General features: G+C 38.1%; 60 protein-coding genes, 1 pseudogene and 1 riboswitch (1 of these 62 running past the window's edge). Of the genes and pseudogenes, 43 read left to right on the top strand and 18 right to left on the bottom strand.

Annotated features, from left to right (window positions below; genetic code table 11):
• From N784_RS11815 to dcm, 4 genes are all read left to right on the top strand, one after another.
• On the top strand, positions 1-3,243 hold the 3' portion of the coding sequence (locus N784_RS11815; RefSeq protein ID WP_036835146.1) for a helicase-related protein. Its footprint begins 282 nt before the window's first position; 3,243 of the gene's 3,525 nt are visible here — the last part of the coding sequence; its start codon lies off the left edge, out of view; it ends in the stop codon at positions 3,241-3,243.
• Positions 3,240-5,141, top strand: coding sequence for a DUF1998 domain-containing protein (gene drmB, locus N784_RS11810; RefSeq protein WP_036835145.1), 1,902 nt, complete (start codon positions 3,240-3,242; stop codon positions 5,139-5,141). Before N784_RS11815 ends, drmB begins: the two co-directional genes overlap by 4 nt.
• A 148-nt stretch (positions 5,142-5,289) precedes the next feature.
• A complete protein-coding gene (locus N784_RS11805; RefSeq protein ID WP_036835143.1) occupies positions 5,290-6,444 on the top strand; it encodes a phospholipase D-like domain-containing protein in 1,155 nt (384 codons plus the stop codon).
• 90 nt (positions 6,445-6,534) lie between these two features.
• Positions 6,535-7,659: a DNA (cytosine-5-)-methyltransferase gene (dcm, locus tag N784_RS11800; RefSeq protein WP_036835142.1), complete on the top strand. Its 1,125-nt coding sequence runs from the start codon at positions 6,535-6,537 to the stop codon at positions 7,657-7,659.
• Between the two features lie 95 nt (positions 7,660-7,754).
• Here dcm and N784_RS16945 read toward each other — a convergent pair whose 3' ends face one another.
• Positions 7,755-7,925 carry a hypothetical protein gene (locus N784_RS16945; RefSeq protein WP_156965246.1) on the bottom strand — a complete coding sequence of 57 codons (171 nt, stop codon included), beginning with the start codon at positions 7,923-7,925 and terminating at the stop codon, positions 7,755-7,757.
• A 271-nt stretch (positions 7,926-8,196) separates the two neighbouring features.
• Here N784_RS16945 and N784_RS11795 point away from each other — a divergent pair, with 271 nt between their 5' ends.
• Positions 8,197-8,568: a hypothetical protein gene (locus N784_RS11795; protein WP_036835141.1), complete on the top strand. Its 372-nt coding sequence runs from the start codon at positions 8,197-8,199 to the stop codon at positions 8,566-8,568.
• 166 nt (positions 8,569-8,734) lie between these two features.
• Here the strand turns inward: N784_RS11795 and N784_RS11790 are convergent, their stop codons facing one another.
• The gene (locus N784_RS11790; RefSeq protein ID WP_036835140.1) at positions 8,735-9,349 is read right to left on the bottom strand and encodes an SdpI family protein; all 615 of its coding nucleotides are present in this window, start codon (positions 9,347-9,349) and stop codon (positions 8,735-8,737) included.
• Positions 9,350-9,423: 74 nt separating this feature from the next.
• On the opposite strand from N784_RS11790, the gene N784_RS11785 reads away from it, so the two are divergent.
• The 5 genes from N784_RS11785 (at position 9,424) to N784_RS11765 (ending at position 13,336) form a co-directional block, all read left to right on the top strand.
• Positions 9,424-9,606 (top strand): hypothetical protein, encoded by a 183-nt coding sequence (locus N784_RS11785; protein WP_036835139.1) that lies wholly within the window; start codon positions 9,424-9,426, stop codon positions 9,604-9,606.
• A 102-nt stretch (positions 9,607-9,708) separates the two neighbouring features.
• A complete protein-coding gene (locus tag N784_RS11780; RefSeq protein WP_036835159.1) occupies positions 9,709-10,557 on the top strand; it encodes a VOC family protein in 849 nt (282 codons plus the stop codon).
• A gap of 167 nt (positions 10,558-10,724) precedes the next feature.
• Positions 10,725-11,945 carry a multidrug effflux MFS transporter gene (locus N784_RS11775; protein ID WP_084600242.1) on the top strand — a complete coding sequence of 407 codons (1,221 nt, stop codon included), beginning with the start codon at positions 10,725-10,727 and terminating at the stop codon, positions 11,943-11,945.
• A gap of 280 nt (positions 11,946-12,225) precedes the next feature.
• Positions 12,226-12,645 (top strand): Rrf2 family transcriptional regulator, encoded by a 420-nt coding sequence (locus N784_RS11770; protein WP_036835138.1) that lies wholly within the window; start codon positions 12,226-12,228, stop codon positions 12,643-12,645.
• A gap of 34 nt (positions 12,646-12,679) precedes the next feature.
• On the top strand, positions 12,680-13,336 hold the full coding sequence (locus N784_RS11765) for a pentapeptide repeat-containing protein (protein WP_036835137.1): 657 nt from the start codon (positions 12,680-12,682) through the stop codon (positions 13,334-13,336).
• Between the two features lie 46 nt (positions 13,337-13,382).
• On the opposite strand, the gene N784_RS11760 is transcribed toward N784_RS11765, so the two are convergent.
• The gene (locus N784_RS11760; protein ID WP_036835136.1) at positions 13,383-14,315 is read right to left on the bottom strand and encodes a DUF1002 domain-containing protein; all 933 of its coding nucleotides are present in this window, start codon (positions 14,313-14,315) and stop codon (positions 13,383-13,385) included.
• A 118-nt stretch (positions 14,316-14,433) separates the two neighbouring features.
• A complete protein-coding gene (locus N784_RS11755; RefSeq protein ID WP_036835134.1) occupies positions 14,434-14,916 on the bottom strand; it encodes a DinB family protein in 483 nt (160 codons plus the stop codon).
• Positions 14,917-15,112: 196 nt separating this feature from the next.
• Between N784_RS11755 and N784_RS11750 the strand changes: the two genes are divergently transcribed.
• The 3 genes from N784_RS11750 (at position 15,113) to ilvD (ending at position 18,665) form a co-directional block, all read left to right on the top strand.
• Entirely contained in the window at positions 15,113-15,550 is a 438-nt protein-coding gene (locus tag N784_RS11750; protein ID WP_036835133.1) for an OsmC family protein, read from the top strand.
• Positions 15,551-15,669: 119 nt separating this feature from the next.
• Positions 15,670-16,848 carry a pyridoxal phosphate-dependent aminotransferase gene (locus N784_RS11745; RefSeq protein WP_036835131.1) on the top strand — a complete coding sequence of 393 codons (1,179 nt, stop codon included), beginning with the start codon at positions 15,670-15,672 and terminating at the stop codon, positions 16,846-16,848.
• Positions 16,849-16,970: 122 nt separating this feature from the next.
• A complete protein-coding gene (gene ilvD, locus N784_RS11740; RefSeq protein WP_036835129.1) occupies positions 16,971-18,665 on the top strand; it encodes a dihydroxy-acid dehydratase in 1,695 nt (564 codons plus the stop codon).
• Between the two features lie 56 nt (positions 18,666-18,721).
• Here ilvD and N784_RS11735 read toward each other — a convergent pair whose 3' ends face one another.
• Positions 18,722-19,150 (bottom strand): BrxA/BrxB family bacilliredoxin, encoded by a 429-nt coding sequence (locus tag N784_RS11735; RefSeq protein ID WP_036835127.1) that lies wholly within the window; start codon positions 19,148-19,150, stop codon positions 18,722-18,724.
• A gap of 15 nt (positions 19,151-19,165) precedes the next feature.
• Complete coding sequence (locus tag N784_RS11730; RefSeq protein WP_036835125.1) at positions 19,166-20,314, bottom strand: conserved virulence factor C family protein; 1,149 nt, start codon at positions 20,312-20,314, stop codon at positions 19,166-19,168.
• 217 nt (positions 20,315-20,531) lie between these two features.
• Between N784_RS11730 and N784_RS11725 the strand changes: the two genes are divergently transcribed.
• Positions 20,532-21,419: a glycine betaine ABC transporter substrate-binding protein gene (locus N784_RS11725; RefSeq protein WP_052127290.1), complete on the top strand. Its 888-nt coding sequence runs from the start codon at positions 20,532-20,534 to the stop codon at positions 21,417-21,419.
• Between the two features lie 264 nt (positions 21,420-21,683).
• Here N784_RS11725 and N784_RS11720 read toward each other — a convergent pair whose 3' ends face one another.
• The 7 genes from N784_RS11720 to N784_RS11690 form a co-directional block, all read right to left on the bottom strand.
• Positions 21,684-22,382, bottom strand: coding sequence for an amino acid ABC transporter permease (locus tag N784_RS11720; protein WP_036835124.1), 699 nt, complete (start codon positions 22,380-22,382; stop codon positions 21,684-21,686).
• Between the two features lie 12 nt (positions 22,383-22,394).
• The gene (locus tag N784_RS11715) at positions 22,395-23,276 is read right to left on the bottom strand and encodes a transporter substrate-binding domain-containing protein (RefSeq protein ID WP_036835123.1); all 882 of its coding nucleotides are present in this window, start codon (positions 23,274-23,276) and stop codon (positions 22,395-22,397) included.
• Between the two features lie 128 nt (positions 23,277-23,404).
• A complete protein-coding gene (gene crcB, locus N784_RS11710) occupies positions 23,405-23,770 on the bottom strand; it encodes a fluoride efflux transporter CrcB (protein ID WP_036835121.1) in 366 nt (121 codons plus the stop codon).
• Between the two features lie 5 nt (positions 23,771-23,775).
• Positions 23,776-24,147, bottom strand: a complete 372-nt coding sequence (gene crcB / locus N784_RS11705; protein ID WP_036835119.1) for a fluoride efflux transporter CrcB — start codon at positions 24,145-24,147, stop codon at positions 23,776-23,778.
• A gap of 36 nt (positions 24,148-24,183) precedes the next feature.
• The gene (locus tag N784_RS11700) at positions 24,184-24,594 is read right to left on the bottom strand and encodes a Fur family transcriptional regulator (protein ID WP_036835118.1); all 411 of its coding nucleotides are present in this window, start codon (positions 24,592-24,594) and stop codon (positions 24,184-24,186) included.
• Positions 24,591-25,445 carry a metal ABC transporter permease gene (locus N784_RS11695; protein ID WP_036835116.1) on the bottom strand — a complete coding sequence of 285 codons (855 nt, stop codon included), beginning with the start codon at positions 25,443-25,445 and terminating at the stop codon, positions 24,591-24,593. Before N784_RS11695 ends, N784_RS11700 begins: the two co-directional genes overlap by 4 nt.
• Positions 25,446-25,457: 12 nt before the next feature.
• Positions 25,458-26,216 carry a metal ABC transporter ATP-binding protein gene (locus N784_RS11690; RefSeq protein ID WP_036835115.1) on the bottom strand — a complete coding sequence of 253 codons (759 nt, stop codon included), beginning with the start codon at positions 26,214-26,216 and terminating at the stop codon, positions 25,458-25,460.
• 241 nt (positions 26,217-26,457) lie between these two features.
• Between N784_RS11690 and N784_RS11685 the strand changes: the two genes are divergently transcribed.
• Genes N784_RS11685 through copZ form a run of 3 tightly spaced genes read left to right on the top strand, consistent with a single transcriptional unit; the run spans position 26,458 to position 29,411 of the window.
• On the top strand, positions 26,458-26,775 hold the full coding sequence (locus N784_RS11685; RefSeq protein WP_036835113.1) for a metal-sensing transcriptional repressor: 318 nt from the start codon (positions 26,458-26,460) through the stop codon (positions 26,773-26,775).
• Between the two features lie 16 nt (positions 26,776-26,791).
• Complete coding sequence (locus N784_RS11680) at positions 26,792-29,176, top strand: heavy metal translocating P-type ATPase (RefSeq protein WP_036835111.1); 2,385 nt, start codon at positions 26,792-26,794, stop codon at positions 29,174-29,176.
• Between the two features lie 28 nt (positions 29,177-29,204).
• Complete coding sequence (gene copZ, locus N784_RS11675; RefSeq protein WP_036835110.1) at positions 29,205-29,411, top strand: copper chaperone CopZ; 207 nt, start codon at positions 29,205-29,207, stop codon at positions 29,409-29,411.
• An 82-nt stretch (positions 29,412-29,493) separates the two neighbouring features.
• On the opposite strand, the gene cyoE is transcribed toward copZ, so the two are convergent.
• The 3 genes from cyoE to N784_RS11660 all read right to left on the bottom strand — a co-directional run bounded on the left by cyoE (position 29,494) and on the right by N784_RS11660 (position 31,204).
• Positions 29,494-30,417: a heme o synthase gene (gene cyoE / locus N784_RS11670; protein WP_036835109.1), complete on the bottom strand. Its 924-nt coding sequence runs from the start codon at positions 30,415-30,417 to the stop codon at positions 29,494-29,496.
• Positions 30,418-30,591: 174 nt separating this feature from the next.
• The gene (locus N784_RS11665) at positions 30,592-30,921 is read right to left on the bottom strand and encodes a spore coat protein (protein ID WP_036835108.1); all 330 of its coding nucleotides are present in this window, start codon (positions 30,919-30,921) and stop codon (positions 30,592-30,594) included.
• A gap of 19 nt (positions 30,922-30,940) precedes the next feature.
• The gene (locus tag N784_RS11660; protein ID WP_036835107.1) at positions 30,941-31,204 is read right to left on the bottom strand and encodes a hypothetical protein; all 264 of its coding nucleotides are present in this window, start codon (positions 31,202-31,204) and stop codon (positions 30,941-30,943) included.
• 246 nt (positions 31,205-31,450) lie between these two features.
• On the opposite strand from N784_RS11660, the gene N784_RS11655 reads away from it, so the two are divergent.
• The 9 genes from N784_RS11655 to N784_RS11615 all read left to right on the top strand — a co-directional run bounded on the left by N784_RS11655 (position 31,451) and on the right by N784_RS11615 (position 39,647).
• On the top strand, positions 31,451-33,850 hold the full coding sequence (locus tag N784_RS11655; protein WP_036835104.1) for a 3-hydroxyacyl-CoA dehydrogenase/enoyl-CoA hydratase family protein: 2,400 nt from the start codon (positions 31,451-31,453) through the stop codon (positions 33,848-33,850).
• 23 nt (positions 33,851-33,873) lie between these two features.
• The gene (locus N784_RS11650; protein ID WP_036835103.1) at positions 33,874-35,049 is read left to right on the top strand and encodes an acetyl-CoA C-acetyltransferase; all 1,176 of its coding nucleotides are present in this window, start codon (positions 33,874-33,876) and stop codon (positions 35,047-35,049) included.
• 13 nt (positions 35,050-35,062) lie between these two features.
• Positions 35,063-36,847, top strand: a complete 1,785-nt coding sequence (locus tag N784_RS11645) for an acyl-CoA dehydrogenase family protein (RefSeq protein WP_036835102.1) — start codon at positions 35,063-35,065, stop codon at positions 36,845-36,847.
• 156 nt (positions 36,848-37,003) lie between these two features.
• A complete protein-coding gene (locus tag N784_RS11640) occupies positions 37,004-37,360 on the top strand; it encodes an arsenate reductase family protein (RefSeq protein WP_036835100.1) in 357 nt (118 codons plus the stop codon).
• 72 nt (positions 37,361-37,432) lie between these two features.
• A complete protein-coding gene (gcvH, locus tag N784_RS11635) occupies positions 37,433-37,816 on the top strand; it encodes a glycine cleavage system protein GcvH (protein WP_036835098.1) in 384 nt (127 codons plus the stop codon).
• A gap of 52 nt (positions 37,817-37,868) precedes the next feature.
• On the top strand, positions 37,869-38,048 hold the full coding sequence (locus N784_RS11630) for a DUF2553 family protein (RefSeq protein ID WP_036835096.1): 180 nt from the start codon (positions 37,869-37,871) through the stop codon (positions 38,046-38,048).
• A 73-nt stretch (positions 38,049-38,121) separates the two neighbouring features.
• Entirely contained in the window at positions 38,122-38,463 is a 342-nt protein-coding gene (locus tag N784_RS11625) for a toprim domain-containing protein (RefSeq protein ID WP_232306018.1), read from the top strand.
• A gap of 17 nt (positions 38,464-38,480) precedes the next feature.
• Complete coding sequence (locus tag N784_RS11620) at positions 38,481-38,795, top strand: thioredoxin family protein (protein ID WP_232306017.1); 315 nt, start codon at positions 38,481-38,483, stop codon at positions 38,793-38,795.
• A gap of 528 nt (positions 38,796-39,323) precedes the next feature.
• Positions 39,324-39,647: a hypothetical protein gene (locus tag N784_RS11615; RefSeq protein ID WP_036835093.1), complete on the top strand. Its 324-nt coding sequence runs from the start codon at positions 39,324-39,326 to the stop codon at positions 39,645-39,647.
• Here the strand turns inward: N784_RS11615 and N784_RS11610 are convergent.
• A complete protein-coding gene (locus tag N784_RS11610) occupies positions 39,644-40,060 on the bottom strand; it encodes a TlpA family protein disulfide reductase (protein ID WP_052127289.1) in 417 nt (138 codons plus the stop codon). The genes N784_RS11615 and N784_RS11610 overlap by 4 nt on opposite strands.
• A 165-nt stretch (positions 40,061-40,225) precedes the next feature.
• A riboswitch (SAM riboswitch) is annotated at positions 40,226-40,333 on the top strand.
• 168 nt (positions 40,334-40,501) lie between these two features.
• On the opposite strand from N784_RS11610, the gene N784_RS11605 reads away from it, so the two are divergent.
• From N784_RS11605 to sufB, 10 genes are all read left to right on the top strand, one after another.
• Positions 40,502-41,527, top strand: coding sequence for a methionine ABC transporter ATP-binding protein (locus N784_RS11605; RefSeq protein WP_036835090.1), 1,026 nt, complete (start codon positions 40,502-40,504; stop codon positions 41,525-41,527).
• Positions 41,517-42,185 carry a methionine ABC transporter permease gene (locus tag N784_RS11600; RefSeq protein ID WP_036835089.1) on the top strand — a complete coding sequence of 223 codons (669 nt, stop codon included), beginning with the start codon at positions 41,517-41,519 and terminating at the stop codon, positions 42,183-42,185. Before N784_RS11605 ends, N784_RS11600 begins: the two co-directional genes overlap by 11 nt.
• 17 nt (positions 42,186-42,202) lie before the next feature.
• Positions 42,203-43,027, top strand: coding sequence for a MetQ/NlpA family ABC transporter substrate-binding protein (locus N784_RS11595; RefSeq protein WP_036835088.1), 825 nt, complete (start codon positions 42,203-42,205; stop codon positions 43,025-43,027).
• A gap of 69 nt (positions 43,028-43,096) precedes the next feature.
• Positions 43,097-43,468 carry a carboxymuconolactone decarboxylase family protein gene (locus N784_RS11590; RefSeq protein ID WP_198134424.1) on the top strand — a complete coding sequence of 124 codons (372 nt, stop codon included), beginning with the start codon at positions 43,097-43,099 and terminating at the stop codon, positions 43,466-43,468.
• Between the two features lie 223 nt (positions 43,469-43,691).
• Positions 43,692-43,868, top strand: a complete 177-nt coding sequence (locus tag N784_RS16660; RefSeq protein WP_156965245.1) for a hypothetical protein — start codon at positions 43,692-43,694, stop codon at positions 43,866-43,868.
• A gap of 395 nt (positions 43,869-44,263) precedes the next feature.
• On the top strand, positions 44,264-45,043 hold the full coding sequence (gene sufC / locus N784_RS11585) for a Fe-S cluster assembly ATPase SufC (RefSeq protein ID WP_036835086.1): 780 nt from the start codon (positions 44,264-44,266) through the stop codon (positions 45,041-45,043).
• A gap of 18 nt (positions 45,044-45,061) precedes the next feature.
• Entirely contained in the window at positions 45,062-46,372 is a 1,311-nt protein-coding gene (gene sufD / locus N784_RS11580) for a Fe-S cluster assembly protein SufD (protein WP_036835084.1), read from the top strand.
• Positions 46,372-47,592: a cysteine desulfurase gene (locus tag N784_RS11575; protein WP_036835082.1), complete on the top strand. Its 1,221-nt coding sequence runs from the start codon at positions 46,372-46,374 to the stop codon at positions 47,590-47,592. The genes sufD and N784_RS11575 overlap by 1 nt, the downstream gene beginning before the upstream one ends.
• Positions 47,582-48,019 carry a Fe-S cluster assembly sulfur transfer protein SufU gene (gene sufU, locus N784_RS11570; RefSeq protein ID WP_036835081.1) on the top strand — a complete coding sequence of 146 codons (438 nt, stop codon included), beginning with the start codon at positions 47,582-47,584 and terminating at the stop codon, positions 48,017-48,019. Before N784_RS11575 ends, sufU begins: the two co-directional genes overlap by 11 nt.
• 40 nt (positions 48,020-48,059) lie before the next feature.
• Positions 48,060-49,457: a Fe-S cluster assembly protein SufB gene (sufB, locus tag N784_RS11565; RefSeq protein ID WP_036835080.1), complete on the top strand. Its 1,398-nt coding sequence runs from the start codon at positions 48,060-48,062 to the stop codon at positions 49,455-49,457.
• A gap of 68 nt (positions 49,458-49,525) precedes the next feature.
• Here sufB and N784_RS11560 read toward each other — a convergent pair whose 3' ends face one another.
• Positions 49,526-49,828: a tyrosine-type recombinase/integrase gene (locus N784_RS11560; RefSeq protein ID WP_036835078.1), complete on the bottom strand. Its 303-nt coding sequence runs from the start codon at positions 49,826-49,828 to the stop codon at positions 49,526-49,528.
• Between the two features lie 390 nt (positions 49,829-50,218).
• Between N784_RS11560 and ltrA the strand changes: the two genes are divergently transcribed.
• From ltrA to N784_RS11510, 7 genes and pseudogenes are all read left to right on the top strand, one after another.
• The gene (gene ltrA / locus N784_RS11555; RefSeq protein ID WP_036835076.1) at positions 50,219-51,466 is read left to right on the top strand and encodes a group II intron reverse transcriptase/maturase; all 1,248 of its coding nucleotides are present in this window, start codon (positions 50,219-50,221) and stop codon (positions 51,464-51,466) included.
• Positions 51,467-52,117: 651 nt separating this feature from the next.
• Positions 52,118-52,567 carry a hypothetical protein gene (locus N784_RS11545; RefSeq protein ID WP_036835073.1) on the top strand — a complete coding sequence of 150 codons (450 nt, stop codon included), beginning with the start codon at positions 52,118-52,120 and terminating at the stop codon, positions 52,565-52,567.
• Positions 52,568-52,601: 34 nt separating this feature from the next.
• On the top strand, positions 52,602-52,949 hold the full coding sequence (locus tag N784_RS11540; RefSeq protein ID WP_036835070.1) for a hypothetical protein: 348 nt from the start codon (positions 52,602-52,604) through the stop codon (positions 52,947-52,949).
• A 1,039-nt stretch (positions 52,950-53,988) separates the two neighbouring features.
• Positions 53,989-54,291: pseudogene (locus N784_RS11530) on the top strand (transposase); the annotation flags it as partial.
• Positions 54,292-54,566: 275 nt separating this feature from the next.
• Positions 54,567-54,947: a VOC family protein gene (locus tag N784_RS11525; protein ID WP_052127288.1), complete on the top strand. Its 381-nt coding sequence runs from the start codon at positions 54,567-54,569 to the stop codon at positions 54,945-54,947.
• Positions 54,948-56,020: 1,073 nt separating this feature from the next.
• Entirely contained in the window at positions 56,021-56,515 is a 495-nt protein-coding gene (locus N784_RS11515; RefSeq protein WP_036835066.1) for a hypothetical protein, read from the top strand.
• 71 nt (positions 56,516-56,586) lie between these two features.
• The gene (locus tag N784_RS11510) at positions 56,587-57,543 is read left to right on the top strand and encodes a hypothetical protein (RefSeq protein ID WP_036835063.1); all 957 of its coding nucleotides are present in this window, start codon (positions 56,587-56,589) and stop codon (positions 57,541-57,543) included.
• Positions 57,544-57,671 lie beyond the last annotated feature (128 nt).

Below are 57,671 nucleotides of genomic sequence, written 5' to 3'. Positions count from 1 at the left end.
ATTCATGACGAAAGTGAAAATCTTGCACAAGATGAGAAAGACTTAGAAGTAGATAAGGTAACAGAGACTAATAATGAAGAAAGTTCGGAAGACCATGGGGAGGTTGAGTTACTTCCCCAATCGAATGATTTCATGCCATCTACTATGGGATTAACATTCTGTATTGATAAAAATGTACCTACCCTACAAGTGAAAATTGAAGCAGGTATATACACACCACATAATGTCTATTTAAATGGTGATAACAATAAGCCACAGAGATGGTGGTTACGTGAAACAATCCAAGGTGTCTGGGAATTGGATGTAAAGGCTCTTTGGGAAACTAAAGAGAAAAAACATGCTGTACTCTTGAGAAATGCTAAGGAACAAAACATAAGCCATCTAGATATAAACTTTCAAGGACGTATCCGAGAAATTAATGGTAAGTACATAGTCACTATAAGCGCAACTAATCGAACTAAAGACAATGGAAATTTCAATTTTCAACAACTTGTTTTATTTCAGTCAAAGTTGAGTATCACTACTCCTGAAAATTATTGGTTCTCTTTTTATCCGAAGGATTATCAGATGAAAAAAAATATGAACGAAGAAGAAGCATCTACAGAATTACTCTACAGAAATGAATTTGTATATGCTTTTGGTCATGGTTGTTCTACACATTGGGAGCAAAATAAAGAGAGAATAAAAGAAATTTCTACAACATTTATGCCAGAATATGAGTCTCTTAGTATGACGCCTAATGTTTATGTAGAAGAAGGGAATAAAAAAGTAGAACTGAAAATAAAAATGAGTGATTTAGCGGGCATATCTTCAGATAGAAAGCCTGATGAAATTCTACAGCCATTAATAAATGGCTATAGTGATTGGATTATAGGGAGGGAAGAAGAGTTAGATTCTGTTCCAGAACCCCTAAAGCCTGTGGCAAGAAGGCACATTGAACTTTGTAGGGAAACTTTAGAAAGAATCGTTAAAGGATTGGAGTTACTGGAGGATCAAAAGGCGTCAAAAGCATTTAAACTTGCTAACCTTGCAATTTTACTCCAACAAAGGAATGGTAAAGTACTAAGGGATGGTAAAGTAGCAAATGGAAATATAATATATGATAAAGACTTTAAAGAAAACGTTGAAGGTGAAGATGCACTAAAGAATGCAAACAATACGTGGAGAGCGTTTCAAATTGCGTTCATCTTGATGTCAATGGAATCGTTAATAAATGAAAGGTCAAAGGCGAGAGATATAGTAGACCTCATTTGGTTTCCGACTGGTGGCGGTAAGACTGAGGCTTATTTAGGTGTGGCGGCTTTCCAAATGATCTATAGGAGATTATTAGACCCTTATGACACTGGTGTTGATATATTAATGAGATATACATTAAGGTTATTGACTGCAGACCAGTTTCAGCGTTCTTCTAGGTTAATTTGTGCTTTAGAATATATCAGGAAGAAGTCCGCAATTCAATTAGGGGAAACCCCGTTTTCAATTGGGATTTGGGTAGGATCAAAAACTACACCTAATAAGAATAATAAAGCGAAAACAGAACTAGAGAAGTTAAGGAAGCAATCTAAAGAGTCACAAGAGTTTATTGTAAATAATTGTCCTTGGTGTGGCGCTAAGATGGGATATTACTCTGAAGAGAGAAATAAAAAAAAGCATTACTTGGGTTACAAAATGGAGAATAATGAATTAGTTTTACATTGTCCGGATAGTAACTGTATCTATAGTGAAGAATTACCAATTTACTTAGTTGATGAAACAATATACAAAAAAAAGCCTACATTTTTGATTGGAACGATAGATAAGTTTGTTCAATTAGTTTGGAAGCCTGAATCAAGGTCTTTATTTGGATTAGGTGCCAATGGTGAAAGAGTAGTGAGTCCACCGTCGTTGATAGTACAAGATGAACTACATCTTATATCTGGACCGTTAGGAACCTTAGCGGGACTATTCGAAACACTAATTGAAGAATTGTGTTTAAAAAATATAAATGGTAAAACTGTTAAACCAAAAATAATTTCTGCCACGGCAACGATTAATCAGTTTAATGAACAGGCTTTAGCCTTATTTGGTAGAGAAGAAGCAAGACTTTTTCCAAGTCCGGGGCTAGATAACAAAGATTCTTTCTTTGCTAAGCCTGCCTATTATGATGAAGGTGAAACGAAACCTATGCCCGGAAGAAAATATGTAGGTGTGTACACTCAAAAAGTAAGGATTATGATGTCACAGGTAATGACTTTTTCATCAATTTTACAGGCTTCTTCAGAAATAGAAAGTAAAGGGAAAGATCCCTATTGGACGTTGCTTACATTTTATAACACACTACGTGAACTAGGTGGAGGCTTAACATTAACTCAAACGGATATACCACAATATTCCAATTCCATGGCTAATAGAAAAGGTATGTCAAAAGATATTAGGTATATTAATAATTACCTAGAATTAACCTCGCGAAAACAAAGTCACGAGATTTCTAAAACAATTGACGATCTAAAAGTTAATTATAAACCTGACAAAAGTAAAAAAGAAAATGAAGTAATAGATTTATGCTTAGCATCTAACATTATTGAGGTCGGGGTAGATATAGATAGACTTTCAGTTATGGCAATTGTGGGTCAACCTAAAATGACTGCTCAATATATTCAGGTTAGTGGTAGGGTAGGGAGGAAATGGGATGAGCGTCCCGGTATTGTATTTACTTTGTACTCTAACACTAAATCAAGAGATAAATCACACTTTGAACATTTTAGAGAATATCACCAACGCCTATATTCACAAGTTGAACCTACAAGTGTCACACCTTTTTCAGACGCTTGTTTAGATAAAGGTTTACAAGCGGTGGTCGTTGGTTTTCTTCGACAAGCGCTTAATCAATATATCGCTCAAACTCCAGATTGGAGAGAGATTGAGAAGTACATGAGTGAAAAGATTGTTCCATTTTATAACCGTTTAGTCAAGAGAGTAGAATTAGTGGACAAAGAACAAGTTGATGAGTTTAAGGACCGCTTTAGGAAGATCCTAAAGAATCTAGAATTAGGTGCTTACAACTCATGGGAAGTAGACAAGGACGTAGAAGGATATATGTACTCTGCCGGTAAAAATATTCCTCCGGCATTAAAAAAGAATTCTTCACCAATGATAAACTCTCTGCGTAATGTAGATGCTGAATGCAGAGGCTTAATTGTGTCCTTATACCAATCTATGTCAGAAAGCAGTCAAAGCAGTAGTTGGGAGGATTTGCTGTCATGAAACATATCCCATTAAGGAGCAGCCAATTAATTACAACATTCGGTCCGGGGGCACTTGTAATAAGTCCAACAGGTGAATCTGCATTAATCGGGTCTTTAGATAAATGGTTCTATGACATAAATGATAATAAGGCACAAGAAATGAACGAGTTTGAAATTGTAGAACCTAGATTAAGGTCAGCCCTTAAAGTAGATAAATTATTTATGCCACCTGATTTCAGGGAGGGATATCGCTTTAAAGGTGATGAACTGGGGAAATCCCAATCAAATACTGATGTGTATATCCCATTGTTAAGGTTTCCAACATGGCAGTATTGTCAATATTGTAAGACGTTGCATCGAGCGCAGTTGTCCCATAGGTCTAGTTGGCTTGTGTGTAAAGGCTGTAATAGAAAAAGTAAAATGATCCAAGTTCCTTTTGTTATAGTTTGCGAACATGGTCATTTATCTGATTTTCCATGGAGGGAATGGGTTCATAAGGATCAAGACACTACATGTGAAGGATTAATGAAGATTGTTTCAACAGGAGGCGCTACTTTGGATTCCCTTAAAGTAAGATGTAGTTGTAGTAAAGAGAGATCTTTAAGGGGAATCATGTCTAGAAGGAGTAATTCTGAACAAGAAGAGACGGGGATTAGTGAACTTAGTAAAATGCTGAACGATTCTGAGGAACTTTATGAGTGTCCCGGTAATAAGCCATGGTACGGTTCAGAAGAAGAAAATGAACCTTGCAATGCATATCCAATCGCAGTTCTTAAAAATTCCATAAACGTATATTTTCCTAATAAGTTAAGTGCAATATATTTACCGGGAGAAAATAAAAACGCAGAGGAAATAATCAACATTTTTGAAAGGAACTTTATAACCCCTTCACTTCTCAATATGACTGGAAATGAGACAATACAGGATAAAATAAAATATGTGAAAAAGTTCTGCCCTGCAGTTATTGAAGATTTCAATGATAGGGATATTGAACTTGCTATTTTATATACGGAGGGTGAAATAGAAGTTGAGTCACTAGAGGGGACTTCTACCAAAAATATAGAGCATCATTTACGTCGAAAAGAATTTGAGGCATTAATATCTGAGATTGATAATAAGAATCTAAAAGTTAAAAACACTTGGATTAAAGAGAACAGATCGGAAAAAGGAATAAAAATGTTCTTTAGTAAGTTAAACAAGGTAACAAAATTAAAAGAGACGATTGCTTTAACTGGTTTTAATAGGTTAAATTCAAATAGTGATAGTGGTGAGAGCAAAAGAATAATTGAAGGGAAAAAACTACTCTTTAAAAATCCTGATAAACCTGAAAACAATTGGTTGCCGGCATACAAAGTATTCGGTGAAGGTATATTTTTTACATTAGATTCTGATAAGTTATTGGAATGGGAAAACGAAAAAAATGTGAAAAACTACTTCAATAGAATGCTAACAAATGCTGAAAAAACTGGGCTTGACGTTAGTGAATCTTTCACATCACCCAAACAAGTGTTATTGCATACTTTGTCACATCTCATTATTAATGAACTTGCATTGACCTGTGGCTACAATGCTGCGTCTTTGAGGGAAAGATTATATTTAGATGAAGATCAATCGGGCCTTCTTATTTATACTTCCTCTGGTGATATTGACGGGACATTTGGAGGACTTGTGAGAATGGGAAGAGAGGATTACTTCTTCCAAATTGTAAGCAGAGCGCTGGAAAAAGCCATGTGGTGTAGTTCAGATCCTGTATGTTCTGAAATAGGAAAAGAGGCGGGGCAAGGGGTTAACAACATTAATGGAGCATCGTGTCATAGTTGCTCTTATTTACCTGAAACATCGTGCGAGGCTGTTAACTTATTTCTAGATAGAACATTGCTTGTGGATCCAGTAATAGGGTTGTTTAAAGAGATTTAGAAGCACTATCTAGGCAATTTATATATAAACTATTTGTTGAAACATTTGTAAAAAGGACAGAGAATCAACTCCTCTGTTCTTTTTTAAATGGATCTATATATGCCGATATAATTCTGCTAAAATTTACATAGTGGTAAGGAGGAAATAAATGTTTTTTGATAGACAGACAGAAGAACAACAAAAGCATTATATTAAATTGCTACAAGTGGTTGGGTCTCTCTCTAACCTCTTTAGCGAGAACAAGACACCATATTTATACTATCGTGCTGCAGAAAATATTTTTTGTAAGGCTTTAGGAGCAAATAACCTCGCACGCGGTGATGTGTCATTTGATGCGTTTAAAGGTAATGTAGGTATTGGTTTGAAAACCTTCATGCATGGTAGTGGAAAAAAGTACGAGAAGATAGCCGAGTTCAATAAAGACATAGATAAATTTCGTCACCTTGACGATAAAGGGACGATGGAGAAGATAGCCGAGTTAAGAAATAATAGAATAGCCGCAACTGAACGTGCTCACGGAACAGATGGAATGATTTACCATTTAGTTACGCGCAAAGATGGTATATTTGAGTTGCATGAAGAAGAAATGCACTACATTGATTTTGATACCTTGAAGTTGGATAGAAAGAAGACAACAGATAAAAACATCTTCTTTAAAGATGAGCACGCAAATTATAAATTTTATATTGCAAAGAGTACATTATATAAACAGTTTATCTGTGACAATCCCGTTACAAGTTTTGATGTTGATATTCTTGATGACCCGTTTCAATTTCTCCTTAGTGATGAAAGTAAAAAATACTATATGGTACATGAAACAGAAGAAGAGAAATATGAGCAAATCTTTTTACCTTTATATTCTGCACGTTCTGGGAAAGTGGAAGAAAAGAGTGGCTTAAACCAGTGGAATGCTAAGGGAGATAAACGTCCTAGGAAACCAAATGAAATATATATACCAATCCCTGCGTGGATTCATAAGCAGTTTGAAGGGTTTTTCCCTTATGATAGACATACTGGAAATAAGGATCCATTTATACTTATTCTACCTGACGGTAAAGAAATCGATGCGAGTATTTGTCAAGGTGGAGGGAAAGGGTTAATGAGTAATCCTAATAAAGAGTTGGGCTTTTGGATTCTAAGAACCATTTTGCAATTACCTGAAGGTCAAGTTGTGACTTATGATGACCTTGATAGAGTAGGTATTGATTCAATTCTTATTACCAAATATAACGATCATCGTTTTAAGATAAACTTTGCCAGTAAAGGTTCCTATGCTGATTTTGAGGAAGAATTTAAGAATTAAGCACAGGGGGCAGCTAAAAGTGTCGAAACATGATACAATAAAGTATGCTTAATCGAACGGAACGTCAGTTCGTATGGAGGTGTACTATATATGACAACAAAGAATGACTATAAATATACTGTATCATCCCTTTTTGCAGGTGTTGGTGGAATCGATAAAGGTTTTGAACAGGCAGGAGCAGAAGTAATATGGGCCAATGAAATGGATAAAAATGCATGTATTACTTATCGTGAGAATTTCAATCATTCTCTTCTTGAGGATGATGTTCGAAACGTTCACGAATTTTTAATGCCTGACACTGATATTCTAACCGCTGGATGGCCTTGTGTTGCGTTTAGTGTTGCTGGACAGAGACACGGAATGAAATATACATGTAGTGACTGTGGACATGAGCATATGGTGACATATGAACAATATGTACAAGGAGCCACTTGTCCTGAATGTGGAGGGAATACGGAAGCAATTGACCCACGTGGTACATTGTTTTATGATGTTGTTCGTTTTATTCGTGCTAAGAAACCTAAAGCATTCTTTTTAGAGAATGTAAAGAACTTACATGGTCACGATAAAGGAAGAACCTTTAAAGTAATTGAAGAAATGCTTCGAGAGAGTGGCTATCACTTTGAGAGCCGAATTTATAACACAATGGAGTACGGCAATATCCCTCAAAACCGAGAGCGAGTATTTATTGTTGGCTTCAGCAATAAAAAGGCTCTGCAAAAATTTGAGTGGCCTGAAAAACTCCCATTAACTAACACCATTGATGATGTGTTGGATCGTAACGAAAAGCAGGATGAAAAATACTATTATCGTGATAGTTCTCAATACTACCCTATGCTTTCTGAGACAATGCAACGGAAAGACACTGTTTATCAACTTCGGCGTGTGTATGTGCGTGAAAACCAAAGCAATGTATGTCCCACTCTCACAGCAAATATGGGTGGCGGCGGCCACAATGTACCTCTAATTCTTGATGATTGGGGTATAAGAAAATTAACACCGAAGGAGACTTTCCGTTTCCAAGGCTTCCCGGTGGATGATGATTATTCTCTCCCGGAAGATATGGCAAACAGTCATCTGTATATGCAAGCAGGAAATGCTGTTAGTGTTCCAGTTATTAAAAGAATTGCAGAGAAACAGTTAGATGCACTGGAAAAGGTTTATAAAAAGAACACAAAAAATAAAAAAGAGAATGAAGAAATGACGACTGTATAAAAAAAGCCCCGCTTCTGCGGGGCTTTTAGTTTTGTGAATTGTTGATTAGTTCTTCTAATGCATTTATTTCATTTTCAATAAACTCCTTCTCAAAGTCATATCGACTCCCAGTCTTTTTGTTTTTTAAACTCTTTGTAGTAGTAGAATTTAAGAAACCTGAAACTATTGATAAGGTGTGGCTCCTTAACTAATTCATCTTTCAATTCTTCAAATGAATGTAAAATATCAGATACTGTAATTATTTTTAAATCACGATGTTGATTCATTATTTTCCTTCTTTCATTATTAGATAATTCTACGTTATTAGATTCCAGATACACCTTAACAATACCTGCTTATAAAGGGAATTGTGCGGATTTTTGTGAAACGCTTCGTATGTATAAACTAGTAGTATAGAAGTGGGTGAAATTACAATTGATAAGAAACTAAAGTAAGATAAAAAAAGACATATCCCCCTATTTTTTGCTGAGTAAGAATTGTCATAGATAACAAACATACGAAGAAGAAGTTGAGGAACTACGAGAAAGGTTGGAACAAATGGGAGAGCCGCTCCCTGAAGAAGTAAAGTTCCCATTTGACTTGGATATCGTAAAAACAGAATACCTAATTGACCCTGAATATGTGAATCACCTTGATATTAGTGTGATAAAAGCAATTGTAAACACTCTTATCGAGAAGATAGTTGCTACTAGATTAAACAGTAAAGAAACTAAGATTGAAATCTATTTCAGGTTTAATCATCCACACATTCAAAAAATCGTTAACTTTAGAAAACGAAACTTACCAAAGACAAATAAAGTAATTTCTAAAGCAAATGACCAGTTTTCCGCATTTGCTAAATTTATTTCGGCTCTCTTTTTGGCTTTAGATGACGGAGAGCCGTCTCCACCAATCACTTTAAAACGTTGATATGGTGGTTTTTTTATTTTACTGGTAACATTTTTATTTATGGAAAGCGGCAGTTGGACTTAGAGTTAATAGTAAAAGTACCCGAACTGATCAAGAATTTATTGATAAATAAAATTGTTAATGTATGGAATTTGTAAAATATAAAACCTAACAGGCAATGTAGACTTTAAACTCGATATTTAAATGTTTTATAGTAATGATAAGAAGCATATGAAGAAATAGCAGCTGCAATTACGACTAGCCCAATTGCTATATAATGTATATAGTTCGGAAATGCAATTGTTGACAAAATAATGAGTAGCCCCGTGATTACAAATGCTTTGGCAGCAAATCTATTCGATAATCTCCAGATATCCTCATTTTTCATGGACCATTTAGTTCTAAGTCCGTAAAGATTATTCATCTTCACATCCTGCATGAAATTGCCCAAAACAACAATTAAAGCGCCTACAAATAAACCTAAAAATGAATTGCTATTTAGTATATGTAATCCATTGAGTATTAATAAAACTTGTATAATGAGAAAAAGTATTGTACAAGAGAGTAAAATAAGATTGATATGTTTCATTTTTTGATTCTTAAAAGCAAGTTTAAGAGTTACAATTGTCATAATCATTATTAAAGGAATGATAAATACCCCAATACGTTTGTCTATATAAGCGTCTGCGTTATTAGTAGTGGACCAATGTATGGCCAAATCATTAGGAAGGTTTGGTAACGCTATAAGGCCTATTAAAACAGATATAATAATGGGGATTATTATAAAGGTATTACTTTTCATAAGACACTCTCCTCTGAAAGTTTATTTTGTAAATTTATACCCCCTAATTACGTCTTAGAAAACAGTAGTATTTAATGGGTATATTGTCGTTCAAATCCGGTTCAGGTGGTGGTGCATTAGTAACTGCTTCTGATATGGCTAAGCTGTGGGGAGCACTTATGCATTATCAACTATTATATCAACTATTAAATGAAACGTACTCAAATAAGCTTTTAATTCTGAAGCGTCTTGTTAACGAAATAAGACAAAGTGATTGACAAACCTCACCAGATGTAACTATTATAATTACACCAGGGTGAGGTTTTATAGTATGAAAATCTTAACTAAAAAGTTGCATAAGGGAGAGGATAATCATGGAACTGAAATTTTTCCGTGAACCTAATACGTACGTAGGGTCAGTCAACTTAAAAGTGGAAAATTTGCAGAAATCGATTCCGTTTTATAGAGATGTAATTGGACTCCAAATAATTGAACAAACGGAGAAGAAAGTAAAGCTAACGGCTGATGGTAAAACAACATTGTTGACTTTAGAACAACCTGATTTTGTAGTTGGTAAACAAGACAATACGACGGGGCTTTATCATTTCGCATTATTGCTACCGAACCGTCTTGAACTAGCAAAGGTTTTAAAACATTTTATCGATCATAACGTTCCGATAGGTGCCTCGGATCATTTGGTGAGTGAAGCACTTTACTTAAATGATCCTGATGGAAATGGAATTGAAATATATCATGATCGCCCTGAAGAGAATTGGGATTGGCAAGCTAGTGAAGTGAAGATGGCAGTTGATCCATTAGATGCTCCAAGTATCTTAAATGAGCTAAATGGGGAGCGGTGGGAAGGTCTTCCTTCTAACACGATTATGGGACACATTCATCTACATGTGTCTGACTTAAATAAGGCGTTACAATTTTATAAGGATGGACTCGGATTTCATGTTGTAAACCAATTCGGCAACCAAGCGCTGTTTATGTCTACGGGTCAGTACCATCATCACATTGGTCTTAATACGTGGCAGGGTGCTGGTGCTCCACCGGCCTCAAAAGAAAGTGTTGGACTAAAGTCCTTTGAACTAGTGTTTCCAAGTGAAGCACATAGAGAAAAGGTTATTCGTCAAGTAACGGAATTAGGCTTTCAAGTAAAGCAAGAAATGAACATTTTTGTTACAGAAGATCCATCAGGGAATTTGATTAAGCTTTGTATCTGAAATAGAAAAGGAAATCGAACCGGCGCTTTTCTCGTATAGGAGAGCGTCTTTTTTTAGTTGGGCTTAAATGTGGATTTATCCAACTAGCATGAAAGGCGTCTACCTTGACTTTATACTTTGAGAGTTTAAGATTAATAAGGTGTAATGAAAGAAAGGGGAACGCATAAATGCAAAGTCAACCAGAATATTACATAGAAAAAGAAAATACATTAACTCGAAAACATGTCCTTACATTTATTTTGATACTTGGATCTTTAAGTGCATTTGGTCCCTTAACTATTGATATGTACTTGCCAGGATTACCGTCACTTGCGCAAGACCTTCATACGAGTGCTTCCATCGCTCAACTTAGTTTAACTGCTTGTTTAATAGGACTTGCTCTAGGTCAAATTGTAGTGGGCCCAATGAGTGATATTCAAGGTCGAAAAAAGCCGCTTATTCTTGCTTTATCTATTTATACTGTTTCATCTTTATGGTGTGTATTTAGTACATCGATTTGGGGATTTATCGGTTTGCGGTTTATTCAAGGATTGTCAGGAGCGGCAGGAATGGTGATTTCCCGTGCTAGTGCTCGTGACTTGTTTTCTGGTACGGAATTAACGAAATTCTACTCGATGCTCATGTTGGTAAACGGGTTAGCCCCAATTCTAGCACCTGTAGTAGGGGGGCAGTTGCTACAATTTATGTCGTGGCGAGGTGTATTTGGTGTATTAGCCGCAATTGGTGCGCTTATGCTCATTGTGATCGTTTTAGGGTTAAAAGAGACGCTGCCAGTCCAAGCTAGAAAAACAGGTGGCGTGACGGAAGTGTTCGCTACTTTTGGTTTACTATTGAAAGATCGTGTCTTTGTTGGATATGCGTTATCACAAGGCTTTATTATGAGTGCGATGTTTGCCTACATATCTGGTTCAACCTTTGTGTTACAAGACATTTATGGACTTTCTCCACAAATGTTTAGCGTGGTGTTTGCTATCAATGGGGTTGGACTTATATTGGCTACACAAATCACTGGTAGGTTAAGTGGTGTGATTCATGATCAGATGTTGCTTATCTATGGCATTTTACAAGCGGTCATTAGTAGTTTGCTTTTAATTGTTATTATAGTAATGAATGCATCTGTTGTGTTTGTGTGTATCATGCTATTTTTAACCATTTCGAGTGTTGGAATAGTTAATACAACCGTTTTCTCATTAGCGATGGAAAATCAATCAAACCATGCTGGGAGTGCATCGGCGCTTCTTGGCCTACTTCCATTCTTACTTGGCGCAGCCGTTGCACCATTGGTGGGAATAGGCGATGGAACAACGGCACTGCCAATGGCATTAGTCATTGCTGGATGTAATCTTATAGCTTTTGGCGTATATATGTTCTTAATTAGACGACGTTAAATGATAGGGTACTTCGTTCGAAAACTGCTCCTTAAGATTACAGTATTTGTTAAAAATGTTGTTGAATGAGTTAATCAAATTGTTGGAATAGAACTCTTTCGAATCGACTTAGAAGAGGCTTGGACATAACCTAGCAAATTTTAAAAAGCGGATGAAATCAATTATACAAACCTTGATTTCATCCGCTTTCTACTTTAGGAAAGTTATATTTCGTTGGCTCATTTACTTCATTGACATTCCACCATCTTGTAACTAGAATGTTTACAGGTGGTGATAACCAATGAAGAACAATCGCTTAGCGGTTTCAATCCATATTCTTTCTATGGCGGCAATCTATAAGAGGGAAGATTTAACTTCAGACTACATCGCTTCAAGTGTGAATACCAACGCTGTCGTTATCCGCCGGTTAATTAGCCAATTAAAAAAAGCTGGCCTTTTGCACACAGAACGAGGTGTACCGGGAATCCTATTGACGAAAAAACCGAACAATATTTCATTGCTGGATATTTACTATGCGATTCAAGCAGAAAAAACATCATCTATATTTTCTACACATGAAAATCCCAATCCCAATTGTGATATAGGTGCTAAAATTAAGGCCACGTTAGAAATGTCTTTTGAACGTGCACAACAAGCAGTAGAACGCGAATTATCCACGCAAACCTTACAAGATGTTATAGAGGACCTCTTTTCAAACTAATTGTACACTATATTAACGTGTAGGAGGCTTAATTATGTCAACTGTTCCAAAAAAGCAACAAGCTCCTAAAATACCAGCACGTCTTCCAGAAGCTAACTTCCAAGACGTATACATAGAAGAAGATCCGTATTTAGCGAACGCGCTTATTTCCAACACTATTATAGAGGGGGAAGAGCTTGAGAAGCTAGTCCTTTCTAGAGTGAAATTTAAAAATGTTCGTTTCCTTCATGCTGACTTTCAGCGAGTTGATATGACTGATGTCGTGTTTGAAAACTGTGATGTATCTAATGCGAGCTTTAGTGAAGGTATCATGCACCGGGTCGTGTTTAAGGATTGCAAGCTGGTAGGGCTGAACTTGTCCCTATGTCACTTAAGTAATGTGTTGTTCGACCATTGTGTTGCGAATATGAGTAATTTTTATGAAGCTCGGTTAAAGCAAGTCGCGTTCCAACATACATCATTACAAAGCGCTAATTTTCATGGAACTTTATTCAAGCATATTGGTTTTGATCACTGTGATATAGATGATATAAATTTAACAGAGACGGAGCTTAACGGCGTAGATATTAGTACATGTAGTTTTGAACGAATTACCGTTGACTTAGACTGTCTTACAGGTTGTATAGTCTCTAAAGATCAGGCAATTGGATTTGCCGCATTGCTCGGATTAAAGGTTAAAGAGGATGCTTGATTAAAAAATGCTAGAGAAGCTAATTAGCCTCTCTAGCATTTTTGACCTATGCAAACATTTCTCTTATGCTATTAATGATGCTTTGGAAAATGTCTAGAATGGCATCAATTATGTTCTTGAAGAAATTCTCTACGTTATTCCAAAAACCTTCGTCATTTAACACATCTTTCACGCTTGAAGCAATGTCATTTAATTGTTCTTCTACATTACTGAAATCGATATTTAAGTCACGCATTTGATCAAATAGATCGGTTAGCATGTTAATTTCTTCAGCGTTTAAGTTAACATTCAAGTTCTCAATGGTTACATGGATAATTTGTTCGATTTCTTCTCTTGAAGTTGGGGCTTGTTCAGAGATTTCTTTCTTAATCTCTGTAATTAATTGGGATACTTGTTCTGGCGTTAGTTCGCTATTTTGTGACAAATCAGTAGCGACGTCTAGTTCCTCGTTGGCCACTTTCATGCGGTTTTGATCTAGTTGAATGCCTTTTTCATCGAAAGCTTTATAAATTCCGGTTAATGCAGAATGTCCGGTAACTTTTAATGGGGATGCAACTTCTACTAACGCGTTTTCTACTCCTGCTGTTAACAAGGCGTTTGCATACATTTCTTCTGTTACTTCTGTAATATTGTCCGGTGTAACGATGACAACGCCTAACCCTTCCCCTTTATCTCTTGGAGTGATTTTAACGGAAGAGTACATTCTGGAGTTTGGGTTACCGTCAATATATTTGGCTATATCTTGGCCGTCTACTCTTAATTCGTCAACATTATTTTGATCTTGAACGTTTAATAGTTCTCTTACTTCCGCTTCTTGTGTTTCAGTTAGCGTATCTCCATACACAATCGTTGGCACTCCTAATTTCTCGTTAATTACTTCTGGTTCTGTGTTACCTGAAGAAGCGAAGGTCGATTGATTCCCTGTGATGCCGATCATCATCGTTAAGGCCATCACGAGGAAAGTAATACGTTTTAACATAGTTTCTCACCCTTTAAACATGATCATTACAAACATGATATACCACTTCATTATACGCACTAGTTGGTTCATGAAAATCGGACTTAAGACGTATATAGAATCCTTATTATTTAACCATTCACATCGCTCTTTGTTTATTTATTTCATTCTTCATTATTTTCATAGTGCCAATATGTTCGCTTTCATGGTAAATAATGAATAGAAGCAGTTCTCCAATAGTGTCTAGCTTATGGTCACCTAAATAATAGGGTTCAGTTAATCGTTCCTGTAAACGACCGGAGAAAGCTTCCTTTACTCGGTGTAATTGTTCTTCTAAAGCAAAGTATAATTCTTCAACTGTTGGTGGTTCTTCTTCCCAATAAGCAGGATGTGACCCTGGAGAAAAAAAGGTACTATACGTTTCCGTTAAAAGCATGCGCTCTCCAGTGTGACGAAACAACAGTTGTTCACCTGTTACGTAAATATGACCAAATTGCCAGCGTAAGGAATTGGGCATGCCAAAAGCGATGATATCTGCTGTTTGTTCTGTTATTTCCGTTGCGAGCTGCAAAATGGTTTGACGACCTGTCTCAAATTGCTTGAAAATCGTTTGTTCTTTCATAGGTTTTTTGCCTCCTATGTGGAATTCCCATATAAATTGTTCCTCTTCTCTTCCTACTATAGAGAATCACATGAAAAATGCAACTGTTTTCCTGAACAAGCAAATTAGTTGATTATACCTATAAGGGTATTATATAGTTTGAATATGGTACAAGTTAAACAGAATTATATTATTTGAATTAAAGGAGAATGAAGTAATGTCTACAGTAAAATTACAATTGAAAGCAAAAGCAAATGGTGCACATGTTGAGGCGAAAGCAAGAAAACACACATTAATTATTGATGAAGGCAAACAGCAAGGTGGCACAGACCAAGGTGCTAATCCTCTAGAAACATTACTTGCTGCTCTTAGCGGTTGTGAATCAGCTGTTTCCAATATGGTAGCTAAAGAAATGAACTTTGATTTACAAGGGATTGAATTTGATATTCAAGGAGAGCTCGATCCTCGAGGATTTATGGGACAAGAAGGCATTCGTCGTCATTTCGAAAAAGTAACGCTTCGTGCAGTTGTTGAAACTAGTGAGAGTGAAGCGCGTATTCAGGAGCTAAAAGCAATTGTAGATGATCGTTGCCCTGTTTATCAAACATTGGTAGCAGCTGGCGTAGAAATGGATACAGAATGGGTAAAAGCATAAGGGTAGTTAGGTCAGTTCATCCGCGGTGAGCTGGCTTTTTTTATGACTTTACAAAGAAGGATGGAAAGTATAACATGTGTAAATAAACAGAAAAATAAGACAATAAAGGAGGCGTTGCTTTGAAACAATTTACACCATCAGATGCTCTTAAGAGGCTGCCGGAACAATTTTTTGCTCATTTAGTGGATAGAGTAGAACAGGCAAAATCGTTAGGTGGTATGGACATAATTAATTTAGGACAAGGGAATCCAGATCAACCAACACCTGATCATATTGTCGCTTCTCTTCAACAAGCTGCAGAAAAACCGCTGTATCATAAATATCCCCCTTTCAAAGGGTTCTCCTTTCTAAAAGAGGCGGTGGCTACTTTTTATAAGAAAGAGTATGGAGTCGAACTAGATGCAAACAAAGAGGTTGCGATTCTTTTTGGTAGCAAAACAGGGTTAGTGGAAGTAAGTCAATGCTTTTTAAATAAAGGGGACGTAGCATTTGTACCTGACCCTGGCTATCCTGATTATTGGTCTGGTATCGCTCTTGCCAATGGCGTAATGAAGAAGATGCCGTTAGTTGAGGAACGTGGTTTTTTACCTGATTATAATCAGTTGGATCCAAAAGACTTACAACGTGCAAAATTACTGTTCTTAAACTATCCGAACAACCCAACTGGAGCAGTAGCAAATCGTGCTTTTTTTGAAGAGACGATTCAATTGGCGGAAGAACATAATGTGTGTGTCGTTCATGATTTTGCTTATGGAGCTATCGGTTTTGATGGGAAGAAACCGCTTAGTTTTATGCAAGTTGAGGGGGCGAAACAGGTAGGCGTGGAAATGTACACGATGTCTAAGACGTTTAATATGGCTGGTTGGCGTGTTGGATTTGCAGTAGGTAATCCGAGTGTTATACAAGCACTTGAGCTCATGCAAGATCATTATTATGTAAGTGTATTTGGAGCGGTACAAGAAGCAACGGCGACCGCTTTACTAGATTCAGAGCAAAGTGTAAACCAATTAGTAGCTACGTATGAAAGGAGAAGAGATAAACTTATTGCTGGGTTGGAGCAGCTCGGTTGGCATGTAGCACCATGTAAAGGATCGTTCTTTGTTTGGATGCGTGTACCGGATGGGTTTACATCTGAGCAGTTTGCGAATGATTTAATTGATAAAGTACGGGTTGTAGTTGCTCCTGGTATTGGTTTTGGTAGCTATGGTGAAGGATATGTTCGCATCGGGTTGGTTAGTTCAGAACAACAAATAGAAGAAGCGTTACGTCGTTTTACACGATACATGAAAGATAGCTAAAAGGTTTTCTCTTTTTTTCTAAATAAATTATTCGGAAAATTCAGTTGATAAAGAATTATTAGCCTAGTATTATTGTAATCATCTGAACTATTAAAAGTATAAACGAAGGGAAAGAGGGTAGCATGACACATAATAAAGATTTACGCATCCGTAGTAAAGTAATTAGTGAAGGTGTGAATCGAGTACCAAACCGCTCCATGCTTCGGGCAATTGGATTTACAGATGAAGATTTTCAAAAGCCTATGATTGGGATTGCTAGTACGTGGAGTGAAGTAACCCCGTGTAATATCCACATTGACCAATTAGCAGAGCAAGCAAAAAGTGGGGCCAAAGATCAAGGCGGAGCACCGATGATTTTTAATACCATCACCGTTTCGGATGGTATTTCGATGGGACATGAGGGAATGCACTACTCTTTGCCAAGTAGAGAGATTATTGCTGACTCGATTGAAACAGTAACCAATGCCGAGCGTTTAGATGGCGTTGTTGCAATTGGTGGTTGTGATAAGACCACGCCAGGGTGTATGATGGCAATTGCTCGCATGAACATTCCTTCTGTGTATGTTTATGGCGGGACGATTAAACCAGGTAAATTAGATGGACAAGACATTGATATCGTTTCTTCTTTTGAGGCAGTTGGTCAATATCATGAAGGCTCGATTGATGACAAGCAGTTACATAAAGTAGAGTGTCATGCTTGTCCTGGAGCTGGAGCTTGTGGTGGTATGTACACGGCAAATACGATGGCGGCGGCAGTAGAAGCGTTAGGGATGAGTATTCCTGGTTCTTCTTCGACTCCGGCTGTAGAGAATTATAAAGAAGAGGAATGTCGTCAAGCTGGTGAAACGGTGTTGCAGTTACTAGAGAAAGGTATTTATCCTCGTGACATTTTGACGAAAGAAGCGTTTGAAAATGCTGTAACAGTTGTGATGGCGCTAGGTGGATCGACGAATGCTTTTCTACATTTAACCGCGATTGCCCATTCAGCTGGTGTTGACTTTACTGTGGATGATTTTGAAATAGTGCGCAAGCGTGTTCCACATATTGCGGATTTAAAACCGAGCGGCAAATATGTGATGGAAGATTTATATGAAATTGGTGGTGTACCAGCAGTCATGAAGCTTCTCCTTGAGCATGGCTTGTTACACGGTGATTGCATAACTGTAACAGGGAAAACCATTGCAGAAAACTTAGCGCAATGCCCTTCCCTTCAAGAAGGACAGCAAGTAATTAAGACGTTAGAAGAGCCGATAAAGCCTACTGGGCCACTAGTGTTATTGAAGGGGAACTTAGCTCCTGAGGGTGCAGTTGCCAAAATGAGTGGACAAACTATTACTCGCTTTGAAGGGACAGCTAAAGTGTTTAATAGTGAAGCTGAGGCTACAGAAGCAATTGTACGTAATGATATTCAAGCAGGTGATGTGTTAGTAATTCGTCATGTTGGACCAAAAGGTGGGCCAGGCATGCCGGAAATGTTATCTATTACAGCGATGATCGTCGGAAAAGGGTTAGGAGGTAAAGTGGCTCTCATTACAGATGGACGTTTCTCAGGTGGATCGCATGGTTTTGTCATCGGTCACGTGGCACCAGAAGCCCATGTTGGTGGTCCGATTGCTTTTCTTGCAACAGGTGATTGCGTCACGATTGATAGTGAAACGCAAGAAATCAATTTTGACGTATCAGAAGAAGAGTACGAGCGCCGGAAGAAGGGCTGGGTGAAGCCTTCGATGAAATATTCAACAGGGGCACTTGCTAAATACGCCAAGCTCGTTTCCTCGTCTGCGAGAGGAGCAGTAACCGATTGGGATATGGAATAAGGAGCATTTGATAAAACAACCGTTCAGAAGGATTGCCTCTGAACGGTTGTTTGTAATTAACAATATTGCTCATACGCTTTCGTTAAGTTAGCAAGAATTTCTTCAGGTTCATGACCTTCAATTTCCTCACGCGGAATAAAGTGAAGCACTTTGCCGTTTTCCACAAGGGCCATCGATGGAGAGGACGGCTCAAATCCTTCAAAGTATTCGCGCATGCGACTAGTAGCTTCACGGTCTTGACCAGCAAAAACGGTAACCGCATTCGTTGGGTGTTTATCATGGTTTAATGATTGGATTGCAGATGGACGTGCTAATCCGGCTGCACAGCCACATACCGAGTTCACAACGACTAAAGTTGTGCCTTCTTTTTGTTGCATAAATTGATCGACTTCTTCTGGGGTTGTTAATTCTTCAAACCCATTTCGTGTAAGTTCATCGCGCATTGGTTGCGCCATTTGTCTCATATATTGTTCATAAGCATTCATTGTTATACCTCCAGTTTACGAATTATTTTTACGCGCTTGTGTCATTTGATGCCATACGGATCCTTTGGCTTCTTCGCCACCTTCAATGCGTTCTAATGCCATCTTTGCTTGCATGCGCACTTCAAATTCTGCATCATGAATCGCTTCTTGTAAAGCGGGGAGTGCTGCACTATCTCCCACTTCATATAAAAACATAGCTGCTCGCCAGCGTACGAGTTTGTTAGGATCAGCCAAAGAGGCGATCATTTCCGGCATTGCTTCTGGAAAGCCTAAATCAGAAATGCAGTCACCAGCTGTTCGTCGGACGGTAACTGATTTGTCTTTTAATGCTTGATATAAATAAGGCAATACTTCAGGTTCTTCAATCATACCTAAATAAGCAGTCGCTAATCTCCGAATCGATGCTTTTTCATCATCTAGTGCTTTTTCTAAAATAGGTAAGTCGTTGTAAGTTGGGTTTAAGCGATCTAGAGCAGCATAGCGCACCTTCCAGTTTGGATCATCTAGTGTAGCTAGAGTAATGTGATGTTCAGGATTTATTGGTGTATCAAAGTTGCCAGTGTCTTCTTTGAATGCACGCTCAACAAGTTGTTGTAACCGCTTTTCATCATAGCTTGCAGATAACTCTTCCACTACCTCTTGTCCGATTTCTTCCATATCACCATATCGAGGATTTTGCTCCATCCATTGTCTTTCCATCACCATATTCGTAGATGCTGTTGATGCTTCTAGAGCAGCATTCATGAAATATTCAGGAAGACCGACGCGCTTTTCTTCATCTCCTTGTTCAAGCTTCACTTGCATAGGAAGCCCGCGGAACATTTGGATGAACACTTTGACCTCGCCGAAATTTTCTTCTAGTTGTTTGTCTTGCTTTGTTTCGATTAAGTCGTCATTGTTTTCTAATGAACCAAATACATATCGTGCTTTAGGGAGAATGTCTTCCCAAGCATGCTTAGCATTTCGATCTAATGCGATAAAATCCATGACGTGATACAGACTTCTTACCCCATCAATGTTAAGAAGTTCTTTGACATGACTAGGTGCTTGTTCGACGTCATCTCCTTGTTTAAAGTGATGTGTAACCCCTTCTGGTAAATGCTCATTTAAATTAATCTTCATTGAATTCGGGCTTGGTGTCGGTTCAATAGACACGATTTTCATTTCAATACCCTCCACACATACTAATCTAAAGTGATTTTAACAAACTATTGAGGAACATTCCATTACTTTGCAAGAAGAAGGAAAGAAACACGACCTTGTATTATTCTGATGATTCAAAATTGATTCATCGCTAATAATAATGTAATATAAATTGTATGAACTTTTTGTACAATAAAAATTGTGTGAAAAGTATACAAAATAAGGGGGATTTTATTTTATGAAAATGGGGAAGAAGTTCTTTCCGATTATTTTTCTTGGACTGATGTTGGTGCTAGCAGCTTGTGGTGGAAATGAAAGTGAATCGGAACAGTCCACTGAAGATAAAGGTGAAATTAATATTGGTTTGAATAACTGGGCAGAGAATGTAGCAGTATCAAATATGTGGAAAGTTGTATTAGAGGAAGAAGGGTATACGGTTCATTTAACGCAAGTAGAAAAGGGTGCTCTATACACTGCCTTGGAAAATGACGATTTAGATCTTGGTTTAGAAGTCTGGTTACCTTATACAGATGAAGTATTCTACGAGCAATATAAAGAAGATTTAGCATGGCACAAAACGTGGTTTAGCGGTACAGAATTAGGATTGGCAGTACCGACGTATATGGAAAATATTGAAACGATGGAAGATTTAAAAGCAAATGCTGATCAGTTTGATGGTAAAATTGTCGGCATTGATGCAGGTGCCAGCTTGATGGGATTAACGGAAGAAGCCATTGGAGAGTATGGTTTAGACGGCTATGAGTTGCAGTCTTCTTCTGGGCCTGTTATGACAGCAGAGTTAGGAAAAGCGATGGAAGATGAAGCACCAATTCTCGTAACGCTTTGGAAGCCGCATTGGGTGTTCGCTGAATATGACGTGAAATTTCTAGAAGATACGAAGAAAGTATACGGTGAAAAAGAAGATATTAGCTGGGTATCTAGACAGTCATTTGAAGAGGACCATCCTGAACTAACGGAGACGCTGAACAGCTGGCAAATGGATGATGAGAGCTTAGGGAGCTTAATGAATATGATTAAAGAAGAAGAAGATGCCGAAGCTGGTGCAAAGAAATGGGTAGAGGAAAATCGTGCGTTAATCGATGAATGGATTAAGCCGTTGCAATAAGGAATGAAAGAAGAATGTGGCGTGGTCTCATACATAGACCATGCCACATTCTTTTTTGTGTAAGGCCATTTCATAACTGTCTATTACACCAAATATATTGCTAGAATGTATGTGGAAAAAGATACTCATGTCGCCTGATTTGCTGGAAGAGCAAGACTTCTTGCAATCCGAAGATTCCAGAGAAACCGTCCTCCTAAAGTGGAATTTGCCTATTAGATTTGTTCACATTTCAATTAGGATAGTTGCATTTTGCATTTGGTTCGTTTATTTGCGATAGTAATCAAATTTCTTCTCTAGTTTTTCTTGGAAAGCAGCGATCATTATACATATTGGCCAATAAATGAGTGCAACTAGTATATACAGCGTCATCGAATCAGCAGTTCTTCCAATGACTGTTTGTGCTTTCTGAATCATCTCTGGTACGGAAATGACAGCAGCTAAAGAAGTTGCTTTTACCAAATCCAAAAATACGTTCGTAAGGGGAGGCAGTGCAATTCTAGTAGCCTGTGGAACGATGACGTGCCATAATGTTTGCCAGCGGTTTAGTCCCAAGGCAGTTGATGATTCCCATTGACCTTTAGAGACGCTATTTAGAGCGGAACGAATGATTTCAGCAATGTATGCCGCACTGTTAAGTCCAAAGCAAATTATAGCAGCGGTGACGGCTGAAAAGGTGATGCCGACGTATGGAAGACCAAGGTACAGTATGAATAAAAATACTAATACAGGTGTACCTCTCATAAATGATATGTATAACCTTGCTGGCCATCGCAACAAGATTGTTTCAGACGTACGTGCTAAAGAGAGAAAAAAGCCTAGAAATAAACCAATTGCCATCCCGCTAAATGAGATGGCAACCGTATATGGTAATCCTTCTAGGACAATCGGTAAGCTTTCCCAAGCGAGCTGTGGATCGAACAGCTTATTTAACTCGATAGATTGGAAAAATGAAAAACTTCCCATTGTCATCATCCTTTAAAAGTCTATTCCTTCAATTTCCGTAATTTCTTCTTGTGGCTTTTTGGAAGCATCTTTTCCTCCGAAGAATTCTTTGGATATCCCTGTTAGCGTTTCGTCTTCATGTAGTTCAGCTAAAGCGTCGTTAATTTGTTGTTGTAATGCGGTATCATCTTTTCTCAATACGATGCCAGCTTGTGAAGAATGTACACGAATATGTGGATGTAGCGTAATATCGAATTGTGGCATAGCTTTAAGCGCAAGACTTTGTAAATAGTAATCGTTAATAACGACGTCTGTACGGCCATTATCTACATCACGTAAATATACATCATTGGTCGCATTGCCATATGTTTTAACTTCTGCGCCGTAATGCTCAGCGATTTTACTATAGGTAGTAGTTGCGGCTCCGCCTGCTTTCTTCCCCTTTAAATCTTCTAGCGTTTCGATGCCACTGAGATCCTCTTCACGTACGATCATGGTTGTATAGGAGTATTTGTAAGGGTCGCTAAATGCATATTTTTTCTTGCGTTCATCTGTAATGGCTATATCATTTATGGCTGCATCAATACGTCCACTATTTAAGGCAGCAAACATAGCGTCATAGCCAATTTCTTCAAATTCTATTTCAACACCAAGCTTCTTCCCAATTTCACGCATCGTTTCTACATCATATCCAGTAATTTTATCAGAGTCTGCAGGATGATAAGAAGAAGGAAATAACGTGCCAGACGTTCCAACCACTATTTTTCCTTCTTTTTGTACTTTATCCCAGGTAGTAGATTCGTTTTTTTCTTTATATTTTTCAGCTTGTCCTTGTTCTGAATCATCTGAGTTACAAGCCGATAAAATGATTAGAAAAGCAAGGCTCAAAAGGAATAATAATCTATAATTTCTCAATGGTTTTCTCTCCTTTTCTTAGATGCTTTCATTACTATAGCAATCTCATATTATTATTGCAAGGCTGTGAAAATAAATGAAAGCCACCTGCAAAGTAAAGATTCTTTGTGACAGATGGCTTGTTCCGATTAAATATCTAAAAATAGTAGTAAAACAATGGATACAACGGTCATGCCGATGAGTATAGAGGATGCGACATACCAAATCGCGACTTTGTATTGCTTACTCTCTATTAAATGCAGCACTTCTTTACTAAAAGTAGAGAAAGTAGTGAAAGCACCACAAAACCCAACCCCCATAAGCAACCAGAACCATTCTTGTATAACTCCTTTTTGGAATAAAACGAAGCATATACTTAATAATAAAGAGCCGAATATATTGGCCATCCATGTTCCTAAAGGGAATGTTGCTTTTCCGGTATTCCATAGCTTGGTAGTTGTAAATCTAGCTATTGCACCAAATCCACCGCCAATTGCGACGAAAATAAAATGCATCGTTGTTACCCCCTCATCTTAGCGGCTTGAGTTCCAGACCACGCGAGTACAAGTCCACCTATAATACTTAAGGAAATGTATAGTAGAGCTTCTATGCCATACCCTTCCATCCACAAGTTCGCTGTTTCAACGGAAAAGGTAGAGAAGGTTGTGAAAGATCCGATAATGCCAGTGCCAATTCCGGTCATAAGGTGTTTCGGTACTCGCGATGAGAGAAATGGGTGAGCCATTAAGAACGTGAGGAGGAAGCAACCGAACCAGTTCGCAAGCAGTGTTTCATATGGGAATAAGTACGAATCAGGTACAGCAAGAGTAATGATAAATCTTCCTACTGCCCCAATACATCCCCCAATAAACACACTGATGTATTCGTTCATATTGTTTCCTCCTATCGTTAAATTATTTAAACAGACTTACGCGCTTTTACATGTTGGACAAGTTCCATATACTTCGAATTTATGATCTTCAATGAAGTAATGAGGTAATTCTTTGATAACATCATGAATAGGGCAAAGATTGATTTCTTTTGTTATCCCGCACATCAAGCAAATGAAATGGTGATGATGCTTGTCACACTTGATGCGAAAGTGTTTCTCTCCATTTAGGTCAGTAACCTCTAATATATCTAATTGAACAAATAAGTACAAATTCCGATAAATGGTATCAAAACTAATCGATTCATGAGACGCGCGCATGCTTCTTAATAAATCCTTTGCTGACCAGTAACGATTCTCTTGATTGAAATAGCGTAATATATCTTCACGTTTCTTCGTGTATTTATAGCCTTTTTTCATCAATCGATCTAAACCGTGTTGAACATTCATGTTGTCACCTTTTGTAGTCGAGAGAGATGTTTTATTTTCTTAAATGCTAATGTAATCAATAGAATAATAATCGCAGTTACTACGATTGTACCACCTGGAGGTATTTCAAAATAGTAACCAGTAATAATTCCTGTCATGACAGAAAATTCACCGAAGATAATGGAATACAGGATGGTTTGTTTAAATCCTTTGGCAATTCGGATGCTGGCGGCTACTGGTAATGTCATTAAAGCTGATACGAGTAGGACGCCGACAATGCGAATAGATGCTGCAATGACAAGAGCTGTTAGCACAATAAATAGAAAATGAATTCTTTTTGCATGAATACCTGATGTAACCGCATGTTCTTCATCAAAGGATAGCATAAATAATTCTTTATAGAACACGATAACAAGTACGGTTACAACAAGAGAAACGACAAGTATCATCCACAAGTCTTGGCGACTAACTGCTGAGACGGAGCCGAATAAATAACTAAACAAATCGGTATTAAACCCATCGGCTAAAGAGATAAAGATAACACTTAATCCTACACCACCAGAGAGAATAATCGGAATAGCTAATTCTTGATATGACTTATATACCCCGCGTAACTGCTCAATGAAAATCGAACCTAGAACAGAGAACCCCATGCCAGTATAAAAAGGAGATATGACAAATCCCCCCAACTTTTTGTCGAGCATTAAACCGAATGCGATGCCAGATAAAGTAACGTGCGATAAAGCATCAGCAATTAAGGAGAGCCTTCTAACAACGACAAATGTACCTAGTAAAGGTGCGATAAATCCTACTAATACAGCCGTGATAAATGCATTTTGTAAAAATTCATATTGAAAGAAACTAGAAATCATAAAAAAACCCTCCTAATGGTCATGCTTTACGACATGAACGTCATGGCCATACATTTTGGAATAATCCTCTTGATCCATCTGTGTAAACGTATGGGAATCCCCGTGGAAATGAATGTGTTTATTTAAACAAGCAATGTCGGTAGCGTAAGATGTCATCGTGCCCGTATCATGGGTGACGAGCAATAATGTCATCCCTTTCGTTTTATTTAAGTCGCGAAGCATTTCATAAAAGCGTTGAACATTTTCTGCATCTACACCAACTGTCGGTTCGTCCAAAATGAGAAAGTCGGGCTCGCTTACGATTGCTCTGGCAATAAAGACACGTTGTTGTTGTCCGCCAGATAAATTCCCTACATTTTGATTGATATAATCTGTCATCCCTACTGTATCAATCGCTTTTTTAATCTTTCTTGCATGTTGTTTATTAAAAAATCGGAAGTAACCAACTTTCGCTGTTAATCCCATAGATACGACTTCATATACCGTTGCTGGGAATTCACTATTAAAGCTGTTCGCCTTTTGTGAAACAAATCCAATTCGATTCCAGTCCTTAAACTTATGAATAGGTGTATGAAACAAATCTACTGTCCCTTGTTTATGTGGTAATAGTCCAAGAATAATCTTGATTAAAGTCGTTTTACCTGAACCGTTCGGACCTACTAAGCCGACAAAGTTTCCAGGGTATATTTCAAGATCAATGTTTTCTAATACGTGTTTATCTTCATAAGCGTAGCTAAGATTGTTAATACGTAATATGGGTGAGCGACTCATTGCTTCATCCTCCTTATAAGCCATATGTATTGCTAGTTTGGCTCCCTTATCGTAAGACTATGTTATTTTATCGTAATCATTTCGGTTTGTAAATAAGAATGATTACGATTATAAAACCCTTAGTGGGGAATTATATATACCCCACTATACTAATGATTATATTTATTTGTTATTCATGCACTTGACAATACATACATTACGGGGGTATAGTAAATGTACAATATAAGAAAGAGGGGTTGCTATGAATGAACAACAACTTCCTGTGCATAGTGGGAAGCATCCATCCCACGCTAAAAGTGCAGCAGAGAAGGAACAATTGCTTAACCGATTGAAGCGAATAGAAGGTCAAGTACGTGGAATTCAGAAAATGATTGATGAAGATCGTTATTGTGTAGACATATTAGTCCAAATATCAGCCATTAATGCAGCTTTGAAGAAGGTAGGATTTACCTTATTGGAGAAGCATACGAATCATTGCGTTGCAGATGCCATTCATAAAGGGAACGGTGAAGAAGCGATTGATGAATTAATGAAAGTAGTTCAGCAATTCTCTAAATAGAAAAGAGGGGTGCATGATGAGTAAACAAAGTGAAATAAAAGTTGGCGTTTCAGGTATGACGTGTGCAGCTTGCTCTACTCGTGTAGAAAAAGTATTGAATAAAATGGAGGGCGTACATGCTGAGGTGAATTTGCCGCTAGAAACAGCGCATATTCAATACGATCAAGAGCAAGTTAGTGTAAATGATGTGAAACAAAAGATAGAGAAGCTGGGCTATGGAGTGGTAACAGAAACGTTAGACCTTGATATTCATGGGATGACGTGTGCGGCATGTTCAACTCGAATTGAGAAAGTATTAAATAAACTAAATGGTGTGGAAACAGCACATGTGAATTTAGCTAATGAAACAGGGCAGTTGGTATATTACCCAGGTATAATAGATGCAACTTCTGTTATTCAACGTATTCAGAAGCTGGGCTATGATGCGGAGGAACGAGTGGATCGACAGCAGAAATCCTCGCAAAAGGAAGAACAACTAAAGAAGAAGCGTGTGAAACTCATTATTTCAGCACTACTATCTATACCATTACTTATTACGATGGTACAGCATTTATTTGGAGTCCCAGTCCCAGATATATTGATGAATCCGTGGTTCCAAATGATACTCGCAACGCCTATCCAGTTCATTATTGGTTGGCAGTTTTATGAAGGTGCTTATCACAATTTAAAGAACAAAACAGCGAACATGGACGTTTTAGTTGCTCTTGGTACGAGTGCGGCGTATTTTTATAGCGTTGCTGAGGCAATTCAATCCGCGACAGTACCAGGGTATCACCCAGACTTATACTTTGAAACGAGTGCGATTTTAATTACGTTAATATTGCTCGGAAAATACTTTGAAGATGTAGCAAAGGGAAGAACAACGGAAGCGATTTCTTCTTTATTAAATCTTCAAGCGAAGGAAGCGAATGTATTTCGTACCGGGGAAGAACAGTCAATCCCTATTGAACAAGTGCAAGTTGGCGATATACTTGTGGTTCGACCAGGTGAGAAAATCCCAGTTGATGGTGAAGTAACGAATGGGAATACAACGGTTGATGAATCGATGTTAACAGGCGAATCTCTTCCAGTTGAAAAGCATGCTGGGGAAGAAGTCATTGGTTCTACTATTAATAAAAATGGCACAATTTATATGAAAGCGACCAAAGTAGGAAAAGATACAGCTTTAGCGAGTATCGTAAAGGTTGTAGAAGAAGCTCAAGGTTCTAAAGCGCCAATCCAACGAATGGCCGATATTATTTCTGGTTACTTCGTTCCTATTGTCGTAGCTATTGCAGCTATAACGTTTATCATTTGGATATCCTTTGTAGCACCAGGAGATATCTCTACAGCGTTAGAAGCAACCATTGCTGTGCTCGTCATTGCTTGTCCATGTGCATTAGGATTAGCGACACCAACTTCTATTATGGTTGGGACAGGTAAGGCAGCAGAAAAAGGCATCTTGTTTAAAGGTGGAGAACATCTTGAATCAACTCATAAAGTAAATGCGATTGTGTTCGACAAAACAGGCACAATTACGAAGGGGGAGCCTGAAGTAACGAACTTTGAAGGGGACCCGTTAATTTTACCGCTCGTTGGTGCTGCAGAGCGTGGTTCAGAACATCCGCTCGCTCAAGCAATTGTCACCTATGTGAAAGAGGAAGGGTATGATCTTCAAGAAGCGACTGATTTCGAAGCAATACCAGGGCACGGTATTCAAGCGACAGTCGATGGTCGAACGTTACTTATTGGAACTCGGACGTTATTACAGCAGCATGATGTGGAATATAGTAAATATGATGCTCAAATGACAACATGGGAGGAGCAAGGAAAGACTGCCATGTTAATTAGTATCGATAGCCAGGTAGCAGGAATCATTGCCGTAGCTGATACAGTGAAAGAAACTGCAGCACAAGCCTTACAACAATTAAAGGATCAAGGCATTGAGTTAGTCATGTTAACAGGAGATAATGAACGAACTGCGCAAGCAATTGCAAAGCAAGTAGGGATGGATCAAGTTATCGCTCAAGTCGTTCCAGAACAGAAAGCAGACTTTATTAAGGAATTGCAAAACCAAGGCAAACATGTAGCGATGGTTGGAGATGGTATTAATGATGCTCCAGCTTTAGCACAAGCGGATATAGGTATTGCGATTGGTACTGGAACAGATGTTGCCATTGAGACAGCTGATGTCACCATTTTAGCAGGTGATTTAACGTTAATTCCTAAGGCAATTAAAATGAGTGCTTTAACAATGAAGAATATTCGCCAGAACTTATTCTGGGCCTTAGCCTACAATAGTGCAGGCATTCCAGTTGCAGCGTTTGGATTGTTAGCTCCATGGATTGCAGGTGCTGCCATGGCATTTAGTTCTGTGAGTGTCGTTAGTAACTCTCTTCGCTTAAAGAGAGTGAAAATATAATAATGTTAAGAAAGGATGAATGGAAAGTATGGAAATTACATTGAATGTTAAAGGGATGACATGTGGTCATTGTGAGAAAGCGGTTAAAGGAGCAGTTCAAGAATTAAATGGGGTACATGGGGTAGAAGTTACGCTTGATTCCAACCGAGTAACTGTGGCTTATGATGATGCAATTGTATCGAAGCAGCAAATTGCCGATGCCATTGAAGAGCAAGGATATGATGTTGTTTCATAAAAAAAAGAAAGCGCCAATGCCGATTTATACCGGTTTGGCGCTTTTTTGTGACTATTTAATACAATTAATACAATTAATACAATTAATACAATTGAAATATAATTCCCATAAGTGAATAAATAATAACAGTAGCAAAGAATATGGTCATGTATAGAAGTGAGAAAAGAAACATTGATTTTGCCCATTTCTCTCCGTCCATTCGCTTATAACCATAAATACTTAAAATAAGCCACATGATACTTAACAGTAAGGCAACTAACGTTAGTCCAAGACTTAAAGGTAAAAATAAGAAGCTAATAGCAATCAAAATGACTAAATACAAATTCGTTTGCACAACCGTTCTTTTGATTCCCTTTACAACAGGAAGCATAGGGATATTTGCAGCTTTATATTCATCATGCTTGCGAATGGCAATGGCATAGAAATGTGGCATTTGCCAAATAACCGATACGATAAATAGTCCAAGAATAGCTGGATGGGTGACATCAGGCTCAATGGCCGTCCAGCCAATTAGAGGAGGCATGGCCCCAGAAAGGCTACCAATTTCTGTGTTGTATACCGTTACTCGCTTACTCCACATCGTATATGGAACAACATAAAAAAACAGACCTAAGAAACCAAAGATAGCAGCTAGTGGTGTGGTAAACGCTAGTGCTACTAACCCTAGTATGGTCATGACATTGGCTAACCATAATACTGTTGTGGAATGTATTGCTCCGGTAACAGTTGGTCGACTCTTCGTTCTTTCCATAATTGCATCGATATCACGGTCATATAAGTTGTTGTAAGCTCCGGCTGCTCCCATGATGAGAACCGATCCAATCGTTGCGAGTAAGATGTCCAGTAAATGCTCCATAATCCCTTGTTGATACGTGTATAGCGCTAACGTTAAACCGGCAAACATGGGAACGAGATTGGACTTTATGATGCCTGTTTTCACAGTTTTAGATATGATTTCCGACAGCGACGGTTTAGTTATATGAATTGCATTATTTTCATTACTCATTTTACATCGTACTACTCCATTTCCTATTATAGTATCATTAGAATTACTCTAATGTTTCCATATGTCCCACCATCATTGTAACTTTAAACAATAGTTATTATCAACTTAAATTATCTTTTCTTTGAAATTTCACACAAAAAAGAGGGATGCAAATGCAATCCCCCCTCAAGACATTTAATGAATATAAGGCAATTGATTGGTGTAACCGCTAAATTGTTGATGAGATTGTTGGATTTTTTGCTGCTCTGCTGCTTCTAAGCTATACCAGCCATTTTTGAACATTAAGTTATACAAATTTCGCTGGCAGTCTTGTGTTTCATTGAAAATGGTAGAAATGTCTTGATAAAGATGATCGCAACTCGCTTCATTTAAAGCGGTACAAAAAGAATCTGTCATATACTTTTCTGTTGCGAGCATATCATTTATAAAATCGCGTTCATTCATTTGGGCGTTTTTCGGTACATTTGTTTCAGGATTTTGTACTTTTTGATTTTGTTGTTGCATAAATGATTTTCTCCTTTCTCTATTGGTTTGTTTGATTAGGTTGATTGTTTAGATGTTGAAGTAGTTGTTCATAGTGCCGTTGATGCATTTGTCCAGCTTGTTCAAGAGTGGTCTTTAATTCTGCATTTTGACAAAAGCCAGCATAGAAGTGTGCTTTTTTAGAAGCTAATAAAGTCCATGAAAGCATGTCCGTAATGTACAGATGGTCTTTGGTGCTAATCATGGTCGGTGGTTGTGGCATAATAGAACCTTGTGTTTGTGGACTCGTTCCTTGTTGTTGCACGCGAATGTCCTCCTTTATTAATAAGTCATATTTCTTTTGTAGTTTGCCTCGTTTTTTGGTCCCTATGCTAAAAAAGAGAGGACGACTTTTGTGGTATTTTGTCATCTTATAAAAGAATATTAAAATAATATTGCGAAATGTCAGAAATTATTTTATAGTAGAATTAGATAGTGATTAAAGTTTTTGGTTTTTTTTGTCTGATAAATGAATGAGTATTCATTCAAAAAAAGATAGGGGGAAGAAGGGATGGAGCAATCAATAAAACGCGCCGTTGTGTTAGGTTCTGGCGTGATGGGAGCAGGAATTGCAGCACACTTAGCGAATGTAGGTATTTCAACATTAATGCTTGATATTGTACCGAAAGAACGAACAGAACAAGAAGCGAAACAAGGGCTTACATTGCAAAATCGACAAGTTCGAAATCGAATGAGTGCAACAGCTAAAAAAGGTTTACTCAAGCAGAAGCCTTCACCATTAACGAGTAGAAAGCATCTAGATTTAATTGAAATTGGGAATATGGAAGATGATATGCATCGTATTCAAGAGGCAGATTGGATTATTGAAGTAGTAGTTGAGAATTTATCCGTTAAACAGAAAGTATTTGCTTCTGTTGATGAATATCGCAAGCTAGGCTCTATTGTTAGTTCTAATACGTCAGGTATTTCTGTAGAGGCAATGAAGGAAGGGCGATCAGAAGATTTCAAGAAGCATTTTCTTGGCACACACTTCTTTAATCCACCTCGATATTTGAAATTGTTAGAAGTAATTCCTACGAAAGATACAGCGGATGATGTTCTCCAATTTATGAAACAGTTCGGGGAAAACGTTTTAGGAAAAGGTGTTGTAGAAGCAAAGGACACCCCTAACTTCATCGCTAATCGTATAGGAACGTATGGTTTATTAGTAACAGTGAAGGAAATGATGAAAGGCGACTATAGTGTTGGAGAAGTTGATTCGGTAACAGGACCTATGATTGGGCGACCAAAGAGTGCGACGTTCCGAACACTAGATGTCGTTGGTTTAGATACATTTATACACGTTGCCAAAAATGTATACGACCAAGTGAATGGGGAAGAAAAGGTTGTATTTGATCCGCCCTCATTTATGAAAACGATGCAAGATAAAGGCTGGATTGGTTCCAAAAGTGGGCAAGGATTCTTTTTGAAGCAAAAGGGGGAAAAAGGAAGCGTTATCCTTGAGCTGAATCCAAGCACATTGGAATATGAGGAGCGCAAAACGTTAAAAACGAAAGCGACAGAAATGGCAAAGCAAGAAAAAGGAGCTAGACGTAAACTGAAAGCACTCGTAGCAGCAAAAGGAGATCGAGCAGGTGAGCTTGTATGGAATGTAGTCAAACCTGTTTTGTTATACTCTGCACAATTGTTAGGCGATATAGCTGATGACATTACTGCTATTGATGAAGCGATGAAGTGGGGCTTTGGCTGGGAACTAGGTCCATTTGAAATGTGGGATGCCATTGGAATTGAACAATCTGTTGCTCGTATGAAAGAGGAAGGGCATTCTATTCCTGAATGGGTGGAAGAGATGATAGCTAATGGACATAGAACATTTTACAAACAAGAAAATGGAACCGTTTTCTATTACGACAAAGGTGCCTATCATGAAAAACGTACAAATGAAAAAGAAATTCAGCTTCACTTAATAAAAGAACAAAAAGGCATCATTAAGTCGAATAAAGGTGCGAGCTTAATCGATATGGGCGACGGTGTAGCGCTACTGGAATTTCACTCTAAAAGCAACGCAATAGGTTTAGACATTATGCAAATGATAGAATATGCCGTTGGAGAAATTTCAGAAAATTACGAAGGGTTAGTTATTGGAAACCAAGCAAAGAACTTTTGTGTTGGAGCGAACCTAGCAATGATGTTGATGGAAGCTCAAGATCATAATTTTATGGAAATTGACATGATGATTAAGAAATTCCAGTCAACCATGATGAAATTGAAATATAGTGATAAACCAATTGTCGCGGCTCCTTTCGGCATGACACTTGGTGGAGGAGCAGAAGTTTGTTTGCCTGCTAGTTCTATCCAAGCATCACAAGAGACGTATATGGGATTAGTAGAAGTTGGAGTAGGTCTTATTCCTGGAGGGGGAGGAAATAAAGAGTTATATATGAAGCAATTACAAGGGCTACCTGATGGCATAGACTTCGATTTGCAAAAAGTAACGAACGCCGTGTTTGAGAAAATAGCTACTGCTAGCGTGTCCACCTCTGCTGACGAAGCGAAAGAAGCTGGTTTCTTAAATAGTAAAGATGGCATTAGTGTAAATGGAGATCATTTATTGCATGATGCGAAACAAAAGGTACTCGGCTTAGCAAAAATGGGTTATAAACCACCACAACAAAAGAAAATTCCTGTCGTAGGTGAAGCTGGCTATGCAACGATGCTGCTTGGTGCTAAAACAATGGGCTTCGGTGGGTATGCATCAGAGCATGACATGGCTATTGCCCAAAAGCTTGCCTTCGTTCTTGCAGGAGGGAATGTTGCGGCAAATACACTCGTTGAGGAACAATATTTATTAGATTTAGAACGAGAAGCATTCTTGAGTTTAATCGGAGAACCGAAGACGCAGCAACGAATGCAGCACATGTTAATGAAAGGGAAACCATTACGTAACTAATATGCTTGTAAGGGGGAAGGAATGTGAAAGAAGCAGTGATTGTTGCAGGTGCTCGAACGCCTGTCGGGAAAGCCAAAAAAGGAACGTTAGCGCATACACGCCCAGACGATTTAGCGGCATTAACGGTACAAGAAACGTTAAAACGCGCAAACAATTACAATGGGAATATAGACGATGTCATTATTGGATGTGCGATTCCAGAAGCAGAGCAAGGCACGAATATGGCTAGAAGTATAGCGGCACTAGCAGGCTTAAGCCACAACGTTCCGGCCATTACAATTAATCGCTATTGTTCAAGTGGGTTGCAAAGTATTGCTTATGCAGCAGAACGAATTATGCTCGGCCATAGCGATACCATTATTGCTGGAGGAGCAGAATCTATGAGCTTAGTTCCAGTTCCAGGCCATGTCGTAAAACCGAATGTGAAGCTAGTGGAAAATGCTCCAGAATACTATATGGGGATGGGCTACACAGCAGAAGAAGTTGCAAAGCAGTTCGGCATTACAAGGGAAGAACAGGATGCCTTTGCGGTACGAAGTCATCAACGAGCTGCTGCTGCTATTGAAGCTGGGAAGTTTGATGAAGAGATTGTGCCTGTGCACGTCACACAAAGAATAATTAATCAAGAAAACAAGATAGAAGAAAATAAAGTACTCTTTTCAGTCGATGAAGGAGTGCGAGCCAATACAAACGCAGCAACGCTTGCTAAGCTCCGTCCAGCGTTTAAACTCAACGGTTCTGTAACAGCTGGAAACTCTTCGCAAATGAGTGATGGAGCGGCATCGGTGTTAGTAATGGATCATGACAAAGCGAAAGCAGAAGGATTGACTCCACTGGCGAAATTCCGCTCCTTTGCTGTAGCAGGCGTACCACCAGAAATAATGGGGATAGGGCCAGTAGAAGCAGTACCGAAAGCGTTAAAGTTAGCGGGCTTAAGCAAAGAGGATATCGGAGTTTATGAATTAAATGAAGCGTTTGCCTCGCAATCAATCCAAGTGATGCGACAGCTTGAATTAGATGAAGCGAAAGTAAATGTCAATGGGGGAGCGATAGCACTTGGGCATCCGCTTGGTTGCTCAGGAACGAAGCTAACGTTAAGCCTTATTTATGAAATGAAACGTAGAAATGAACAGTTTGGTGTTGTCACGATGTGTATTGGTGGCGGAATGGGAGCTGCTGGAGTTATTGAACTAATATAGAGGAGGAACGAATATGAGCGAAACAAAAGATAAGGTGTTTAAAGGTGGAGGCTTTATTGTAGAAGATTTAACAGCGCAGGATGTAATTACACCAGAAGATTTTTCCGAAGAGCATAAAATGATTGCGAAAACAGCAGAAGATTTCGTTGTCGGAGAAGTTGTCCCAAAAATAGAAAACTTAGAAAACCATGAATTTGAACATTCTGTTGCCTTATTAAAACAAGCTGGTGAACTAGGTTTGTTAGGAGCAGATGTACCAGAAGAGTATGGTGGATTAGGATTAGACAAAATTAGCTCCTCACTCATTACAGAAAAGTTCTCCCTAGCTGGCGGGTTTTCTGTCACATATGGGGCTCACGTAGGAATTGGTTCATTACCTATCGTCTTTTTTGGGAATGAAGATCAGAAGAGCAAGTATTTACCTTTGCTTGCAACCGGTGAGAAAATCGCTGCTTATGCTTTAACAGAACCAGGCTCGGGGTCTGATGCTTTAGGCGCAAAAACAACGGCAAAGTTAAATGATGAAGGAACACACTACATTTTGAATGGAGAGAAACAGTGGATTACCAACTCTGCTTTTGCTGACGTATTTGTCGTTTATGCGAAAGTGGATGGGGAACACTTTACGGCGTTTATCGTAGAACGAGATTATCCAGGGGTATCAACAGGTCCTGAAGAGAAGAAGATGGGGATTAAAAGTTCCTCCACACGTACATTAATATTAGAAGATGCACAAGTACCGGTAGAGAACGTACTAGGTGAAATTGGTCGCGGTCATATTATTGCTTTCAATATTTTAAACGTTGGTCGTTATAAATTAGCCATTGGTGGTGTAGGTGGAGCGAAACGAGCATTAGAGCTTGCTGTCCAATATGCTAACCAAAGAAAACAGTTTAAAACACCGATTTCTAGTTTCTCCCTTAGCCAAGAAAAATTAGCGACAATGGCTGCGAATATTTATGCCAATGAAAGTGCTGTGTATCGTACAGTAGGATTATTTGAACAACGCATGGGGAATCTCACAGAAGAGCAACTGAAAGATGGGAAGGAAGTAGCAAAAGCAATAGCAGAATATGCGATTGAGTGTTCCATTACGAAAGTGTTTGCTACTGAATTGTTAGATTATGTAGCAGATGAAGCTGTCCAACTACATGGTGGCTATGGATTTATGCAAGAATATGAAGTAGAACGCATTTATCGTGACTCAAGAATTAACCGTATCTTTGAAGGTACGAATGAAATTAACCGTATGATTGTTCCTGGTACGCTAATGAAGAAGGCGATGAAAGGTGAACTTCCATTGCTACAAAAAGCACAAGGGTTACAGGAAGAGTTAATGATGATGATGCCAGAGGAGCCAGGTACCGAACCATTAGCTCAAGAAAAGCATCTATTGAATAACGCTAAAAAAATGGGCTTGTTAGCTGCTGGGCTAGCCGCTCAAAAATACGGAGAGAAACTGGATAAAGAGCAAGAACTACTTGTCAATATAGCTGATATGGTCGCCGAAATATACAATGTGGAATCTGCTATTTTGCGTACAGACAAAGCTATCCAAAAAGACGGAGAAGAAAAGCATACGCAAAAGTTACTCATGACTCAAGTATATGTACAAGAAGCATTTAATAGAATGGAAGCGCATGCGAAAGAAACGTTAATTGCTGTGGAAGAAGGAGATTCTTTACGTATGATGCTGTCTGCTTTACGGAAGCTAACAAGACATACACCGACAAATGTTATCGCAAAGAAACGGGAAATTGCAGCACACGTCATTCAAGAAGAACAATATAGTGTATAAGGAATAAGCAAGGAGGAGCTCGTTCACAATAGAGCTCCTCCTTTACTTTAATTTGGTGTTTTTCCCTTTCTTATTTCGGCGATCCATTGTATCATTAGGACATAAATGTATCATGTGTTAAAATATAGACCATTAATGAAAGAAGGAGGGATATTCATGACATTAACTTTTTATTGGTACCCTCAATGTGGAACATGCAAAAAGGCAAAGAAATGGCTAGAGGATCAACATGTTTCTTATGAAGCGATACATATTGTAGAAAACCCGCCAACGAAAGAAGAATTGCTGACACTTATTGAAAACAGTGGCTTAGAGCCGAAGAAATTCTTTAATACGAGTGGGAAGAAATACCGCGAATTAGGTATGAAAGATAAGGTAAAGGATGCTACGCTAGAACAAATGGTAACGTGGCTTTCTTCTGACGGCATGTTGATTAAACGCCCAATTGTCACAGATGGCAACAAGGTAACGGTCGGATTTAAAGAAGCAACATTTGCTGATATTTGGAAATAATGAGCGAAACATTTGGCTTTTACAGCTATGTTTAATACATTAAGTATGTACAGTTTAAATGGAGGGATAAAAATGAGTTTACCAAAAGAATTATATTACTCAGAAGAACATGAATGGGTGAAAGTTGAAGGAGAGCAAGTTCGTATTGGTATTACAGATCATGCGCAATCTGAGCTTGGCGATATCGTTTTCGTTGAATTGCCAGAAGTAGGTGACACTATTGAAGCGGACGAGCCTTTTGGAAGTGTAGAATCTGTTAAAACAGTTTCTGAATTATACGCTCCTGTAAGTGGTAAGGTCGTAAGCGTAAATGAAGACCTCGATGATAGTCCTGAATTTGTAAACGAATCCCCGTATGAAAAAGCTTGGATGATTGTTGTAGAACTTTCTAACAAGTCTGAAATGGACGAGCTTATGTCCGCTGACCAATACCAAGCGATGATTGAAGAAGACTAATCAACATAGCTTGGTCTAATTGGGACACCCTATAATTAAGGGGTGATGTACAATGAATAATCATCATTCATTTACAAAGCAAAAGAAAACCAATCGAGTAATACAGGATAATGAACAGACAAGCATTGTTCAAAGCAATTCCATCCTCCAACAAACTACTGATGCTGATCAATCTGGACCACCAGAAGTTCATCAATACGTGGATTGTGATGAGGAAAATGGTTGGTGTTAAATGAGGTGGCAGTGGGATTTCCGCTGCCATTTCTTTATATATAGCTAAATATCCACTGATGATAGGTGATAATATGACGAAAACCATTATTGTAGAAGGCACATCAGATAAACGGGAAATAAGGAAAATCATCAATGAACCAGTCGAAATCATTTGTACAAATGGCACGCTTGGCATTGAACGATTAGAAGAATTAATTTTGGAACATGATTTAGATAATAAAGAAGTCTACATTTTAGTCGATGAAGATGATTCAGGTCATAAGTTACGAAAACAATTGCAAATGGAACTTCCTCATGCTGAACATATTTATGTTGATAAGGCATATCGAGAAGTAGCCGCTACACCTGCACCAGAGTTGGCGACAGCCCTAGTAAGTAAACGCATATCTGTGAATCCACTATTTTTAGCTTAATGAAGGTGATTAAAGAAATGATGAAGATGGATCAACCACTGCAAATACTACAGCACAACACAATTACGTATAGCATGGTATATATTTATAGCCCATTTTGCGGTACGTGCCATGTAGCTCGAAAAATATTAGACACAATAGAAGTGCTATATGAAAAGGAGATGTTTTACGAATTAAATGCTCCTTACCATCAGACTTTCTTACACACTTTGCAAGTGGAGAGCGTACCGTGTTTGCTCATTATGAAAGGCCCCTCAGTAAAAGAGAAGATTTACGCATTTCATTCCGTTCCATTTATACAAAATAAATTGCAACAATATGACATCAAATGAGCCATAGAAGACAGGAAGATTCTCGATTCTATGGCTCTTTGTTATGCTCCTTCCTGTTGTTATCGATTATCTATTTTGTGGGCGTATAAATGATAGTTCATTAATTGATTTGCTACCATCTTTTTGAATTTCAAGGGGGCCATAGTTATTATATAGATAAATTTATTAATTTATTTGTCTAATTATGTCTTCTTTTGTCTGGTCTATCGTACCAAGGGGGGAAGTCTGCCCATAAATCCTGAGAATTGCCTATAGATTGTTGAAGGGTTTGCCTCATACTTCAATATTAACGAGGGTCCATCAAGTTGATTCAGTCACGCATCATTATGTGAAGACTATCTTCGTGCAATCAGTGGTTATGAAAGCGGAATGTGCATATAGTGAAAATCAATGAAACCTGGATATCATTATTATTGCGCGGGAAATAAATGACGGCATGATTCGGCAAAACCTCTAAAATTTTTTAAGAGGAAGTATGGTGCATGATGAAGAAAGGTATGATAAGCATTTTGTGAAGGGGGTCTTGAGTTGAATCTCCAATCTTTATTTTGTTGGAAGGATCGTCTTGAACAAAGAAAGGATTTAGTCCCTCTTCTGAGTGGGAAATCGATTGTCATTCATTTTCGTCATCAAGAGGGAGTGGCCTTTGTTCATATCGATCAAGGGAAATGCCATATTAATACGGAGCAGTATCAAACCGTACATGTAACAATCGAAGCTGAACCTAGTTTATTAGAGGAACTATGGGATGGGAATCATTTGCTTTTAGCTTTCCCTGATAGCGTTATACGCAGGCAAGGTCGTTACAAGGATTTGCTTTTTGTTGAGGCGGTGTTCCGGTTAGCTGCTTAAAGAAGGTGTTTTCCCATACTTTCAACAATTTCTATCATCGTAGCTTGATCGTCTAGTTTTTCGACAATGATACCACGTTTGTTAATGAGTACGGTTGTTGGTACCCCTTTACATTGAAAAGCATCATATACTTCTCGTCCGTTATCTAGAAGTGTTGGCTGGGTTAAATATTTGTTCGCATAAGCAATCCCATCTGCTTTATCTCGCTCACGTCCTGCGACATTGATGGTCAACATTTTGACGTTATTCTTATCGATAGATTGAAATAGTTGTTCTTTCTTAGGAAGGTCTTTTCCACAGTCAGGACACCAGGAAGCCCAAAAAGTGATCAATATATTACATCCTAAATAATCTTCTAATCGAACGATTTCTCCTGTTGTAGTAAATAAGTTAAACGTTGGTGCATGCATCATAGTGTTTACTCCTTTCTTCCTCTCATCCTATCATATAAGATGTTGTAACACGACTAGTCGTACTTCGTAAAGAAATCAAATTTTTGAAAAAACAGTTTGACCACTGAGCAAACTCATGCTAGAATCATTTTATACTTAAAACAGCAAATGAATAGTGAAATATAACTCTTATCCAGAGCGGTGGAGGGACTGGCCCTATGAAACCCGGCAACCATCAAACCATGTTTGAAAGGTGCTAAATCCTGCTAAGTAATGTACTTAGATAGATGAGAGGACGATATGGCATCTTTAAACCTTTCTGTCCTCTTACGACAGGAAGGTTTTTTTATTACTAAAACAAGTCGGGCTAATGTTGGCGAGTTATGAAAATAGGTTTCGGAATATTCAGTATAAAATAAACCAAGTATAACTATAAGATTACTATTAAAGGGGTAATGCGTCGTGATTTCGATTCAGAATGTGAGTAAGGTCTTTAATCTGAAAGGGAAGGACATTCGTGCAGTAGATCAAGTTAGTCTAACGATTAATAAAGGGGATATTTACGGTGTTATTGGTTATAGTGGTGCTGGGAAAAGTACCTTTATTCGGTTGTTGAATCGACTTGAAGATGCAACAAGCGGGGAGATAAAAATAGATGGTAAAGACATCAATCAATTAAAAGCAAAAGGGTTACGTCAAGCGAGGCAACAAATAGGGATGGTGTATCAACATTTCAACGTGCTTTGGTCTAGAACAGTAGCGGATAACATTGCTTTTCCATTAGAGATAGCTCGCATCCCTAAACATAAGCGACAGCAGCGAGTGAAGGAATTAATTGAATTAGTCGGATTAATAGGAAAAGAAGATGCATATCCATCTCAATTAAGTGGTGGGCAGAAGCAACGAGTCGGCATTGCAAGGGCGTTAGCGAATAATCCGAACGTGTTATTGTGTGATGAAGCTACCTCAGCATTAGACCCGGAAACGACGGATTCAATCTTACAATTGTTAAGGGATATTAATAAGCAACTAGGGTTAACGATTATTCTGATTACTCATGAAATGCACGTCATTCGAAAGATATGTAATCGAGTAGCAGTGATGGAAGCAGGACGTGTAGTGGAAGAAGGAGAGGTATTAGATGTCTTTCGTAATCCTAAGCAACGTGTTACGAAGCGATTTGTGCAGCAAATTATGGGCAATCAACAAGACGAAAGCTGGCAGTCGATTGTTGGAGAATATGAAACAGATCAACTTTATAAGCTTCATTTCATAGGAGAAAAAACAAGTCAAGCAGTTATTAGTGAAGTAGCTAAACGTTATCCAATCGACATTAATATTTTACAAGGTCAGATTACTCAAACACAAAAAGGACCATATGGCGCATTAATTGTTTATTTAACTGGGGAGAAAGAAGCAATCGCAGCAGCTATTCAGTATTTACAATCAACATCAGTAGAAGTAGAGGTGAATCCAAATGCTTCATAATCTTTTTCCAAATGTTCAAGTTGCAGATTTAGTAGAAGCGACGAAAGAAACAATTTATATGACAGGCATTTCGGTAATAGGAACATTTATTTTTGGCATTGTGTTAGGGTTATTGCTTTTTGTAACGGCTAAAGGTGGCCTATGGGAGAATCGGGCAATATATGTGGTTGTAGCTAGTTTTGTTAATGTCTTTCGTGCCATACCGTTCATTATTTTAATTTTGTTATTATCTCCATTTACCGATTTCATCGTCGGTACGGTGAGAGGTCCTAATGCGGCGTTACCTGCTCTTATTATTGGAGCATCCCCGTTTTATGGAAGAATGGTTGAAATTGCTTTGAAGGAGGTGGATAAAGGGGTTATTGAAGCTGCCAAAGGCATGGGGGCAAAGACGTCTACCATTATATTTAAAGTATTGCTGCCAGAATCTATGCCAGCTTTAATATCAGGAATCACAGTTACTGCCATTGCGTTAGTTGGCTATACGGCGATGGCTGGTGTTATAGGAGCTGGTGGATTAGGGGATTTAGCATACTTAAAAGGGTTTCAGCGATGGGATTTTGACGTTGTATTAGTAAGTACGGTTCTCGTTGTGTTAATCGTATTTTTATTTCAAATGATTGGCGATATAACGTCTAAGAAATTAGATAAACGATAAGGAAGGGGAATATACAAATGAAAAGAACACTACTACTTATAATAAGTACATTATTTATTGGATTATTAGCTGCTTGTGGAACATCTAATGAGGAAGCATCTGGAGGTGATACAACTACCATCACGTTAGGAGCGACAAGTGTACCTCATGCTGAAATATTAGAAGAAGCGAAGCCTATTCTCGAAGAAAAGGGGATAGAGGTAAAGATTGAAACATATCAAGATTATGTCTTGCCCAACAAAGATTTAGATAATGGTACAATTGATGCGAACTTTTATCAGCATATTCCTTATTTAGAAGATCAGAAAAAAGAATTCGGCTATGATTTTGTTAATGTAGGTCCTGTTCATATTGAGCCGATGGGGGTTTATTCAAAAAGTATTACAACGATCGATGATATACCAGCAGGGACGGAAGTTATTATGAGTCGCTCCGTTGCAGACCATGGTCGCGTTCTTTCTTTATTTGAGACACAAGGAATCATTACGTTAAAAGATGGAATCGATAAACAAAATGCAACAGTGGAAGACATTAAAGATAACCCAAAAAACTTGGAATTTTCAGCTGATGTAGATCCTGGCTTTTTACCTCAGACGTATGAACGAGAAGAAGATGCACTCGTTGCAATTAATACGAATTACGCTATTGAAGGTGGGTTAATTCCAGCGAAGGATGCTTTGTTTATAGAAGGTGGCGAGTCTCCTTACTCGAACATTTTAGTAACGACAAGTGAGCAAAAGGAGAACGCAGCAATTCTAACCGTTTTAGAAGTACTGCAATCAGAAGAAATGACGACCTTTATTGAACAAGAGTATAATGGTGCAATTGTTCCGGTAAAATAGATGAAGATCTTAATCCCTCTATGGATAGAACGTAACACACTGGTCATACTACGTGTGGAAGTTACTTTAATGGAGGGATTAATTGTGGAAAACAATCATCAAACTAATGAAGCCAAAGAAGCTTTACTTCATTATAAGCATGGGATGGGGGTGTTTGAGAAGCATATGCCGGATGTGGCTCATCATTTTCATCAATTCACTGAAGTGTGCTTTACAGAAGGGAAGTTAACACAAAAGGAGAAACAATTAATTGCTTTAGGCATCAGCATTGTAGCACAAGATGAATATTGCATGATTTATCATACGAAAGGTTGCTTAGATCAAGGAGCAACAGAAGAAGAAGTGATGGAAGCTTGTGGTGTAGCGGCAGCATTTGGAGGCGGAGCTGCTTTGAGCCAAGCCGTTACTCTTATTCAGGAAAGTATGAGACAGTTACAATAATCGTACCTTTATCGGCAAATACTGAATATACGTTAGAAAATGTAAGGATAAAGGATTATTTTATTATGGAGTGTACGTAATGCGATGAGTACGATTAGAATAAGTCTTCAACGCTTCATACACGTTTAAATGGCTTTTGTTTGTACAAGTCTTCTCGTGTTACACTATGTTATGTAAGAAAATTCAAACTCTTTGAAGGGAAGGATTCACTATTGGTGAACAGTTGAATTTAAATTACACGAGTGAGATGGAGAAGGCGATGCAACAATCGCACGGAATTGGTTATGAAGAGTATAGTCGATGTTTAGATCAAAGGTTAAAGGTCGAACAACGGCGTCACGTTGAATTTGAGCAAAGTAATCGTATTGTTTCCGAAATAGATCGGCAATTACACCGTTAATCTCATAGTACATTTGCAAACGCAGACGGCTCATTAGTCGTCTGCGTTTTGTGGAATAGAATGATTACATAGTTCGTAAAAAGGAATTATATAGCATTTATCTTTTCAATAACTATTGATTATTTGAGAAAGGAATTCACAAGTTGTTCATTTGACTTTATCTTTGTTATCATAGAATAAAAGAAAATTTTATAAAAATAGTGTAGAAAATAATGTGTTGAACATCCTTAATCATTAAAAATTGTCAAATGAAGTAACAATCTTATAATTGAAAGGGAAAACAGTTGATAATAATTTTAATTTGATATAAGATTGTGATTGATAATAGATTGAGAATGGAACACGATGCTTTAACGTGTAGTAAGTTAGAAAGAAATTATATTGGAGGTATTGACATGGCAGGATCAACTCTAGAAATCAAAGATCTTCATGTGGAAATCGAAGGGAAAGAAATCTTAAAAGGTGTTAACTTGACGATAAATGGAGGAGAGTTCCATGCAGTAATGGGGCCGAACGGTACAGGAAAATCAACGTTGGCTTCAGCCATTATGGGACACCCTAAATATGAAATCACTGGTGGAAGTATTACACTAGATGGGGAAGACGTGCTTGAAATGGAAGTAGATGAGCGTGCACAAGCTGGTCTATTTTTAGCTATGCAATATCCTAGTGAAATCTCAGGCGTAACGAATTCTGATTTCTTGCGTTCTTCTATTAATGCAAGACGTGAAGAAGGCGACGAAATTAATCTAATGAAGTTCATTAAAGAAATGGACGCCAATATGGACTATTTAGAAATGGATAAAAACATGGCACAGCGTTACCTTAATGAAGGATTCTCAGGCGGTGAGAAAAAACGTAACGAAATTCTTCAACTAATGATGCTGAAGCCTGAAATAGCAATTCTAGATGAAATTGATTCTGGATTAGATATTGATGCCCTTAAAGTAGTATCAAAAGGAATTAACAAAATGCGTAGTGAAGCATTTGGTTGCTTAATTATTACACACTATCAACGCTTGCTAGACTACATCACTCCAGATAAAGTACATGTAATGATGCAAGGTCGCGTTGTGAAGTCTGGCGGACCTGAATTAGCTCAACGCTTAGAAGCTGAAGGTTACGATTGGATTAAGCAAGAACTAGGCATTGAAGATGAAACGGTAGAAGCGTAATCAGTTAGGAGGAATATCATGACTGTTGAAATTCAACAACTGCCATATGATAAAGAGTATGTCAGCCAATATTCAAATAAACGTAATGAGCCAAAATGGATGGGCGATCTTCGTTTGCAAGCGTTAGAGCAAGCTGATTCACTGCCGATGCCTAAACCAGATAAAACGAAGATAGATAAATGGAACTTCTCACGTTTCACACATGATGTAGCGGGAGAAACAATTACTGCTCTAGATGAATTACCAACATCCATCAAAAGTTTCCTTGATGAAGAGAAAGAAGCGCAAAACCTTGTGCTACAACGTAATCATACAGTAGCATTTGCTTCTCTTTCTCAAACATTACAAGATCAAGGAGTTATCTTTACGGATATCTTTACAGCAATGTCAGAGCATAGCGAATTAGTACAAAAGTATTTTATGACAGATGGTGTAGCACCAACTGAAAATCGTCTAACGGCGTTGCATGCAGCACTAATGAACGGTGGTATCTTCTTATATGTACCTAAAAACGTACAAATTGAAGAACCAATCCAATCAATTTTCTGGCAAGAAGATTTAGAAGCTGGATTAATGAACCATGTTCTTGTTGTAGCTGAAGAAGGAAGCTCTGTTACGTATGTAGAAAACTATATTTCACACAATCAAACAGAAGCATCTGTTGCTAATATCGTGACAGAAGTAATTGCTAAAGATGGCGCAAACGTGTCATTTGGTGCAGTAGATAACTTTGCTCCTGGAACAACTACGTATTTAAATCGTCGTGGAGTCGCTTATCGTGATGCCAAAATCGAGTGGGCTTTAGGGCAAATGAATGATGGTAATACAGTAAGCGAAAATATCACTTATTTAATGGGTGATAACGCATATGGCGATACGAAATCTGTAACGGTAGGTCGTGGAGAGCAGAAGCAAAACTTCACATCTAACATTATTCATTATGGTAAGAATTCAGAAGGATACATTTTACAGCATGGTGTTATGAAGGATAAAGCAAGCTCTATTTTTAACGGAGTAGGAAAAATTCATAACGGTGCCACTAAGTCTAATGCGGAGCAAGAATCTCGCGTGTTAATGTTAAGTAGTGACGCACGAGGCGATGCAAACCCGATTTTATTAATTGAAGAAGACGATGTAACAGCTGGTCACGCAGCGTCTGTAGGTCGTGTTGATCCGTTGCAGTTATTCTATTTAATGAGTCGAGGCATTTCCAAGCATGAGGCTGAGCGTCTAGTCATTCATGGATTCCTTGCACCAGTAGTTAAACAACTGCCAATTGAAGCGGTGAAGAACCAATTAAAAGCAGTGATTGAGAGGAAGGTATACTAATGGATGTGAACAAAATTCGCCAGTCTTTTCCGATTTTACATCAGGAAGTGAACGGCCATCCATTAGTTTACTTGGATAGTGCTGCCACATCACAGAAACCACAAGTTGTTATTGATGCAGTTGAGCAATACTATCGAGAATATAATTCTAACGTACACCGAGGAGTGCATACGCTAGGAACAAAAGCGACAGACGGGTATGAAGGTGCTAGAGATAAGGTGAGACGATTTATCAATGCGAAAAGCACACAAGAGGTTATTTTTACCCGTGGGACAACAACTTCTATTAATACTGTAGCTTCTAGTTACGGTAAGGCAAACCTTCAGGAGGGTGATGAAATTGTCATCACCCCGATGGAGCACCACAGTAATATTATTCCGTGGCAACAAACAGCTAAAGCAACAGGAGCTACATTGAAATATATTCCATTACAAGCCGATGGTACAATCACACTTGACGATGTGAAAGCAACCATTACAAATAAGACGAAAATCGTTGCTATGATGCACGTTTCTAATGTACTTGGTACTATTAATCCAATTAAAGAAGTCGCAGAAATCGCGCATGAGCACGGGGCTGTAATGCTTGTAGATGGAGCTCAAAGTACACCTCACATGCGTATAGATGTGCAATATTTAGATTGTGACTTCTTCGCTTTTTCAGGACATAAAATGGGTGGACCTACAGGAATCGGGGTATTATATGGTAAGAAGCACCTTCTAGAGGCGATGGAGCCAGTTGAGTTTGGTGGAGAAATGATTGACTTCGTTAACTTATATGATTCCACTTGGAAAGAGCTACCGTGGAAATTTGAAGGTGGAACGCCAATCATCGCTGGTGCTATTGGATTAGGAGCAGCCATTGATTTCCTTGAAGAAATAGGTTTGGAAGCTATTGAAGCTCACGAACAACAACTTGCACAATATGCACTAGAGAGACTTGGTTCAATGGAAGGTGTAACGGTTTATGGGCCAGAGGAACGGGCAGGGCTTGTAACGTTTAATTTAGATGATGTACATCCACATGATGTGGCAACGGTATTAGATGCAGAAGGAATTGCCGTACGTGCTGGCCACCATTGTGCGCAGCCTTTAATGAAATGGTTGGACGTATCAGCAACAGCAAGAGCTAGCTTCTATGTGTATAATACGAAAGAAGATGTTGACGCTTTTGTCGCTGGATTACAAAAGACGAAGGAGTTTTTTAGTAATGTCTTTTAACAATCTTGACCAGCTATACAGACAAGTTATTATGGATCACTACAAAAATCCGCGTAACAAAGGCTCATTAGCTGGTGAACATGTAACAGTAGATATGAATAATCCTACTTGTGGAGATCGAATTCAACTCCAGCTTGAAGTAGAGGATGGAAAAGTAGTCGATGCGAAATTTGACGGTGAAGGATGCTCGATTTCCATGTCTTCTGCATCCATGATGACGCAGGCGATTAAAGGAAAAAGTGTAGAGGAAGCTGTGAAAATCTCAGGTATATTCTCTGATATGATGCAAGGGAAAGAACCTGAAATCGACATCGATGATCTAGGTGACATTCAAGCACTACAAGGTGTTGCGAAGTTTCCTGCTCGTATTAAATGTGCTACATTGCCATGGAAGGCGATGGAGCAAGGTGTTGCAGAGAAGCAATAAGAAATACTCTGTAATTATTACCTAAAGGAGGTTTTGTAGGATGGCGAAAAAAGAACCACAAATTGGTGAATATAAATATGGCTTTAGTGACAAGGACGTTTCGATCTTCCGTACAGAACGTGGTTTAACGGAAGCAATCGTACGTGAGATTTCTAAGCAGAAAGACGAACCACAATGGATGTTAGATTTCCGCCTGAAGTCTCTTCAACAGTTTTACAAAATGCCAATGCCGCAATGGGGTGGCGACTTAAATGAACTAGATTTTGACGAAATTACGTACTACGTTAAGCCTTCGGAGAAATCAGAGCGTTCTTGGGATGAAGTACCAGATGAAATCAAGCAAACATTTGATAAGTTAGGTATTCCTGAAGCAGAACAGAAATATCTTGCAGGTGTATCCGCACAATATGAATCAGAAGTTGTGTATCACAACATGAAAGAAGATTTAGAAGAACAAGGTATTGTGTTTAAAGATACAGATACTGCATTGAAAGAAAATGAGGATATCTTCCGTGAGTATTTTGGAAAGATCATACCTCCATCAGATAACAAGTTCGCAGCGTTAAATTCTGCAGTATGGTCTGGTGGTAGCTTCATTTACGTTCCTAAAGGTGTGAAGGTTGATACACCTCTTCAAGCGTACTTCCGTATTAACTCAGAGAATATGGGTCAATTTGAACGTACGTTAATTATTGTAGATGATGATGCGTCTGTACACTATGTAGAAGGTTGTACAGCACCAGTCTACACGACAAACTCTTTACACAGTGCTGTAGTAGAAATCATCGTGAAGAAGAACGCATATTGCCGTTATACTACCATTCAAAACTGGGCTAACAACGTATATAACCTAGTTACAAAGCGTGCCAAAGCAGAAGCTGGCGGAACAATGGAATGGATTGATGGCAACATTGGTTCTAAGCTAACGATGAAATATCCAGCTGTTATTCTTGCAGGTGAAGGTGCGCGTGGTATGACACTTTCCATCGCGATTGCAGGTAAAGGACAACACCAAGATGCAGGTTCTAAAATGATTCACCTAGCACCTAACACGTCTTCTACAATCGTTTCTAAATCGATTTCTAAGCAAGGCGGTAACGTAACGTATCGTGGTATTGTGCAGTTTGGACGCAAAGCAGATGGCGCTCGCTCTAACATCGAGTGTGATACGTTAATTATGGATAACAAATCAAAATCAGATACGATTCCTTACAACGAAATCATGAACGAGAATATCTCTCTTGAGCATGAAGCAAAAGTATCGAAAGTATCAGAAGAGCAGTTATTCTACCTTATGAGCCGTGGTCTTTCAGAAGAAGAAGCAACAGAAATGATCGTAATGGGCTTCATCGAGCCATTTACGAAAGAACTACCAATGGAATATGCAGTAGAAATGAACCGTCTAATCAAGTTCGAGATGGAAGGTAGTATTGGATGATTTTAAAGCCCGTCATTAAAGGCTTTTCATCATTGGTATCATGACCGTGATACCGTTTTGATACCGTTTTAGTCAAAGACACTCATTGCGGTGTGCTTCCGCTCGGTATATAAATGACCATAGGTATCAGCAGTTTCTTTCAATGTCCCGTGCCACATCAGTTGCTGGAGAAGATAGAGATCCGTTCCGTGGTTGATGTGGTGCGCGGCGAAACTGTGCCGTAGGTCGTGGATGCGCAGATCAGGAAAGACACGCTTGAAGTGTTTGTGATAATGTGAATAGTGATACGGCGCTGGCCCGCCGAACACAAAATAATCTTCATCGAATCCGTGATAAACTTTCGCGGATTCTTTTTTTAGTGCGCCTGGCATGGGTGTAATCTTTAGGGTGAAAGTCCCGAACCTCGAAGGCAGTAGATAGGGGTTAGCAGATGACAAGGGTGTCCGTGGTGACACGGAATCTGAAGGAAGTCGGAGGCAAATCTCCGCCCCAAGGAATACAAACTACATAGAAGGCTGATTGTCATTGAGTGAGTTTGCTAAACAAAACAAAGCTCATACTGCCAAAGGTGACAGTGGGTAAATGTAGTGGGGACATGGAGAGAAAGAGTGCATTCTTACCCAGGGAGATCTGATGAACACGCCAAGTACACTTGGTAACCTGTTCAGTGATGGACAGCTGAATCATCAGAAGTCAGCAGAGGTCATAGTACTTGTCTACTCGAGAAGACAAGGAAGGACTGAACAGATAAAGAAGAACGGATACTAGGAAGGGACAACTTAATACAGGCATTGAAGCGTGTAGAGAGGAATAAAGGAAGCCATGGTGTCGATGGCATGCCGGTTCAAAACCTGAGACCGCACCTCGTCACAGAATGGCAAAGGATCAAATCCTCCCTTTTAGATGGAACCTATCAACCACAGCCCGTCCGTCGAATCGAAATCCCGAAGCCGAACGGCGGAGTTCGGTTGTTAGGCATACCAACCGTCCTAGACCGTTTCATCCAACAAGCCATTGCCCAAGAATTAACGAAGATATATGATTCGACCTTCTCAGAAAACAGCTACGGTTTTCGTCCGAATAAACAAGGACATCAAGCTGTGAGGAAAGCGAAGACCTATATAACCGAAGGATATTCATGGGTAGTGGATATAGACTTAGAGAAATTCTTCGATAAAGTCAATCATGATAAGCTGATGGGATTATTGGCGAGAAAGATGGAAGATAAGCAAGTCCTCAAACTGATTCGTCAATATCTTCAGGCAGGTATCATGATCGGTGGTCTATTTCACAGAAGCAAAGAAGGGACTCCACAAGGGGGTCCACTAAGTCCTTTACTGTCTAATATCATGTTAAATGAATTAGATAAGGAACTGGAGAAACGAAATCTGCGATTCGTCCGATACGCAGATGACTGTAATATTTTTGTGAAAACACGAAAAGCCGCCAAGAGAGCGTTGGAGAACATCTCCATCTTTATTGAAACTAAATTAAAGTTAAAGGTCAATGAGGCGAAATCTGCTTACGACCGCCCTTGGAATCGAAATTTTCTAGGATTTAGTTTCACAAGATCAAAGAAGAATCCCAAAGTTCGATTAGCCAAACAAACGGTGCAGAGGTTGAAGAAGCGAGTAAGAGAAATCACTTCGAGAAAGCAACCGATCCCAATGGAAAGGCGAATCACCAAACTAAAGCAATATCTTAAAGGATGGATGGGTTACTTCGCTCTTATGGATACCCCAAGTGTCCTGAAAGGATTGGATGCATGGATTCGAAGAAGACTCAGAATGTGCCTTTGGAAACAATGGAAACGTCCGAAAACGAGAATCAGAAAACTGAAAGGTTTAGGTGTTCCACATCAAAAGGCATATGAGTGGGGAAACAGTAGGAAAGGATATTGGCGAATCGCCCATAGTCCAGTTCTACACAAAACCCTTGATAACACCTATTGGTATCATCAAGGGCTAGAAAGTCTATATGTCCGTTACACTCAATTGCGTCAAACTTAATCTGAACCGCCGTATACGGAACCGTACGTACGGTGGTGTGAGAGGTCGGAGGTTAATCATCTCCTCCTACTCGATTGCTACTTTCTATAGTTGGTAACGTTTTTACGTGCTTTAATTCTTACGATAATTGCATACGTGATAAAAGTAACGGTTACCACTATTTTAATTGTATTTGAAATGAATGAATTGGTTATGAAGTTGTCAATCGTCAAAACTAAAATAATACAAAAAGCAGCAGCTACTCCAAGATTGGTTTTCAATTTTTCATCCTCCTATAAATATATTCTTCCTTTTTTTCCAGTAGTTATGATGAGATATCTTAAGTTAACCAATAATGTAAAATGGCTAACTCATTTTATAGAATGGAGGAATTAGGATGAAAAGTAAACGGTGCTTTTTTTTCAACAGTAAGTACGCCATTAGTAATAGCCGCAGAAAATGAGCCAGATGGATACAGGATTAGAAGTATTCACAGAAAATGGTAACTTGATCTTTACCGAACTGTCAAAGGTGAGCAAATTGATAACTCAGCTACTAGCACATTCGGTTAGGCGCATCTGGAATTTTCCCTTTTTTTTCCGTTTTTTTATTGTAATATATAATATTTTAGTATATTATATATTTATAAAATAATAGAAGGTTTGGATTATAATGACAAAAAGTAAAGCTGTTGTAATTGCATCATTGAGTTCTATGTTATTTTTGTCTGGTGTTTCTCCTAGTTTAGCATCAACTTCTGAAACAACTTTACAAGGGGGGAATGCAACTGCACCGTCTGTTGTAGAGAATACCAACCAAATTCAGGGAGAAATTCAGCCTCGGTGGAAAGCTAAAGTAGCATCAGAATCTATCGAAAAGTTAGCAGATTTAATTGATAGTAGTTATGTTGATAATATTATTGATGCTATACCTAAGAAATATCGGCCAGCGTTTAAAAACAGTAAAGATGGAATTGTAGATAATTTAAGGGATTTGGCTGCAATGGGAGATGCAGGGGAAGAGTATGTGCAAAATGTCATTGTACAAGCTATAATGGCTACAGGTGCACCAAGCTCAACTGCCAATGTTATAGCAAATGTATTAGTTTTCGTCTTTTTGTAATTTCAATTTAATTTCCTTTGAGAGGAGAAAAATTTTGAATAATGTAGAAACACAAGAAGAACGTATTGATCGTTTAGAGTTGTATGTTCATCTTTTGCGTCAGCTTATAATTGATCAAGAAGAATATAGTTTGTGGGATTGGGTTATGGTCAATCAATTAAATAACCAGCAATTACATAGTATTCAACAAATACTAAAGAAAAGTGTTTTAAGTCTTATAAATGATGATTACGAAATAATACCGTTTGAAAAACTCTCAAAAGATTTAAAAGAGATATTGGAAATGACGAATTTCCCCGCTGATGATGATGCAGTAAGATTATTGTTAAAAAAAGCTGCGAAAATGTCGGCTTATAAAGCTTTACAATATTATTTGGATTGAAGTTAAATGGCATTTAAAAGCTCATTAGAATTCTAATGGGCTTTTAACCATAAATAGGCGTATGTAACCTGTATTTGAGTGAGCAGTTAAAGTATCAGATACCTTGCCTCAAGAAACCCGAGATGCTTTCTTGGACTTCTTTGGCATAAGCGCGGTAATAACAGCTTGCAGTAATTTAGACTCTTAAAACATATAAGGTAAGAAAAACGGCCTTCCCGGTAGTGGGTTGGCCGCTTTTTTTATTTTCCTCTCTTCTTCCTGCGCTCCTCAGACTCCCTTGTCTGCCTTTTCCGCCGAGCGGTCCGGCACTCATCCGAGCAGGTCACAGCCGCTGTGGATGTCGTAAACACTTTGCCGCACTCTACGCAGGTTTTAGATCCGATCCGCCTGCGCTCATTGCGTACGGGGTTGATGTCCTCTTTATTGCCGTGATAATACTCGATTGATGTCTCCCGATCATGCTCTGCGTTGTGAATCGGCTGGCACGCGGAACAAAAACGCTGCAGTCCGCCTTGGACCTCATACGGATCACCGCAACGCTCACACTTGTCATACGATCCTAACTGTCGGACGTTCCCTGTACGCTTACGGCGCTGATAGTCCCGCCCCTGGGCTTTCTGACGCTCTGCCCGGCACGATGGACAATAGTAGGCACGGGGACCGCCCTTAAAGTTGCAGCGGCACTCCCAAAAAGTTATGAAAATAGGTCCATCCCCCTTTGAAGTAACTTATGCTTTATGTAATATTATTGAAGGAAATCCCATTAGATGGGCGTTTACAGGTGTTATTATGGAAATATCCCAACAAGAGTTTGTTCCAATGATTGAAAACACTATTACAACAATGCTTGCTGTTTTATTGGATATTAATCAGAAGGGTTGAGTAAGGTAATAAGTAAAACTTTTACCGATGCAGGTTTTGGAATGACTATGAGAGCATAAAATATTTTGTGTAAATAACCGTAAACATAGAAAAAGGAAGACCTTTTCTTGTAGAATTAAGTCACCACAACCAATCCAAAGAAAAGAGGGTCTTCCTTATGAATCATTTTACATCAGATGTTATACAAGCTCTAGTGAAAAAAGAAGATATTACAGAAATCTTTCGCAGTCATCTAGAAATCGCTGTAAATACGCTACTTCAAACTGAATTGATCGCCTTCTTAGACTATGAAAAGTATGATCGTCTGGGCTTCAACTCCGGAAACTCTCGCAACGGTTCTTATTCCCGTACACTTAAAATGGAATATGGAGAGCTTAAAATTTCCATCCCACTTGACTGAAACTGGGACTTTAAACAACAGACGGTAGCTCCTTATAATCGCACCAACGACACTTTTGACCATGCCAATAATGGAGAAATCGTGCATCAAGTGTAACAATAGCGTGGTTTCGAAGTGTATTCGGTCAACTTCTAATAAAATTCATAAATCAAATTTTTATATGGTTCGTTTATCCCCTTGTCACAGTAGAGCTTATAACAAAGGAAATTTCTGTAATTATTTACTTTGTAATTTGAAGTTGTTAGTCTGGAATAAAGAGGAGAATCTTTCGACAATCGAGAAAAAAGCTTAGTAAACATATGTGAATAAACTTATCAACGTAGGAGGGATGAAATTTGAAAATCCATAGAATAGATCATGTAGGTGTAATCGTGAATGATATTCCTACTGTTAAAGAATTCTTTCTTGAACTTGGACTTGAAGTGTTAGGGGAAGCAGAGGTGAAAGGGGAGTGGGTGGAACGAATCATTGGGCTTAATGACGTTAGAGAGACGGTTGTAATGCTAGGGATTCCAGGTGGTCAGGCAACAATAGAACTAGTCAAATTTCATACGCCGTCAGATAAAAAAGGGATTCAGCAATCTTTTGCAAATACTTTGGGTATTCGGCATATTGCATTTGCTGTTGAAGATATTGAAGGCGTTGTCACCAAGCTGAGAAGGAAAGGCGCGGAACTTTTTGGTGAGGTGCAAAACTATGAAAATGCCTATAAATGATGCTATATTCGTGGGCCAGAAGGGATTATTTTAGAATTGGCGGAGCGAATCAAAGAAATATGGATGGGGACTTTATTAAGCAAACAGGCGCTTTTCTCGAATATGATTAGCGCCTGTCTGTATTATTAAAGATTACGGTGAGAGAAAGGTTAAAGGAACACGGTATAATAAGGCATATTTTCCGGTGAAACAATAGGTTATGCAGCATATTAGACGCTACTTAAGTTGAAAATGGTTAAGTTCCAGACAATAATCTTACGCCTAAAAAGTATCTGTCCTTCACTAGATATGGTAAGTACATAATGGCTTATTAGTTGTTGACCGGCGAACAAAGAGGCAACAAACAGCAGCTGTTAAATATACGGATTAACAAACACAAGAAGTTAGGTATCAAATAAAAGAATACATTCTTACGAAAGATGAAGGGTGGAAATAATTTTAAAAGGGAACTTAACACAAGTTCAGCTTGAAACTGTGAAGGGGTTAGTCATAAGTCAAGCTACAGCAATCAAAAACAGTCCTGAGACTAAAAGAGTATATCGGTTAGATGAAACAAAAGAATATGGAACTATTAGGTTAAACGAAGGAAAGTATGGATACGACCCGAAGAGATATGGGAGGGTTAGCGACCATGAGTTGTGTGGAGATTTCCTAGCACGGTTATACATTTATTTTCCAAACTAAATCAGTTTGTTTAATAGGACGGCTCTATCCTGTAAATTATTTGCATATATTCAAACTATGTACAATGAAAATGGTGTGTCAACTATCTGTTGAGTATGAAATATTGAGAATAAGCGAGGATTTGGAAGAAAAATCAACTTTATTGAAGGAGGGATTTATATGATCGATTTATTGAATTCTATTGGGATTGTTTTTTTGATATTAATTTTTTTTCTAGTATTTAATTATATTAAAAGCAAAAAGTAGTACAATATATGGGGAAAAGTTATAACCACCCCTTTTCCAGCGTTATTAAGTAGGTTTATTAACCATTTTTTAGTAATTATAGTTACATTAGGTTATTATGTTACTATGTCTATGAAAACAGAATATTCAGAGGAGGATTTTAAATGAAAAGTAGAAAGCTAAGTAAAATCGTTTTGTCCACTGTACTTATTTTTTCGATTATCGGTGTGGGATCAGTTGCTTTTGCAGATCCAAAACCAAAAGAAACAAATGATGCTATTATCGATAAGTCACAGAAGCCTGAAATAGTTACAGCTAAAGTTTCTAAGGATAAATCCAAAAAAACTTTTTCAGCATCCGCCACACCAACTAACACTTCAACTACGACTGCATACACACCTTGGGGCGATAACTACGCTGTCTCCAAATCAGAATCTACCATCCAAGAGGATTACATCAGTGCTAAAAATAGAACGTATAATGGTACAGATGGAAGTTTAATTGATTCAGACTTCAATGAACAAAACCATAGCTCTTATATTAGTGCAAAAGCCTATAATGATACTACTTATTATGGTAATGATTGGGCTGTTGGTAACCATGTGTATAAAGAATCTGGGTACAAAGATGTTATACACGAGACAAAAGACAACTTTTGAGATTTCTGAAATTTGTTGTTGAGTAGTAATAAAACTACTCAACATTTTTTTGAATTTTGGGGGCTGATTATTTGAGGTTTTTTAAATCATTAAATGGAATATTACTATTTATCTTAATAATAACAATCATAACCACGCAATTAGTTGGATTTTTTAGAAACAATGAATTTAATAATGATGTCAACCTTGATGATAGAGAGTTTATGGAAGGCACAATTGCTTTTGGATATCTAGATTACAATGGAAACATAATAGATAATGGTTCAACTATTACATTAGATAATAAAGGTAGTTTTAATACCACTCTACAACTTAATCATAATTTACAAAAAACAAGGAATTACCTTTTAATTGTATTTAACAATTTTAAACAAACTGCTTTTAATGTGGGTGGGGAAAAACATTATACTTACTCATTTGAAATGGAGCCTGATTCAACAATGGATTTACCCATTGAAATAAAGCTAGACGAAACCGCAAAAGAATTAGACCTTATCATAATTAAAAAGCCGGATTATAAACTGAAAGAAATAGATATGAATAAAGCGTCCATTTTACAAGAAGTATTACCAGTTAGATATTCAATAGATAATAATTCAAGGGAAAATGAGTTTGTATATTCTAAATCTGATAATCTCTATAAAGAAGGACCTAATGATTTTGTGTTTATTAGTAAAGATCCAAATAAAATGAAATTTATTCCGATAGAAGAAGAAAATAAAGACTTACATTTATCAGTAGGGAATATAACTAATAAGGAACTAACCTATGCTGTTATCCAACTACTAGATTGGAAACAAATCCCCTTTGAAGATGGAGAGTTTATAAAGTTTTTTAATGTAAAAGAAGGTGAAAGGAAAACAAAAAAGTTCAAAATACCTAATACAGATAAAGAAAAAAACCTTCAAATACTTGCTTTTCCATATCCGTTTAACGTTACAAGGAACAACTTTAGAAGTCAAGCCGTCTTTGGATCCTTGAGATTAACAGTCCGACCTGAAGAAAATACATCCTCGACTAAAAAATAGTTTGTTGGAAATATATTACTTCTTACATGTAAGAAAAGGGGAGTTATTCTTGAAACGATTAATTGTCAACAGCATCTACAGTTATAATGTACTATATTAATGGCTTCTTCCATGTTCGTATATGTGAG

Source organism: Pontibacillus litoralis JSM 072002 (assembly GCF_000775615.1).
In the GTDB taxonomy this organism is placed as follows: domain Bacteria; phylum Bacillota; class Bacilli; order Bacillales; family BH030062; genus Pontibacillus; species Pontibacillus litoralis.
This window is presented reverse-complemented; position numbering and strand designations above follow the sequence as displayed.

Excerpts from the sequence above, each read along its gene's own strand:
- N784_RS11805 (WP_036835143.1), top strand. The coding sequence starts at position 5,290 with ATGTTTTTTGATAGACAGACAGAAGAACAACAAAAGCATTATATTAAA.
- N784_RS11695 (WP_036835116.1), bottom strand. The coding sequence starts at position 25,445 with ATGATTTCTAGTTTCTTTCAATATGAATTTTTACAAAATGCATTTATC.
- N784_RS11720 (WP_036835124.1), bottom strand. The coding sequence starts at position 22,382 with ATGGGAAGTTTTTCATTTTTCCAATCTATCGAGTTAAATAAGCTGTTC.
- N784_RS11640 (WP_036835100.1), top strand. The coding sequence starts at position 37,004 with ATGACATTAACTTTTTATTGGTACCCTCAATGTGGAACATGCAAAAAG.
- N784_RS11750 (WP_036835133.1), top strand. The coding sequence starts at position 15,113 with ATGTCTACAGTAAAATTACAATTGAAAGCAAAAGCAAATGGTGCACAT.
- N784_RS11620 (WP_232306017.1), top strand. The coding sequence starts at position 38,481 with ATGATGAAGATGGATCAACCACTGCAAATACTACAGCACAACACAATT.
- N784_RS11730 (WP_036835125.1), bottom strand. The coding sequence starts at position 20,314 with ATGAAAATCGTGTCTATTGAACCGACACCAAGCCCGAATTCAATGAAG.
- N784_RS11690 (WP_036835115.1), bottom strand. The coding sequence starts at position 26,216 with ATGAGTCGCTCACCCATATTACGTATTAACAATCTTAGCTACGCTTAT.
- N784_RS11630 (WP_036835096.1), top strand. The coding sequence starts at position 37,869 with ATGAATAATCATCATTCATTTACAAAGCAAAAGAAAACCAATCGAGTA.
- N784_RS11765 (WP_036835137.1), top strand. The coding sequence starts at position 12,680 with ATGTCAACTGTTCCAAAAAAGCAACAAGCTCCTAAAATACCAGCACGT.
- drmB (WP_036835145.1), top strand. The coding sequence starts at position 3,240 with ATGAAACATATCCCATTAAGGAGCAGCCAATTAATTACAACATTCGGT.
- N784_RS11665 (WP_036835108.1), bottom strand. The coding sequence starts at position 30,921 with ATGCAACAACAAAATCAAAAAGTACAAAATCCTGAAACAAATGTACCG.
- N784_RS11595 (WP_036835088.1), top strand. The coding sequence starts at position 42,203 with ATGAAAAGAACACTACTACTTATAATAAGTACATTATTTATTGGATTA.
- dcm (WP_036835142.1), top strand. The coding sequence starts at position 6,535 with ATGACAACAAAGAATGACTATAAATATACTGTATCATCCCTTTTTGCA.
- N784_RS11700 (WP_036835118.1), bottom strand. The coding sequence starts at position 24,594 with ATGAATGTTCAACACGGTTTAGATCGATTGATGAAAAAAGGCTATAAA.
- N784_RS16945 (WP_156965246.1), bottom strand. The coding sequence starts at position 7,925 with ATGAATCAACATCGTGATTTAAAAATAATTACAGTATCTGATATTTTA.
- ilvD (WP_036835129.1), top strand. The coding sequence starts at position 16,971 with ATGACACATAATAAAGATTTACGCATCCGTAGTAAAGTAATTAGTGAA.
- N784_RS11590 (WP_198134424.1), top strand. The coding sequence starts at position 43,097 with ATGGAGGGATTAATTGTGGAAAACAATCATCAAACTAATGAAGCCAAA.
- sufD (WP_036835084.1), top strand. The coding sequence starts at position 45,062 with ATGACTGTTGAAATTCAACAACTGCCATATGATAAAGAGTATGTCAGC.
- N784_RS11560 (WP_036835078.1), bottom strand. The coding sequence starts at position 49,828 with ATGCCAGGCGCACTAAAAAAAGAATCCGCGAAAGTTTATCACGGATTC.
- N784_RS11735 (WP_036835127.1), bottom strand. The coding sequence starts at position 19,150 with ATGAATGCTTATGAACAATATATGAGACAAATGGCGCAACCAATGCGC.
- N784_RS11680 (WP_036835111.1), top strand. The coding sequence starts at position 26,792 with ATGAGTAAACAAAGTGAAATAAAAGTTGGCGTTTCAGGTATGACGTGT.
- N784_RS11645 (WP_036835102.1), top strand. The coding sequence starts at position 35,063 with ATGAGCGAAACAAAAGATAAGGTGTTTAAAGGTGGAGGCTTTATTGTA.
- N784_RS11770 (WP_036835138.1), top strand. The coding sequence starts at position 12,226 with ATGAAGAACAATCGCTTAGCGGTTTCAATCCATATTCTTTCTATGGCG.
- N784_RS11545 (WP_036835073.1), top strand. The coding sequence starts at position 52,118 with ATGACAAAAAGTAAAGCTGTTGTAATTGCATCATTGAGTTCTATGTTA.
- sufB (WP_036835080.1), top strand. The coding sequence starts at position 48,060 with ATGGCGAAAAAAGAACCACAAATTGGTGAATATAAATATGGCTTTAGT.
- N784_RS11725 (WP_052127290.1), top strand. The coding sequence starts at position 20,532 with ATGAAAATGGGGAAGAAGTTCTTTCCGATTATTTTTCTTGGACTGATG.
- copZ (WP_036835110.1), top strand. The coding sequence starts at position 29,205 with ATGGAAATTACATTGAATGTTAAAGGGATGACATGTGGTCATTGTGAG.
- N784_RS11515 (WP_036835066.1), top strand. The coding sequence starts at position 56,021 with ATGAAAAGTAGAAAGCTAAGTAAAATCGTTTTGTCCACTGTACTTATT.
- crcB (WP_036835121.1), bottom strand. The coding sequence starts at position 23,770 with ATGCATTTTATTTTCGTCGCAATTGGCGGTGGATTTGGTGCAATAGCT.
- N784_RS11795 (WP_036835141.1), top strand. The coding sequence starts at position 8,197 with ATGGGAGAGCCGCTCCCTGAAGAAGTAAAGTTCCCATTTGACTTGGAT.
- sufU (WP_036835081.1), top strand. The coding sequence starts at position 47,582 with ATGTCTTTTAACAATCTTGACCAGCTATACAGACAAGTTATTATGGAT.
- cyoE (WP_036835109.1), bottom strand. The coding sequence starts at position 30,417 with ATGAGTAATGAAAATAATGCAATTCATATAACTAAACCGTCGCTGTCG.
- N784_RS11760 (WP_036835136.1), bottom strand. The coding sequence starts at position 14,315 with ATGTTAAAACGTATTACTTTCCTCGTGATGGCCTTAACGATGATGATC.
- N784_RS11625 (WP_232306018.1), top strand. The coding sequence starts at position 38,122 with ATGACGAAAACCATTATTGTAGAAGGCACATCAGATAAACGGGAAATA.
- N784_RS11755 (WP_036835134.1), bottom strand. The coding sequence starts at position 14,916 with ATGAAAGAACAAACGATTTTCAAGCAATTTGAGACAGGTCGTCAAACC.
- N784_RS11610 (WP_052127289.1), bottom strand. The coding sequence starts at position 40,060 with ATGATGCATGCACCAACGTTTAACTTATTTACTACAACAGGAGAAATC.
- N784_RS11790 (WP_036835140.1), bottom strand. The coding sequence starts at position 9,349 with ATGAAAAGTAATACCTTTATAATAATCCCCATTATTATATCTGTTTTA.
- N784_RS11575 (WP_036835082.1), top strand. The coding sequence starts at position 46,372 with ATGGATGTGAACAAAATTCGCCAGTCTTTTCCGATTTTACATCAGGAA.
- N784_RS11785 (WP_036835139.1), top strand. The coding sequence starts at position 9,424 with ATGGGTATATTGTCGTTCAAATCCGGTTCAGGTGGTGGTGCATTAGTA.
- crcB (WP_036835119.1), bottom strand. The coding sequence starts at position 24,147 with ATGAACGAATACATCAGTGTGTTTATTGGGGGATGTATTGGGGCAGTA.
- N784_RS11655 (WP_036835104.1), top strand. The coding sequence starts at position 31,451 with ATGGAGCAATCAATAAAACGCGCCGTTGTGTTAGGTTCTGGCGTGATG.
- sufC (WP_036835086.1), top strand. The coding sequence starts at position 44,264 with ATGGCAGGATCAACTCTAGAAATCAAAGATCTTCATGTGGAAATCGAA.
- N784_RS11600 (WP_036835089.1), top strand. The coding sequence starts at position 41,517 with ATGCTTCATAATCTTTTTCCAAATGTTCAAGTTGCAGATTTAGTAGAA.
- gcvH (WP_036835098.1), top strand. The coding sequence starts at position 37,433 with ATGAGTTTACCAAAAGAATTATATTACTCAGAAGAACATGAATGGGTG.
- N784_RS11775 (WP_084600242.1), top strand. The coding sequence starts at position 10,725 with ATGCAAAGTCAACCAGAATATTACATAGAAAAAGAAAATACATTAACT.
- N784_RS11685 (WP_036835113.1), top strand. The coding sequence starts at position 26,458 with ATGAATGAACAACAACTTCCTGTGCATAGTGGGAAGCATCCATCCCAC.